Consider the following 57,671-nt stretch of genomic DNA (forward strand, 5'->3'; position numbering starts at 1 on the left):
AACCGGACGGCCTGCGCAACGGCGCGCCTTTCCGGGAATGGGTTCTGCCATCAGCCATGGAGAAGGTGCGCCGCAAGCTAGGGGCGGCCGATGACGGCGACCGGCAGATGGTGTCGATCCTCACCTGAGTCCTGACCGACGGATTGAGCGCGGTCGAGAGCGCCTGCCAGGAAGCGCTCGAGCATGGCGTCTGTTCGGCGGCGGTGATCCTCAACATCCTGGCCCGCAGCCGCGATCCGGCGCCGGGCACGATCCTTTCCATTCCCCAGGCCCTGACGCTGGCTCACGAGCCGGCCGCCGACTGCGCCCGCTATGACAGTCTCAGGAGGACAAACAGCCATGGAACGCACCGAGGTACTGGAACTGATGGGAGCGCTGAAGCTCTACGGAATGCGCAGCGCCTATGACGAGATCATGGGCGCGTCGCCATCAAGCGACAGCACGAGCCGCCCAGGATCGTCGGCGATCTGCTGCAGGCCGAGATATCGGAGAAGCAGGCGCGCTCCATCAAATACCAGCTCACCGTCGCCAAGCTGCCGCTGGCCAAGGACATCGACGACTTCGACTTCACCGGGACGCCAGTCAACGAGAGTCTGATCCGTGATCTCGCCGGCGGCGCCTTCGTTGCCGATCAGCGCAACGTCGTCCTGGTCGGCGGCACCGGCACGGGCAAGTCGCATCTGGCGATCGCCATTGCCCGGGCACTGATCCGCAACGGTGCACGCGGGCGCTTCTTCAATGTCGTCGACCTGGTCAACAGGCTCGAGACCGAGACCCGTGCCGGCCGACAGGGACGTATCGCCGACCATCTCACTCGGCTCGACTTCGTCGTGTTCGATGAACTCGGCTATCTTCCCTTCGCCCAGGCCGGCGGGCAGTTGCTCTTCCATCTCGTCTCCAAGCTCTACGAGCGCACCAGCGTCATCATCACCACCAATCTTGCCTTCGGCGAATGGCCGAGCGTCTTCGGTGATGCCAAGATAACCACCGCGCTGCTCGATCGCCTTACGCATCATTGCGAGATCGTCGAGACCGGAAACGACTCCTGGCGCTTCAAGAGCCGCTCTCAAAGCTCACATGAGGATTAGCGCGTCAAGACATGGATTGTTTCCTTCCCGGTCGTCAGATTCCATGGTCTGAGCCTTTCGCATGACGCGGCTCTCCTCGGCCGGTTCAAACTCACATACGGTCGCCGTACTTGCGGCTGCACCATCATTCCGCTTGCGTTGCGGCAAAAGGCTCAGGAGGACGGGACCATTCTAAAGCACGGCATCTGAAGCCAGACTTTGAGCCGGTTCGCCCACCTGGATCCGGCAGGATTGATCAGTCCTGGAAGATTACGCGATTGTGTCTCCGTGAGAACTTAGGCCGACTTCAGCACTGCGCCGTCGATGACAATGCCGAAGGTGACATATTTCCAGAGAGCGACCAGCAGCTTTCGGGCCAGCGCAACGATCGTGCTTTTCTTGTGCCGCCCGCCATTCGACTGGACGCGATCAATAAACCATCTGCTCAAGGCAGATGAACGGTTGGTTGCGGAGCCACAGCCAGGCCAACTGAATCATTGTTGTTCGCAGCCGCGGGTTGCCTGCTTTCGACACGCCTTGTTCTCGATCGATGGTTCCGCTCTGCCAAGGCGTCGGCGCCAGGCCGGCGTATGCCGCGACCTGTCGACGATTATCAAATTGCCGACACAAGCCTTCGGTCCAAAGGACTGCAGCTACCTCCGGGCCGACGCCTTTGATTGCACATAGCATTGTTGCCGGTTCCGGGGCTTTGGCTTCGCATTCAACCCTTTCCACCAAGGCATCACGCTCACGCTCAACGACTGCAAGGTGATCGAGCAGCAGTTCCAGCCGATCGAGTACACGGCAAATCTGGGCCCTGAGATGTGGCGGCAGCACTCGGCCGTCGCCAGTTCGAAGGTCTTCCAGTTGTCTGCGACGATCTTTTCTCAGTGGCTGATAGCCGCCGATGCCTTGCGCGAAGAGCAGCCCCTTGATGCGGTTGACGTGCTCGACCCTTTCCGCGACCCTACGTTCGCGGCAAATGCGTCGCCGATCCTCTTCTTCCGGGCCTGGCGCCTTGACCATGGCACAGACACGAGGTTCACCACGCTTGAAGGCGAGTAGCGCGCGCACGAGCGCCTCGCCGTCGATCTTGTCAGTCTTTGCTCGTTTCCGGCGGCGAGACGCTGCAGTCGAAGCAGCGTCGACCACGTAGCTTTCAATGCCGTTGGTTTCCAGCACACGATCAATCCAGAAGCCGTCGAGGCCCGCCTCTTGGATCGTCACGATTGGGAACAACCGTCCAGATCGCGAACGAGCCTTCTCTTGGAGATGAGTAAATCGAGCCAGCAATTCACTGACGTTGCCGCCCGCCACGGCATGCTTCGACATCCTTTCCCCGCCACCCGGCGACAGTGATGTGACCAACCAAGTAGACCGGCTCAACTCCAACGAGACGAAAATCGCACCGAGATCGGTTCGAATTGCAGTGGGCGTTTCGGTTTGAAAATGCGTAGTGACCACAATGACCTCCTGGAGTGAGCAGCTTCTGTGAAGCTGCACCCTTGCAGATCGCCGGTCGCAGGTTCACCCCTCATGGAATCTAAAGCCAATCAGCCGCGCCCGATCAGGCTGTGCAACCCCGACCAGCTCCGCCTGATCGGGCGCTCATCGGCGTGCCCTTCACCGCCCCAAAACCGGGGTCCCTTTTGCGCGAAAATGCGGGGTCCCGATTCCACGGTCATTGACATTGGGCCTTCGAGCAGCGCCCTGGACCAGTTCACCCTGCGAAGAATGCGAAGAGATGGCTACTTTGAGATGGGAGGCAGCCAAGTAAAATTTTTTTGCAATATAGAAGTTAGATGCACGCCATCTGTAAAATATTCTTGCCACATTAGCTCGCATGAAGCAGGGCATTGCAGCCAATGCGGGGGGGTTCCCCAGGTCACCTCCGGCCAACACAACGAGATCGGTATGCATTCTGTTGTAGAAGATATCGCCCTTTTCCCCTCGTCGATCGGTACTCGGCGTCAGGTTACCGTCCACCGTTTCGGAGTTGGTCGCCCAGGCCCAAAAATTTACTTGCAGGCGGGCCTCCATGCTGACGAACTCCCGGGGATGGTGATCCTCAGCCATCTTGTGAGACTGCTCCAAGAAAGAGAGGGTGAGCCGAACGGAGAGATCATCATAGTCCCATGTGCCAATCCGATTGGTTTATCTCAGAGAATCCAAGGGTATCATGCTGGCCGGGCTGACTTGGGGCTGGGGGGTAATTTCAACCGCAATTTTCCGGACCTGACCCCTCTGCTGGGGGCGCAATTCGCAGCTCTCCGAAGCGAGGGGCTCGCTATGAATGGGGAGGCTGTCAAACGTGCAATGCTGAAGGCGGTCTCCGCACTCGTTCCAAAAAACGAGCTTGATAGCCTGAAGCAGGTGCTTCTCAGGCTCGCTGTTGACGCCGATTTTGTATTGGACGTTCATTGCGCCGACGAAGCGGTCCTTTATGCATACGTTTCCAATCCCGACCATCCTGCCGCAGACCTGTTGTCGCGCTACATCGGCAGCTTGGCCACGATCGGCGGCGTTCCCGAGCTTACAGATTTTCCTACAGCATGCCTTCTGCCGTGGCGCGCAGCACAGGAAGTTCTTCCGGACGTCTCGATAACTGAGTGCTTGTCGGCCACGCTCGAGTATCGCGGGTCAAAGGGTCTTCGCGACGATGTTGCGATCGAAGACGCGCGAGGGTTGATTGGCTTCATGGAGGCAGTTGGCCTTCTGGAGGGAGCGACGCAGCCGCCGTCGCAAGTTGTCACGTGCCACACGACGCTCGACTGCGTTGACTACGTGCGAGCCAGTGCCCCTGGGATTGTCATTTTCTCGAAGACCCCCGGTGACCATGTGCAGGCCGGCGAAGAGATTGGGACAATTCTCGATCCTGCGTCAGGCGACCGGAGTTCTTTGAAGGCAAGCGCCTCCGGTGTTATTTTCGGGTATCTCTACAGCCAGGTCGTAGTTCCCGGCGGGACTGTCGCCTGGATTGCGGGCAATTCACCCATCGAACAGCAGACTGGGGATCCTTTTCCGTAAGCAAACGCTGAGACAATGAAAGCGTCTCAACCTCTATTGCCCAAGTTGAGACCGCGCCAGCAGTCGATTGTGCAGGGTACCTGCAGATCCCAATGCACGACGCCGGCGAGGCGGCCGGGCGAGCGTCGTTTATCGGTAAGCTATCAAGGACTCCGGCACCCCCCTGTCGTAGCGCGTGAGGCTTCGGCTTTGTCAGACGGCCTGCTCGATCAGCGCCCTCCTCGCCACGCCGACCAGTCCTGCTCGCAATCTGAACCGCAACCTATCATGTTAGCTCCGTCGTGGAGCAGCCGGCGCTTGCTGCGTGGGAGCAATAGCTCGGCCCTCGGCCCGCCAAACACTGTCCGAACATCCGCCGCGCGCCTTAGCTTGATGCCACAGAGCAGATCTCCCTTTGGTCGCCGGAATTCTGCATCGAGACCATGAAAACGCAGTTTCCGTACCGGAACACCGAAGGATTCTGCATAAAGCGGCGCAAACGCAAATGTATCATTACCAAAACAAAAAACCGCACTTTCTGTACCCGGGAACAGAGTCAAACATAGAGGAGCTAATCAATGTCGCAGGAACTCGACAATCTAAGCCGCGGTTTAGCTGCGGGCCGGCTGAGCCGACGTGAATTTCTCGGCCGTGCGACGGCGCTCGGCGTCAGTGCTGCCTTCGCCAATTCTCTTCTTGCCGGCGCGTCCATGGCGCAGACGCCAAAAAAAGGCGGCATTCTGAAAGCCGGCATCGTAGGCGGGGCGGCGACGGACAACCTCGACCCGGCGAAGTTCATCGAATTGATGTCCTACTTCGGCAAGTGCTGGGGCGAGTACCTCGTGGCGCTCACGTCGGACGGCGGACTGGAGCCTCGCATTGCCGAGGAGATCGGCTCATCCAAAGACGCCAAAGTGTGGACCTTCAAGATTCGTCAGGACGTCGAGTTCCACAATGGCAAGACCGTGACCGCGGAAGACGTTGTGGCGACGCTGGAACGCCATTCCAACAAGAAATCGCAATCCGGCGCGCTGGGCATCTTGGCCGGCATCGACAGCCTCAAGGCCGATGGCCGCGACGTCGTCATCACCCTCAAGGAGCCGAACGCCGAGCTCCCCTACCTCATGGCGGACTATCATCTCGTCATCCAGCCCAACGGTGGCAAGGACAATCCGGCCGAAGGCATCAGCGCAGGTCCCTACAAGGTAACCGTCAACCAGCCCGGCGTCCGCCACGGCGGCGAGCGCTTCGCCAATTTCTGGCAGTCCGACAAGATGGGCTTCGCCGACCAGGTCGAGATCGTTGTCATCAATGACACCACAGCCCGAGTTTCCGCGCTGCAGGGCGGCCAGGTGCATATGATCAACAAGGTCGAAACCAAGGTCATCGATCTCATCAAGCGCGCGCCCAACCTGAAGGTCGAGGCCCTGCCGGGTCCCGGCCACTATGTTTTCAACATGTTCTGCGACACGCCTCCCTTCGACAACAATGATCTGAGGATGGCGCTCAAGCTCGCGGTGGATCGGGAGGAGATGGTCGACAAGATCCTGCGCGGCTACGGCACCGTCGGCAACGACTTCCCGATTAATGCAGCCTATCCGCTCTTCCCCGAGGGTATTGAGCAGCGCGCCTTCGATCCGGATAAAGCCAAGTTCCATTATCAGAAGTCGGGCCACAGCGGGTCGATCCTGCTGAGGGCCTCCGATGTTGCCTTTGCCGGTGCTGTGGACGCAGCGCAGCTCTTCCAGCAGAGCGCGGCCAAGGCCGGCATCGCCGTCGAGGTCAAGCGCGAGCCGGGAGATGGCTACTGGTCGGAAGTGTGGAATAAGCAGCCCTTCTGCGCGTCCAACTGGAGGGGGCGCGCGACGCAGGGGTGGATGTACTCGACCACCTACCGGTCGACGGCACCCTGGAACGACACGCACTTCTTTAATGAACGGTTCGATAAGCTGCTCACCGAAGCGCTCGGCGAACTCGACCAGGACAAGCGCAAGAACCTCTATCGCGAGATGGCCATCATCGTTCGCGATGAGGGCGGGACGATCGTGCCGATGTTCAACCAGTTCATCGATGCGATCTCCGACCAGGTTGGCGGATACGTCGGACGGGTCGACTCGCTGATGAACGGCTACGCCTTGACGCAGTGTTGGCTCGAAGCATGAACATGGTGCTTATGGGCTCGCCAGTTCTGAGGCTGGTTGCCCAGCGCGTCGCGCTGGGCATTCTCCTCCTATTCGCCGTCTCCGTGCTGATCTTCGCGGGCACCCAGATCCTTCCAGGCGACGTGGCGCAGTCGATCCTCGGTCAGGCGGCCACGCCCGAGGCGGTCGCCAATCTGCGCCGGGAGCTTGGGCTGAACGACCCTGCCTATGTGCGCTACTTCCACTGGCTGGGCGGGGTTTTGACCGGCGATCTCGGTACCGCGCTCACCACGCGACAGGAGATCACGGCGACCCTGATGCCACGGCTGTGGAACACGCTGTTCCTCGCCTTCTGGGCTGCCGTGGTGTCAGTTCCACTCGCCATCGTCCTTGGGCTGCTGGCGGTGCGCTACCGCAATGGCCCTATCGATAAGACCATTTCGGGTTTTGCGCTGGCTTCAACATCGCTGCCTGAATTCTTCATCGGCTATTTGCTTATTTTATTCCTTGCCGTGAAGCTGCAGTGGTTCCCGTCGATCTCGACCGTCTATGACGGCATGCCTTTCCTGGAGAAGCTGAAGGCGATCGTGCTGCCGGCAACGGCTCTGGTGTTTGTCGTACTGGCACACATGATGCGCATGACGCGTGCCGCCATCCTGAATGTGATGCAATCGGCGTACATCGAGACGGCTGAGCTTAAGGGCCTTTCCGCCTTCGACATCATCCGCAAGCACGCCCTCCCGAACGCCATCGCGCCCATCATCAACGTCGTCATGCTCAACTTGGCCTTTCTCGTGGTAGGCGTCGTCGTTGTCGAGGTGATCTTCGTCTATCCGGGCATGGGGCAATATCTGGTCGACCACGTCGTCAAGCGCGACGTGCCGGTGGTCCAAGCGGTCGGTCTCATCTTTGCTGCCGTGTACATTGGGCTCAACATCGTCGCGGACGTCGGCGCGATCCTTGCCAACCCGCGCCTGCGGCATCCGAAGTAGGACGGCTATGTTCGACTCAAAGAATCTCACCGTCAGTGCCGGCATCGGCCTCATCCTCACCGCGCTGTTCCTCCTCTGCGCCCTTTTCGCCCCGCTGATTGCACCTTTTGGAATGAGCCAGATCATCGGCGACATCTGGGAGCCGATGTCGTCCACGCACTGGCTGGGGACCGACAATCTGGGGCGAGACCTGCTCTCGCGCATGGTCTATGGCGCCCGCACCACCATCTTCATCGCCGCCATGGCCACCGCCTTGTCTTTCTCGCTCGGCGCCATCCTCGGCTTCATGGCGGCGGTCGTTGGCGGTCTGGTCGACACGCTGATGTCGCGCTTCGTCGACCTCTTGATGGCGATACCGACGCTGATATTCGGCCTCGTCGTGCTGTCAGTGCTGCCCTCGAATAACGTGACGCTTATTCTCGTCATGGGGGTTCTGAGTTCGACACGCGTTTATCGCCTCTCGCGCGCCGTTGCGGCCGACATCAACGCAATGGACTTCGTCGAAGCAGCTAAGTTGCGCGGCGAGAGTCTCGGCTGGATTATTTTCTGCGAGATCCTGCCCAACGCGCTGTCGCCGCTGGTGGCGGAACTCGGCCTGCGTTTCATCTTTTCGGTGCTGTTCCTCTCGGCGCTCTCGTTCCTCGGGCTCGGCGTGCAACCGCCGGAGGCCGATTGGGGCGGCATGGTGAAAGAAAATAAGGACGGCATTGTCTTCGGGATACCTGCCGCCCTCATCCCAGCCGCTGCGATCGCGATGCTGTCAATCTCCGTCAACCTGGTAGCCGACTGGGTGCTTACCCGCACCTCCAGCCTCAAGGGAGGACGGGAATAATGGTTAAGGTGCACGCAAAGCCGCGGCGCGAAAACAGCGCTCTGCTCGACATCCGCAATCTTAAGGTCGAGGCGACCGTCTATTCTCCTGGCGAGAAGCCGCGCGACGTGACCATCGTGGACGGAGTCTCGCTGCTATTGAAGCGGGGCAAGGTACTGGGGCTGATCGGTGAATCCGGCGCCGGAAAGTCGACCATCGGCCTTGCCGCAATGGGCTATGGCCGCGGCGGCGTCCGTATCACCGGCGGCGAGGTATTCCTGAACGGCCGCGACATCCTCAAGGGCGGCGTCCGGGATTTACGCAGGGTGCGCGGGAGCGAGGTCTGCTATGTCGCGCAGTCGGCTGCTGCCGCTTTCAACCCGGCGCACCGGCTCATGGACCAAGTGGTGGAAGCAGCGCTTCTGCACGGCGTCGCCACCAAGGCAGAGGCGGAGAAGCGCGCGCTGGCGCTGTTCACGAAACTGCGCTTGCCCGATCCCAAAGGCATCGGCTTCCGCTATCCACATCAGGTGTCTGGCGGCCAATTGCAGCGCGTGATGACTGCGATGGCGTTGTGCTCCGAACCCGACCTGATCGTATTCGACGAGCCTACCACAGCACTCGACGTGACGACTCAAATCGACGTGCTGGCAGCCATCAAGGATGCTATCCGCGACACAGGCGTCGCGGCGCTCTACATCACCCACGACCTTGCGGTGGTGGCCCAGGTCTCGGACGAGATCATGGTGCTGCGGGATGGTAGGACGGTGGAGCATGGCGAAACTCGGCAGATCATCGAGGCACCGCGCATGGACTACACCAAGGCATTGGTTTCGGTGCGCTCGATCGAGCATGAGGAGAAGGGACCTACGCCGATGCCGCTGCTCTCTGTCGAGCACGTCACGGCTGCCTATGGCGGCGGTGCTGTGAAGGTTCTTCAGGACGTCTCGGTTAATGTCCATCACGGCCAAACGCTCGCTGTAGTTGGCGAGTCGGGCTCCGGAAAATCCACACTCGCCCGCGTCATCACGGGCTTGCTGCCGCCGATCGCCGGCAGCATCACCTTCGCCGACCGCACGCTCACGCCCAGGCTTGCCGACCGCTCGAAGGACGATTTGCGCGAATTGCAGATGATCTATCAAATGGCGGACGTGGCGATGAATCCGCGCCAGACGGTTCGTACCATTATCGGCCGGCCGCTCGAATTCTATTTTGGCATGCGAGGAAAGGAGCGCGATGCCCGAACCGCCGAACTGCTCGACGAGATCGAGATGGGCAAGGGCTTCATCGACCGGTATCCGGCTGAGCTTTCAGGCGGGCAAAAGCAGAGAGTCTGCATCGCCCGCGCGCTGGCGGCCAAGCCGAAGCTCATCATCTGCGACGAGGTGACGAGCGCTCTCGACCCGCTGGTGGCAGACGGAATCCTAAAACTGTTGCTTCGTCTGCAGAAGATTGAGGACGTCGCCTACCTTTTCATCACGCACGACCTCGCGACTGTGAAGGCGATCGCGGATTCTATCGCGGTGATGTATCGCGGAGAGGTGGTCCGCTACGGCTCGAAGACGCAGGTGCTAACACCGCCGTTCGACGCGTATACCGACCTCCTGCTATCTTCCGTGCCTGAAATGGAAGTCGGGTGGCTGGAGCATGCGATCGACGGGCGCCGCATGGAGAGTGCGGGGAATTGACCACCTAAACCGAGGCTTTACAAATTCCGGGGTTGGTCCGCGGCCAAAAATAAGAGGACAAGGTCGCAATCTTTTCAGTAGGTCTGCAACGCCAGTGTTTCGTGGACTCTTTTATCTGGCGGGCATTTCGCCCTGCATGAGCACGACGCAAGGACGGTTACGACACACTGTCTTGGATCGCTTCCCGGCCGTAGTCCACCGGGCGGATCGGCACCTACGTGTTTAGTCCCGGCATTTGCTGGAGCGGATCGAGTTTGAAGCGTTCCGGTTGTGACGCCCACGCCTTGCAGATGAACTCGTAGGGCGTAAGGCCTTTGAGGGTCTTGAGCCTGCGACCGAAGTTGTAGGCCGAGATGAAGTCGGCAAGGTGCTGGCGGAGTTGGTCGTGGCTCTCGTAATAGAAACGCCTGACGGTTGCATCCTTGATAGTCCGGTTCATCCTCTCGACCTGGCCGTTGGTCCACGGATGCCTTGCCTTGGTCGTTCGGTGCTCGATGTCGTTCGTGGCGCAAGCGTATTCGAAGGCATGGGCCCAGAAGCGTTCGCCGTTTGCGATGGCCTCCTTGATCAATGGCACGGCCGAACCGCCGGCGCCGGGCGTCGTGAACTGGATACCGTTGTCGGTGAGGACAGTGTGGACCTTGTAGGGCACGGCCGCGATCAGGCGCAGTAGGAAGTCTCTCGATATGGCGGTGGTGGCCTTCTCATGCAGTTCGACGAAGGCGAATTTCGAGGTGCGGTCGATAGCGACGAACATGTGCAGCTTGCCCTGTTCTGTGCGCACCTCGGCGACGTCGATGTGGAAGTAGCCGATCGGATAGCTCTTGAACTTCTTCTTCGCCGGCTTGTCGCCTTCTACGTCCGGCAGGCGGCTGATGCCGTGGCGCTGCAGGCAGCGATGCAGTGATGAGCGCGTCAGGTGTGGGATCGTCGGTTGTAAGGCATAGAGGCAGTCATCGAGTGGCAACAGAGTGTAGCGCCGGAAGGCGACTATGACGGCCTCCTCCTCGGGCAAGAGCACTGTCGATCTAGGCTCTCTCGGACCGGTCGGCAAATCTGCCACCGAGGTCCGTTCCCGCCATTTGGCAACAGTCTTTTGGTTGACCCCGTAGCGCTTCGCCAGCGCCCTCAGGCTCTCTTGACTATGCTGTATCGCTCGACGGACCGCCTCTGTCGTCGTGGCGCTCCCATGAAGAACCTGGCCCATAGCGCATCCCTTGATTCGGAGGACAAGGATGCCCCATCAAAATCTGGGATCAAACACCTACGGTTGCTCCCCGCTTGGAATCACCCAAGTGCTTCTTGCTCAGCTGTGTCATCGGTACATCGATGCGCGATCGTGGAGGGGGCGGGTGGCTCGATGTCTGGGAATCGAAACCGTCTAGATGACTTGCGTCTGTGTGGATCGCGCGTGGGTGGCCCTTGAGCTAAGCATGTGGGTGCCGCACTTCCATGGCTGTCAACCCCCGCCCCTGGTGCGGACTATGTCGGCGCTGGATGGGTTCGTTCGTAACGGCAGCGATCACCGAGCCGCAGTTCCCGAATCCGCAAGACTGGATGCGCCCGCTCAGGAGTTGCCGCGCAACGTCCTGGCCAAGGCTCTGCAACTGATTACGCCGTGTTTACGTGAGTCGCCAGGGCACAACCGACAGACCGCAAGATCTGTGCTCCATCCGCCACCAAGCCCAGCGGCGGCATCGCCCCCAACCGTGTTCTATGCTGCCATCAATCTCACCATCGAAAGCTGGAAGCGGCTACTCGACTTCAACAACCCGATCACGGCTTGCTGCTGCCGATCCTGACATACTGCCTCGACAGAAAGGCTGGCCTCGACAAGCCGAGGTAGAGGCCCCAGACAGCTCACCTTTATGATCCGGAGTGATCGACGCCGGCGGCCGACCGATGACCTAACCATCAAGACAATTTCCAGAAAGCTCTAAAAAGATGCGGGGCTTCCCGCTTCGGTGGATGAACTCAGCCACTTGTCGAAAACGCATCGGTTGAATGGCCTGAGGAAATTGTCGTAGGCGAGCGTGTGCAGGATCCCACAGCGGCGGGCATTCCTCCGTGGGGGTGGGACAGCCAGTTCATTCGCAGCATCGCATGCATAATCACTGCCAAATTTCGCGGAGGGGGACACGGTCCGCACGCTTCAAGCCGAGTCGTTCTTTTTGCGGCATTGTCCCGCCCATCTCGCTGCTAGATGGTGACGATACACACACTGAATTTGACACAAAGCTGCCCGCATCAAACAATCGGCGAGACGATGCGCACATCAAAAGTCGCATTCTCGGTCCTGAGGGAACAAAACAAAAATAGGGAGCATGTTAATGTTACAGGAACTCGACTATCTAAGCGGACGCGTTGCTGTGGGGCGGTTGAGCCGGCGTGAATTTCTCGGCCGTGCAACGGCCCTCGGCGTCAGTGCCACCTTCGCCAACTCGCTTCTTGCCGGCGCCGCGCTGGCACAGACGCCGAAAAGAGGCGGGATTTTGAAAGCTGGCCTCAACGGCGGGGAAGCGACGGACAATCTAGATCCCGCGACAATCATCGAGGTTATGTCATACTTCGCAAAATGCTGGGGCGAGTATCTTGTGGCGCAGACGTCGGACGGCGGTCTGGAGCATCGAATCGCCGAGGAAATCGGTTCATCCAAAGACGCCAAAGTGTGGACCTTCAAGATCCGTCAGGACGTCGAGTTCCACAATGGCAAGACCGTGACAGCGGAAGACGTTGTGGCAACGCTGGAACGCCACTCCAGTAACGACTCGCATTCCGGCGCAATGGGTATCTTGGCCGGCATTGAGAACCTCAAGGCCGATGGCCGCGACGTCGTCATCACCCTAAAGAACCCAAATGCCGAGTTCCCTTACCTGATGTCAGATTATCATCTCGTCATCCAGCCCAACGGCGGCAAGGACCATCCGGCAGAAGGCATCGGCGCAGGTCCCTATAAGGTGTCCGTCAACCAGCCAGGCGTGCGCCACGGCGGCGAGCGCTTCGCTAATTTCTGGAGGTCAGACAAGGAAGGCTTCGCCGATCAGGTCGAGATCGTCGTTATCAATGACTCCACCGCCCGCGCCTCTGCGCTGCAGGGCGGCCAAGTGCAGATGATTAACCGTGTCGAACCCAAGGTCGTCGATCTCGTCAAGCGCGTGCCCAACCTGAAGATCGAGGCCCTGGCGGGTTCCGGCCAATACGTTTTCAATATGTTCTGCGACACTGCGCCCTTCAACAACAACGATCTCAGGATGGCGCTCAAACTCGCGGTGGATCGTCAGGAAATGGTTGCCAAGGTCCTCCGCGGCTACGGAACGGTCGGCAACGACATTCCGGTTAATGCGTCCCAACCCCTCTTCCCCGAGGGTATCGAGCAGCGCACCTTTGATCCTGAAAAGGCCGAGTTCCATTATCAGAAGTCGGGCCACAGCGGTCCAATTCTGCTCCGGACGTCAGACGCTGGCTTTTCCGGCGCCGTGGACGCCGCGCAGCTCTTTCAGGCGAGCGCCGCTAAAGCAGGCATCCAAATCGAAGTCAAACGCCTTCCCGGAGACGGCTACTGGTCGGATGTCTGGAACAAGCAGCCCTTCTGCGCCTCCAATTGGGGCGCGCGAGCGACGCAGGGCATGATGTACTCGACTGCCTATCTATCGACGGCGCCCTGGAACGATACGCACTTTTTCAATAAGAAGTTCGATAAGCTGCTGATCGAGGCGCTCGGCGAACTCGACCAGGACAAGCGGAAGAACCTTTATCGAGAAATGGCAATCATCGTTCGCGATGAGGGCGGAACGATCGTGCCCATGTTCAACCAATCCATTGACGCGATCTCCGATAATGTTGGCGGCTACATCGGACGGGTCGGTTCGCTGATGGACGGCTACGCCTTCAGGCAATGCTGGCTCGAAGCGTGAACATAGTGTGAACTCGGCGTAATGGGCTAGTTGCCCAGCGCGTTGCGCTGGGCAACTCTTCCTGTTCGCCATCACATGCCGAGTGCGGCAGGAAGAAGCTAGACTAGGAGCATCTATGAAAACGAGCACGTTGGTCATCAGGCCGACTTGCAGCTGGGCATGATGTGGTCGGTTCGATTGCGACGAACATTGCAGATGGCTTCACGATGGTAGCAGTTGGCGACCTCATGCTGTCACGGCGGTGACCAAATCTCAGGATCCTGGCTTCGGTGGCGTCGTCAAGATCCTTCATGATGCTGACGTCACGTTTGGCAACCTGGAAGTCAACATCTTCGATATCAGATCGTTCTGTGGAAGTCCTCAGGCTGAGTACGGCGGTGCATATCTCCTCAGCCTGCCGGAGGTTGGCCCAGATTTAAAGGCGATCGGATTCAACATCCTGGGTCGCGCAAACAACCATTCGCTTGACTCGGGCGTTGAAGGCATGCGCGAGACCAGCCGAGTGCTCGATCAAAACGGGATCACCCATGCAGGGGGTGGGCGAGAATCTCGCACAAGCCAGCGCCGCGCGCTTGTTCGAGACCGCACGCGGTCGCGTGGCGTTGCTGTCATGTGCTTCAACATTCAAGCCGATGGCCCGTGCGGGCGACCCCGCCGGTGAAGCCCCAGGCAGACCAGGACTGAACGCCCTTCGTTTGGTGCAAAGCATCGTGGTTTCGCCCGAAATGCTCGAGCATGTAAGGCTGATAAGTTCTGCCTTGCCTACCGACATCCCTGTCTCCGAAGATCCCAATAAGGTCGTGCTCGCCGGAACGGCATATAAAGCGGGCGACAAGGTCGGATACAGCTTCGAAACAGACGCGCGCGATGTCGCCGACATTTTACGAATGTTCGCCGGGGCAAGCAGTTCTCCGGTTTTTGCATCGTCACGAACCATGGTCACGAGCCTGGGAACTGGAGCCAGGAGCCGCCTGACTACGAACAATCGTTTGCTCATAGGCTAATCGATGCCGGGGCAGACGCTTATATTGGGCACGGACCTCATCAATTGAGAGGCATCGAGATCTTCAAGGGCCGCCCGATCTGCTATAGCCTCGAAAACTTCTTCCAGGACGACCTCGGGACCCCCCGGGTGCTGACATGTTCGGCGACTACGCCAAGGACCCTCGGGTCGACACGGATGCCGAGGTGAAGGTTGCCGAAATGGCAGGCCATTCAGACACGGTTTTTTGGGAAAGCGTCATCGCCGCCAGCCGGTTCGAGCAGAACCAGCTTGCCGAATTGCGACTATACCCGATTGAACTCGGTCACTCGAAGAGGTTTGCCCAATCGTGGCGGCCCACGGCTCGTAAATCAGGAGCAAGCGAAGACCATTCTGGAGCGTCTACAGAAACTCTCGAGGCCATTTGGGACCGAGATCGCCATCGAGAACGACATCGGTGTGATCAGATTGCGGCCCAACTCGCTGCGGTGACCACAATGACGCTTTGAACACTTAAAATCACCCGAGCGACAGCCCGTCCAGCATAACAGCAGGCAGGAAATCATGTGCGCAACCGAAATCCCGATCACTCGGCTATCTCGATCGCTTCTCTCATCGCCCGGGCGAGACATTCGTTGGGCATGTGAGCCTACGCGAGCCGGTCCATATCGCGCCCGTCTGCTGCGCGTTATAAGCGCCGACCCGAATCCTCACAGACCAGGGATGCGCTTCGAGGACTTGTCGCATCTTCTCGATCAGAGCCTTGGTGGGCGCCGGTAGGAGGTCAGACTCGGTTCTTACGGCACCATTGAGACCAGGCGCGCAAGGGACCCGCGAGCGGCTTGCACCTGGACGCTGCTGGTCCGGCCGGGCGTGATCGATCCCTCGGCTGCCCTGTTGCCGAGGTAGCGGGAGCCCACGCCGTCGTTCTTTCGATCGGCCCGAGGCCCGGGAAATCGGCGCGAATGGAGCGGGCGCGAAGTATGCTGGCGCAACGCACCGCGCGTTTACGCCGCCATACATTTCCACGCCGGCGATCTCGATGATAGCGAATGGCAGCCTGATTTCACCTGAACCGTCCCGGAGGATGCCCAGCGGCGCCTATGCGTTTCACCTGACCATCGTGACGGCGAAGACTGGCTGCCCTTCTACGCCCTCCCAAAGCGCCGGCGGCCTTTCGCGCCAATCGCATTTCTTGCTCCGATGGTCACCTATTAGGCCTACGCCAATGACTGGCGCGGCGGGGCCGACGCGCCGACTACGAGCCTATCCCGCCAATGGGGTGCCTACTTGTACAATCCGGATCAGCAACTCCGGAGTATGGCGGCTCGACCTACAACCTCCATTAAGACGGAAGCGGCGTCGCCCTCACCTCTCGCCGTTGTCCCATCTTAACGATGCGGCCACGCTTCGTCAGCATCAATGATAAGCGCGGCTCGGCTTGCGGCACTATCCTTCCGATACGCATATCCTCGCGTGGGCAAAGCTATTGAGCGTCGGGCACGAGCGAGGGCGATGGTCTCGGAAGGTTGGGCCGATGAGCCTCAGTCGCGGGCCGAGATCGTCTATCTCGACAGACCCAAGTGAGGGGCAGTGTTTTCCATAGGATCGATCACTTTCTGCGGCAGGCTGTGGCGAAACGGCTTCGAAGGACCGGATTCGCCATCCCCGAGAAGGTTGTGCACAGGTTCAGCGCCGCCGGCTGATATGCGAGGCGGCAGGCTTTATGCGCGTAGGGATAAGAAAAACGCCGATTTCCTGCGTTGATAGAGGAACAATTTGCGTAAGGTGGCTAGTCCGCTGGTGCACCATTCAGTTGGTATAAAAGAACCAGGCCGCATTGTCGGCACTAGAGGAACAAAGGCAGTAAGGAGCATCCCAATGTCGCAGGAACTCGACCGTATCAGCAACTGCGTCGCTGCAGGTCCGTTGAGCGGACCTGAAGTTCTCGGCTGTGCGACCGCGCTGGGCTGGAGCGTCAATTCGCTTGTTGCCGGCTCCGCGCAGGCGCCGCGGCCGACTAGCAAAACGCTCATCCCTGAACGCCGCATTTCGGTTGGCGGCATCGGGTCGACCTACTACGAGACGGGAGTTGGCCGTCCGATTGTGCTTCTCCATGGAGCGTCACCGGGGGGAATCTCCGATGCGAGGCTCAGCTGGATTTGGCAGCTGCACGGCCTATCCGATAGATTCAGAGTGATCGCGCTTGATCAACTCCAATTCGGTGGGACCGACGATCCTACTCCTGGTAAATATATTAACCGGGTCGGCCGCGTAGATCATGTCATTGATTTCATCGACTCGCTGGATTTGAAGCAGATCACGCTGGTCGGTCATTCAGAAGGATCATTCGTCGCTGCACGGGTAGCGATCGTCCGTCCCGACCTTGTTTCTAAAGTCGTTCTGCTCACATCAAGCGCCGTATCGCCGCCCATTGGACCAGAGCCCTTTGGAGACGAGCGTGACGATGCATGGCTCAACGCGGCCACCACGTCATATGACTATACAGGGCCGATGCCGAGCGAAGAGGAATATGTGCGGAGAGGCGCCATTGCCCACGGGGCGGATTTATATGAGGCGGAGCTAGAGGAGTATCGGCGAATAGCTTATCGACGACCCGCGACGCGCGGAAAATGGGAAGTTCGTAAGCGCCTGCCTCCAGAAGAGACGGATATGAGCCAATATATCCTGTTGCAGCAGAAGTACATCTATCCGTACATTGATCGTCTTGAGGGCAAGACAATGCTTATCTGGTCCACGCACGACGCCACCGTGGCGCCTGACCGCGGGTGGAAGCTGGCAAAAATGATCAAGAATTCCGAATTCCACCTGCTAAAAGCAGCTCACGCGATCCAACGAGACCAGAGCGAAGCCGTAAACTGGCTCATCGGTCACTACAGCCTTACGGGAGGCGCATCAGCATATCTTTGAGACGGGAAATATGGAGAGATAGTCGAGAATTGAGGCAGCGAGCGCGACCGGATCTGTTCTCAACCTTACGTGTAGCCGTGTCTCGGCATGCTTTCTTGCGGCGCCAATCTCGAGTCATCAGCAGTATAATGTTTCGCTTGGTCTCACGGTCTTAGGACGGCCACATAAGGCAAGTTGCACGCGTCGTGCATAGGCACGTAAACTGAATTCCTGCGGGCCAGGTTGAAAACCCCGCAGGAGAGCGTCCGCGACCAGGCAGTTTGGCGCCGACAAACTCGATGCCCGTTGCGAGAAGGTGCGCGAGGCTGGCATCGTCACGAGCCCGGCGGTACTGGTTGCGGTCGGCATCGACGGGGACGGGCGGCGCCAGATCTTGGCTGTGGAGATCGCCAATCGCGAGAGCCGCTCGGCCTGGAGGCGCACGCGCCTCAAGGGCGTCGAGCTGGCCGTCTCCGGCGACCATGCCGGCCTGGTCGCGGCGATCGGCGAGGTGATCCCCGAAGCCGCCGGGCAACGCTGCCACGTGGACTCCCTCAGGAGCGCGCTCGATCATCTACCGAGCGAGCACGGTGACGACTGGCTGCAGGAACTCAGATGGCTCTACGACCGGCGCGATCTCGCCGAGGCCAAGGTCGATCTGGCCGCATGGCTGTCCAAATGGTCGCCTCGCTATCCGCGCCTGACAGGCTGGCAGAGATGCCATAGAGCAGACGCTAACCTTCTTCCGACCGCCGCGTCAGCACCACAAACATCTCGAGTCCACGGATGCCATCGACAAGCGTGATTTCGGCTTTTTCGACTCCTGTGCGTTTTGTTCGGCTTCAGGTGAGCTGTTTCTTCGCCCCGGCCTACAGGATTTCCCGTGCGAGCGTGTCGAGACGCAGTCAAGGCTGGCCAGTGCGATGGCGCCACGTCCGGCTGCGAGGTTTCCAGGCCACTCATTGACGGCGTCGAGCACGGCTCCAGTCTACGACCTGGTTGCGCCGGGCGACGGCGGCGAAGCCGCTCTGTCCGCTCATCGGGAACCCAGACCTCCGGCAAGAAAGCCGCTGGCATGGAGCTGCGCCAGAACCCCGGCATTGTTCTTGTCGGTCTTGATCCTGGCATAGGCGATCGCCTTCACCTGCATCGGGGTTGGCGACAGTCACCCGGTCTACATAGGACGACAGGACCCGCACCACAGCCATGGCGTTGCCCTAGCCCGACGACAATCTCATCCGTCCGCCGCAAACTGTGCCCGAAGCCCTCCAGTCCCGACCGGGTATGTCGACCCGTCCGTGATGGCGCAACTGGCCATCTTCCCAAACCACCACCCCGCAAAGGTGCGGTGGATGTCCATTCCAATCACGCGTCTCATCGGCTCCTCCTCAAACAGTCGGGAGCCGGCGGGCGACGCGACACCTACGGATCCGCAGTCTCGGCGCAACCGGGCAGATCGTAGGAGCGGCCAGCTACTAACGCGAGCTCGCAACCATTCCCGCAGATGCCGCTGATTCCATTGAGGAGGGTTCCGTCATTGCGGTTGATGCAAGCTCCGAGTCGTTGTTCTTTGAGTGCCGAAGCCGCCGAGAGCTATCGGACACCGAGAAATTCCGGCAACCGCCCGCACACGGCGTCCGGTTTCGTGGACACCGAGATAAGGTGTTTAACGGAACTGGAGAGTGGAAATGCAGAGAAGGAAGTTCAGCCGCGAGTTCAAGCAGTGAGGCTGGTGAAGGATCGGGCGTGGCTGTGGCGCAGGCGGTCCGTGATCTTGATCTCCATCAGAATGTGCTGCGCAAATGGATTAGATGAAGCCGGAGCAGCAGGAGATCGACCGGGTGCGCAAAGAAGTGGCCAAGCTGAAGGGCGGAGCGCGAATCCTAAAAAAGGCCGCAGCCTAGAAGTACTGAAGTTCGCTTTCCTCGCGAGACACCGGAACATCTGGCCGGTGGCATGGCTATGCGACGCGCTGGATGTGTCCCGCTCAGGCTTTCATCTCTGGCTTAACCCCAGTCCCAGCGCTCGTTCCCGGCATGACGAGATACTCGTTTCCCGAGTCGACCGAAGCTTCAAGAGCAGCGACCGCACCTATGGCGCGCGTCGTGTGTGGCACGATGTTCTGGCCGAGGGTCTTTCCTGCGGCTGCATCGTGTCGAGCGCCTGATGCGGGAGAATAGTCTGGCGGGACCGGCCTCGTCGCCGTGGACTGCCGAAGGACACCGTGCAGCGAGCCGCAGTGTCGGACAACCTCCTCGACCGCGCATTCGAGGTATCGGCGCCGAATGAGAAGTGGGATCGTGGACTTCACCTACATCTGGGACCGCGGGAACGTTGGCTCTACGCTCTACGTTGCCGCCGTCGACCTCTTCTCTCGGCGTGTCGTCGGCTGGGAAATGAAGGCCGAGATGACGGCGCAGCTCGTCACCGACGCCGTGATCATGGCGATCTGGCGCAGGGGCAATCCTGACAGCCTGCTGCATCACTCGGACCAGGGATCGGAATATACGAGTGAGCAGTTCCAGCGGCTCATGGCCGATTACGGCATCACCTCGATGAGCAGGTCGGGCAATGTCTGGGATAATGCTGGATGGAGAGCTTCGTCGCTGAAGACCGAGCACACGGCGCGCAAGCCCTAAGGACGATGACGCCAGCGCGGATGAGTTTGATTACCTTTATAGCCTCGGTTGAAGGCACTCGACGCTCGGCTATTGAACCCCGTCCTTCGAGGAACAAGTTATGCTAGCTTAACCGCGTGTCCGAAAAAACCGGCAGCAGGCCACTTTGATGGCTGAGTTCCTGGGGATGCTCACTGGATTGTCGCCAAAGTAAATCTATGTGAGTTCGAGCTATAACCAGCGCAGCGCCAACCGAGGCAATCTGGCAAGCACAAGAGCCTGGATCGATCCGATAAGAATACCGTTGCCGAAGCGGAATGGCGAACCGCGGTGGCCAGTCTGACCGACGAACCTAAGGATGATCTTCGACCGTGCTGACATCGCGTCGCGTCCGGGCACCTGCCATCCGCCCCTTCACTCCACGCCTCAGGTTGAGAAAGACTGGCCTTCACCGAGTTGCGCGAGCAACTGCCCAAATCCGTGAATCGGTTTTTGGTAGTCGGCAAGGCGAAGAGCATGCCAAGCCATAGCCTGAGAGCTGCTCACAACTGGAATACCGAGCTCTTTCTCCAGTCGAGCAATATGTGGCACTATTGGGGTGGCTGTGCACGAAACGAACAGTGCATCGGGCGAGGAGACTGCGACGAGCTTGTTGGCCGCGGAAAAAATAGCGTCTTGGCTAATCTCTCCGATCTCTGCATCGGTCTGCTTGGCGAATGTCCCGTCCGCTACGATCTCGAATCCGTGTTCGGTGAAGAAGGCAGGAAACAACTGATGACACTCCATTTCGTAAGGCGTCAGGAGTGCGATTCTCTTGGCCCTGAGCTCATTTAAGGCCGCTATCGCAGCAATGGCGGGCGAGGTATACTTTAAGCCCGGCCTTGCCCACCTGAGCTGCGAAAGCAGAGATTCAACGCCAAGTTTCAGTGAGCCACTCGTACAGCTGAAGGCCAGGACATCGAAGCGTCCGGGGGGCGGAAGCGTATTTGCAACCTCAGCAAGAGAGGTTGCGAATGTGATACTGCCGTCAGACGGGAAACTTGCGTCAGACCTTGTCGAAAATACTAGCACATCGCCCTTCGGCATAATCGAGGAGAAGGCGTCGCCTCCCACTTCATCCGAGGAGATGAGGATCAGCCCGATGCGGACAACCACGCGCGAAGGCTCAGTACGTCCGTCAAAGATAAGCGTTTGGTGTGACTGGTTCATGGTCCTCTCCAAATACGCGTAAAGGAGGAGGCTGGTCCTAATACAAAGCTCGTCCTGGGGCAACCGGCCAGCCCTCAGCAGACCGCAGCTGCATTCCAGATGAACTCCATGCAGGTAACAGATGCGCGCTTGGGCGGAGACTTCAACGCGCCGCCTACCCCGGGGATTCAGTCGACCTGCAGCTAAATTTCAAAGATTTTTCGGGGCACAGTGGTCAGGACCTCGACGCCGGAGTCGGTCACGCGGAACGTTTCACTGATAACGTATCCGAAATCCTCGTCAATCCAGTTGCCTAGCATCAGGTGGAAAGTCATGTTGGGCTTCAACTCGGTCATGTCATCACTTTTAAGGCTTGCAGTTGGCTCGATCCAACCGATTCCGTGGGCGTATCCGCAGCGCGTATCGCTCCTGAGGCCCTGTTTCCCTATAGACCGATGGAAGGCGGTGGCAACGTCACTGCAGGTCGCTCCTGGCCGGACCGTCTCAAGGGCAGCTTCGAGGCCGGCGACTTGTATTTCATGGACGCGACGCAGGCGATCGGAGGGGGCACCGATCGAATAGGTTCGCATGAGGCCGGCACAATAACCGTGGCGCACACCGCCGATCTCAAGGTTGACCTGCGATCCCTTTCTAAATACGTCCTCGCTCCAAGGGATGTGGCACGTACCCGTGCGGGGCGACGAACACAAGCACATGGGATAATAATTCGTCCCAGGCTTGCCGTTTGCACCTCGAATCAAGGTTCCGACGATTTCCGCGCTCGCGTCGGCTTCACGCACACCAGCACGTATCACCTCTGCGGCGCGAAGGACTGCCGCGTCTGAGATTGCAGCCGCCTCGCGCATGACAGCTATCTCGAGGTCAGATTTAACAAGCCGGAGCCAGGTTACTGCCTTGGTGCAATCCACAATCGTGGCATCGGGCAGTCGCCTCCTGAACTTCTCCGCGGACTGCGCGGAAAGATTTAACAGCTCGATCCCTATACCCCGCTTTGCAAGGCCAATTTCTTCCAAGTAGTCGATCACCGTGTCGTGTCCATCCTTCTCAGGATTCGCTATGAGCGCTTCGGGGTAGGGGATGATTTTGTCGCGTTCCATAAAACACTGGTTAATGGCTGCCGGTGCATCGCAGCGGCGCAGAATGAAGGTCGGCTCCTCTTCGTCCTGCGAGACCACGAGGCCTTGGGGTACGTAGCCTGAGATCGCGGTGTATCCAGTGAGATAAGTGATGTTATTTTGGTCGGACACAACGAGAGCATCGATATCACGCCGCGCCAATTCTGACTTCACTGCTGCCAGACGGCGCACGTACTCCGTTCTTGGGAATGCTTGCTGTCCTCTCCCAATTGCCATGTTCGACTCCGCTTGATGCTTCTGGTGAAATACCTAACGATGCTGCTGTAAAGCCGTATACTTGTCGTTGAACCTGCGCCGCCAAACCATAGGCGCGCACCTTTCTGAAAGAGCATTCCCCGTTATGCATGCTTCGCGAACCGACTTACGTCAAATTCAGTTTGCGTATCAAACCCATCTTGTTTCGAGATGAATTCTTGACGGTCAATGCGCTCGCATTCGTAGGCTGCAAGCAGCCTCGCCGAGTTAACGCCAACAGCGTCGCCAACTGCTGCTATCGATCGCCGCGCCTTCTTCGCCGTATCTGGATCTCGGTTGAGTTGCTGTGTCCGGCAGTCATTGCGGCCGAGGCACGATAGAGGCGCGCACGTCCCGGCACCGAGCGGATTTCCAAGCGTTGTCGCTTCCACTGTCTGCGCTGATGTACGAGCTGCTCGTCGAAGCTGTTGTCTTCATGGACGCCCGTACTCTCGACGGTGGCGCATGAAGACACTGGCTATTCACGACCGTAGAATCACTGTTCCACAGACCGCTACCCGCATGAGCTACTCCCTCTGATCTGTGCCTGCCGTCACGCTAATTGTCGGATCTGGTTCACACGGAGTAACATTGCAAGCGGCGTGCCGCTGAACAGGCCCTTTCGACTAAGGCGAGAAAAGCTGGTCTTTCACGCAGCACTGGCGCAATACCTCCGCGTCAGAGTGTCGGCTTTCGCACATAGACGTCTTCAGCCGGGCAGAGGCGAACACGAGAGAGCGGGACATATAACGGGACGGTCGAAAGTATCCCAGTAGATGCTATCGAGCGGCGCTTCGACCGTTGTGGTTCACTGGGGGAGGCGCTGGCGGACTGGCTGAAAACCGTCCATGCGCTGGAGGGCCTCGGCGTCAGCCGGATGGCTCCCGACCACTAGGTGCGGTCATGACGACTCTGCCTCACGACCTGCAGTGCACCGCAGCTAACGAGATGGCGAGCTAACACGGCACCGTAGTTCAGAGCCGCGAGGCGCAGCACCATCCCGAGCGCACATTGAATCCGCATATCGCCGGTTCGCCGACTGCAGGATGGAGTGGATCAGCCGAAAAGCCTCTCCCATTGGCTCCCTCGCGGTGCTACTCGTCGAGAAATCGGCGCCAAGCGCCCGCGTCTCAATGAGGGTCTCCGCGCCTGTTTGGGTCCGCCGAGCCAGTGGGTTCGGGCGGGGAAGGGTCAATGCCGCCCGGCCTCGCGCTCGAAATGGACGCGAGGACCCACGGGCTCGGTACCTCCATCCTCGGAAAACGTCTCGACCACACCGGCGGCGCGCAGACCCATGCAAGAAAAGTTCAACATATTTCACTAATCATTATAAATAAAACATGAATTATATGGTATGCTAGCGCAAACTAATGAGCAGATGCACGGAACAGAAAAGATGATGCTTTACACTAAGCGTCGATGCCAATGGCAACAAAAGCGCTCATCATGGTTGAAGGCGAAGTAGCATGCCGCGATACGTTCAAGCGGCCCTGCCTTGGCCCTTATCCGATTGCGTTCCAATCCCCGCTGAGCGCTTGCCGGCGAATGCCGCAAACGTAGAAAGCTGCCTCGGAAAACCAGTGGTTCTTAAATCGTCCGGGGCAACTGCAGCAGAGGTGTCCCAAGACGCCGATCGTCATGTAAGGCTATGGCCGAGACAGTCGGTCCATTTCGTTGCCGCTCCGGCGAGACGTAAGGCGATACTTCAGCGTGTCGTCACGCCGGCTGGATTCCCGCCAAATACCAGCGCACGCGAAGCAGTGTAGCAGGCTGGAACTCTCCGGAGTTTGTCCAGGGGCACTGTCCGCTAACCAACATGCCGCAACAGATTCGCAGGAGCCGACGTGGAACAGACAACGCTTCTCCGCTCCATGCCCTTTGCAGTCACCCATCGACAAATCCTAACTATGGCCATTCCGATGGCGCTCGCATACCTCACCACGCCGCTGCTCGGCCTCGTCGATACGGCCGTGGTCGGCCAGTTGCGTGACGCCGGATTGCTTGGAGGTCTTGCGGCCGGGGCGGGTGTCTTCAATGTCGTCTTGACCACGTTCAATTTCCTAAGCTCCGGTACGACTGCGCTCGTAGCGCAGGCTTTCGGGCGGGGCGACGCCCTCGAAGAGGGGGCGGTCTTGTTGCGGGCGCTCGTACTTGCCGTCGTGTCAGGCTTGGCTCTGGTCTTGTTCGCGCCGCTGATTGCCGCGATCGGCGAATGGTTTATGAACGCGGAACAGCCCGTGACCACCGCGATGGATACCTACGTCCGCATCCGGCTCATGTCGGCGCCGGCCGCACTCGTCAACTATGCGATTCTTGGCTATTTTCTGGGCCGCGGCAATGCAGTTCTCGGACTTTTTCTGCAACTCGTGCTCAACGGGATGAATATTGCTTTCTCAATGTTTCTTGGTCTTTATCTCGGCTGGGAAATTGCCGGGGTCGCCTGGGGAACCGTGTGCGCGGAGGTCGCGGCTATGGTCGTCGGCATGACGATCCTCTTCGGACGATTCCTCGCCACCGCGAACCTGTCGTACCAGTACGCATTCAACATAGCGGCACTGAGGGCGATGCTTCACCTCAACGGCGACATCATGGTCCGTTCCTTTGTTCTCGTGGCAGCATACATGCTGTTCACGCGGCAGGGTGCCCAGCTTGGGACATTGACTCTCGCGGCTGACGCGGTTTTGATGCATCTCTTTCTGGTCGCAGGCTATTTTCTCGATGGGTTCGCGGCGGCCGCCCAGCAGCTCGCTGGGCGGGCCGTTGGCGCCGGTGATCAGCTGGCTTTCTTGCGCACCGTCAGGCTGACCGCGGGCTGGGGATTCGCGTTTGCGGGCTTTGCAAGCCTTCTAGTCTTCGCGTTCGGCGAAACACTAATCGAAGCCATAACAAAGACACCGGACGTGCGTGCGGAGGCGGTTTTCTATCTTCCTTGGGCGGCATTCTCGGCCTTGAGCGGCATCCTGGCCATCCACATGAACGGCGTATTCACGGGCGCCGCCTGGTCGCGCGACGTGCGCAATATGATGCTCTTATCCTTCGCAGTCTTTATCGCTGCTTTGTTTACGTTCGGACAGATGTTCGGAAACCACGGGCTCTGGGCCGCGCTGCACATCTTTTTGCTCGTGCGCGGGATAAGCCTTTTGTCGGTCCTGAGTCCCCGTGTGCGCTCCGCGTTTGGGGAATGATCATCGATCCGCTACTTCGCCAGATGCCGGTTTGTTCCGAGGAGCGGAGGAAATAAGAGGACCGGCACGCTGCTCCTTGGGCGGTCAGGCAGCGAATTGCTCGGGACCGGCACGGCGCGTCGCCGCATTCCGTGTGCATGAGCCTTGAAGTGCGTCCAATTGATATAGGCCAGACGCTGGTGCGTCTCACGAACCGCAAGTCAGCCGTACCAGCCTTGAGTTGCGAAAGCCGCCGACCGGCCGGGTGCAGCAGCCACTCGGGTCGACTGGGTCGAAGCTGCAATCTCGGTCCGAGCACCAGTTCACGTGCTGGCTCAACGCGGCCTCATCCAAGGTTCTGTGCGTGACGTGACGGAGGTGCCGCGGTCGTATCCTGACGAAGTCCTAGCCGATGCTGCGGGCGCGGCGTTGGCGGGAGATAGCCGACTTCGTCCTTCGTCAACAGCTTGTGCTTTGTCGACAATCGAACGGCGCATAGGATCTCGGATCATATATCCTTCGGCTCATTGGACGGGGAGCTGCGAGCCGGCGTCCTGAGAGCGGCGAGATAGCACAAGACAGAAAGGAGCCCCCAGAGGAGGGGCATCAGGCCACTCCTGACCAACGTCAACCTGCATGACATCCTCGATTTCTGGGCTGGCCAATCACAAGCGCTGATCGAGTTAGGCCGGTCGCCCCACTGTCCCGCAGATCTGGATCCGGCTTTTCGGAAGCGTAGAACAATAGAGGATACAGCACGCGCACGCTGTTCCCGAAGGCGGAGCTAGTTACGACGCGCACGTCATGGCCACCGGTAGATGGGGTATTCGGCTTGCGCTTCGTCTTCAACGGTGATGCAGGAAGGTGCTGCGCTTCGAGCTGATGGTAGAACGTGGTCTGTTCAAACAGCCACAAGCATCAGGAAAGGAAGCGCAGCGTGAAACACTTTATCGGCCTCGATGTCGCGGTGAAACATACCGCCGTTTGCATTGTTGATGAATCCGGCAGGATTTGCCGCGAGGTGAAGGTCGTCAGCCATCCCGACGATCTCCTCGCCGTACTGAAGGATCCTGCCTTGAATACTGAACGGGTCGGTCTCGAGGCGGGGCCATTGTCGCAATGGCTTTTCGAGGAGCTGGCGAGCGTCGGGTTGCCGGCTATCTGCATCGAGACGCGCCATGTGAAAGCATTCCTGAAGGCGCAGCCGAACAAGACGGATCGCAATGACGCACGCGGCATCGCGCAAATGATGAGGTTCAACCTGTATCGCCCGGTGCATGTGAAAACGCTCACGAGCCAGAAGGGGCGGGCACTCCTAACGGCCCGCAAGCTACTGCAAGGGAAGGCAATCGCCATCGAGAACGACATCCGCGGCCTTCTGCGCAACTTCGGCCTCAAGGTCGGTGTTGTGGGAACCGTGAAGTTCGAGGAGCGCACTCGCGAACTCGTCGAAGGCATGCCCGATCTCGAAGAAATCATGGAGCCGCTGCTGGCCGCGCGGCGGGGGCTGCGTGCCGAATTTGCTCGCCTGCACAAAAAAGTGCTCATGATCGCCAGGAACGATACGACCTGCCGGCGCTTGATGACCGTTCCCGGTGTCGGCCTCGTGGTGGCGCTCGCCTATGCCGCAACAATCGACATTCCGCAGCGGTTCAGAAACTCCAAGGCGGTGGGACCCATCCTGGGGCTGACGCCGAAGCTAAACGAGCCGGGGAAGGCAAGCGCGTTGGATGCATATCCCTATGCGAGGACGGCATGATGCGGACGTTGCTCTATGAGGCTGCACAAACGCTGATCACTCGCGTGACGAAATGGTCGTGGCTCAAGGCCTGGGCGATGACGTCGCCAAGCGGCGCGGGATGCGCAAAGCAATTGTCGCGCTGGCACGTCGCCTGGCGGTCATCATGCATAGCATGTGGCTGGACGGCGCCGAGTTCCGCTGGACAAGGGAAACCATAGCGTCAGCCATTTGATCCAGGAGGCCGAAAGGGAGAGAGACAGAGAGTTCCGCCGCCGGCGGACGGACGTCCTTCGCAGGACGATGGATGAGGCGAGTTCGCTGAGACACTCGTACTGATTGCAACATGCGATCAAGACGCTTGGTAGATTGTGCCGCTTCATTCTCCTAACCCCATATTGGGAGGGCGAAACGCCGATCCCGGAGAGAAGCAAGGCCCTGCGGAAGACAATCAAACTGCCGGAGACACTGAAAGCTTGGTAGCGCAGCGCTTGACCTCAACACGCCGAATAGAGAAGTGTCTCAATGGGTTCGTTCTAGCATGGAGGAAAGAGCACGGACGATACGACCTGGTGCTCGGCTGCCGGTTGCGGACTGATCCCCGCTGAGGCAATCCTGGGAGGGTACGCCCCCACCGCTTTTTCAGCCTCATGAAGCTGGCCGCATTTCACACCTCGTACTTTCAATCTGCTCACGAAGCTGGAGGCGCAGCAGTTGGGATTTGAACGATCGAGTTGCTGTTGGCGACCAATCACGCTGGCGCGGAAGGCCGGGACTGGAGGCGCTGGTGGCAACGGTTGGGGAGGAGCGAGGAATACGACTTCATCGAAGCCAGCGCGTTTCACAGCCGCCCAGCAAGAAGGAGTCCGCGATTCTGAGAACCTCCCGACCATAAGAGATGCTCTCGCCGGCAGAACGGAAGCTTCGTTTCGGCTCGAAACATCACTGTGGGAGACCGCGTTAGCGCCACAGTGGCTGCTTGCGTCAGTGGTCAGCCATCTGAAAACGAGATGGCATTATCCGGAACATTGTATTGGTGAAGTTAACACCAAGAGACGCATACTTGGCAGCGAACGAACGCAACCGCCCGTCAAACGCCGTCAACAAAATCGAGCGAAGTGAAGTGCAGATCAAAGATGTCCTGCTTGCGCCTGGCAACGGCGCATTTTTCTATGACGATCAGGAAGCCATTAGGTCTGGCGCTATCCAGGACGGCTTCGCCTATCTCGGCGCGCCGACAACGCTCGGGTTCACCTCAATACGCATTCCAGCATCGTCGCTCAGCGTCGGGCTCGTCCTTACCGACGACACCGTCGTTTGGGGTGACATGATGAATGTCCAGTACTCTGGTGCTGGTGGGCGCGATCCTCTTTTCGACACCAATCAAATCTCAAATTTAACCTTACGCGTTGTCGCGCCACGGCTTCTTGATGTGGATGCCTCTCGGTTTCGTAGTTCTTGCACGGATGTGTTGGAATCGGTCGGACGGCAGCGGTTACCTCTGGCTGTTGAATATGGCGTCAGCCAAGCTCTTCTTCGCGCAGCCGCCCATCTTCAGCGCAAAACGATGGCGGAGATCATATGCACGGAGTTTGGTCTGCCGCTGCCGACCCGCAGGGTCCCGATTTACTGCCAGAGCGGTGATGCTCGCGAAATCAACGTCGACAAAATGATACTAAAGGCAGTAGATGTGCTTCCCCACGGCCTGATTAACTCCCGGAAGAAATTCGGCGTCGACGGCCAGACCTTCATGGATTTCGTGAAGTGGGTTGCAACACGCACGCGCGAAATCGGCCGGCCGGGGTACCATCCGGTGCTGCATTTTGATGTGTATGGCTGGATCGGCCAGGAAATCGGTCTGGAGCCGCAACGGATTGCCGACTTTATCTGCAAGGTTGCAGATACCGTCCCGGGTTTCGCCCTAAATGTTGAGTCCCCGGCAGATTTTGGTTCGACGCAAGCGCAAATTGAAAATTACGCCAAGATCGTATCGATTTTGGACGACCGGGATTCCAAAGCTCGCATTGTCGTGGATGAGAGATGCAATACCCTAGAGGATATTCGGCTCTTTGCCGAAGCGAAGGCCGCCCATCTGGTGCAAATTAAGACGCCAGACGTCGGCTCAATGGCCGATACCGCGCGCGCAGTTCTCCTCTGCAAGGAAAATAAGGTGGGGGCTTATGTCGGTGGGAGCTGTACGGAAACGGATCTCTCCGCCCAGACTTCAGTCCACGTCTCTGTAGCGACCCAAGCCGACATGATGCTCGCAAAGCCCGGAATGGGTGTCGACGAGGCATTCTCAATTGTTGGGAATGAACAAAACCGGTTGCTGGCGATGCTGAACCGTCGTCGGGCTCAAAACGAAAAAAGTGGATGAAAAGCACGGTGTCACATGCAGAACTCTCTTGAGGGGATCACGGTCGTAGCCGTAGAGCAGGCGGTGGCCGCGCCTTACGCCTCGTCGCGGCTTGCGGATGCAGGGGCACGTGTGATCAAGATCGAGAGGCCGGAAGGGGATTTTGCCCGAAAGTACGATAAGTTGGTGCGGGGACAGAGCGCTTACTTCGTCTGGCTCAACCGCGGTAAGGAGTCCGTCTGTCTGGACCTGAGGTCGGAACCTGACCGAGCCGTGCTGGACACGCTTATCGCCAGTGCTGACGTCTTCATCCAAAATCTGAAGCCAGGCAGCATAGAAAAACTGGGGTTCGGGTCTACGGATCTCCGTAAAAGGTTCCCTCGGCTGATCACCTGCGACATCTCTGGTTTCGGAGCGACAGGCCCGTATTCCCATTTGAAGGCATATGATCTCATCGTTCAGGCTGAAACGGGTCTGTGCGCGATCACCGGCAATCAACAAGGGCCGGCGCGTGTAGGGGTCTCGGTTTGCGACATCTCGGCGGGCATGACCGCGCATAGCGCCATACTTCAGGCACTGTATCACCGCGAAGTGACCGGCGAAGGGAGCAGCATTCAGGTGTCACTGTTCGATGCCCTAGCCGATTGGATGAACGTGCCGGTTCTGCAAAACGACTACAGCGGCTATCACACGGTACGCGCCGGCGTGAAGCACCCGTCGCTGGCGCCATATGGGGCGTATCGGTGCGCCGACGGCAAGGAGGTTGTCTTTTCGGTCCAAAATGACCGTGAATGGGTAAATTTCTGCGAGAAGTTCCTGAAGCGAACCGAACTGACACGCGCACCTGGTTTTTCCGACAACATGGAGCGCCTGGACAATCGGGTGCAACTTGACGAGATCGTCACGTTGCGCTTTTCCGAACTGTCCTGTCACGAAGCAATGCAGGAGCTTGAGGCAGCCGGTCTGGCATATGGCCGACTGAACGAGGTGGCTGATGTTTCTGGGCATCCCCACGTTCGCAGGGTAGCCGTTAGCACACCCGAAGGAACTATAGAGGCGATAGCGCCGGCGGCCGTCTTCAACGCGGAGCGTCCGTCGCTGCGCCCGGTTCCGGCTCTTGGCGCTCATACGCAGGCTGTCCGGGAAGAGGTTCTCGGGCTTTTGCGCGACAGGGCCGCGTCAGCATGAGCGCCCATCGTGTCGGGAGGTGGACGCGCTCGCGAGTTACAAAAAGCGTGACGGTTACCAGTGCGGCACTCGGCCAACGGACTGCTACCGCCATCGCTAAAATCGGCCGCAGAGGCACTCCGTGATCCAGGACACCGTTCCGGCCGTTGAAGGCCCGACGTTTGTGCGCCGCTGGAGATCCCTGCTCTTCGTTCCCGCTCACGTTTCCCGTTTCGTGGGAACAGCTCATGAAAGGGGGGCCGACGGCGTCATACTCGACCTCGAGGACTCCGTTCCCCAGGATCAAAAGGCTGAGTCACGGCGGCAGCTCCCTGAATCGGTGGCAAAGGTGGGGCGCAAGGGCGCATCTGTTTTGGTCCGCGTGAATCGTGGTTTGCGAGCGTTGGCGGCGGATCTCGATGCAGCTGTGGTGGCAGGTGTTGATGCGCTTGTCCTTCCGAAGACGGATTCGGCGGAGTGGGTAATAGAGATCGCGAATGCCGTATTGGAACTTGAAGGAGAAAGAAATCTTGTCCAGGGACGCATCCGTTTCCTTGCCCAAATCGAGACGCCCGCAGCACTGCAAAGGCTCGCGGCCATAGCCTCGGCTCATCCCAGGATGCTTGCAATGGCGCTCGGTCCTGAAGACTTCAGTGCCGCTGTTGGAGGCACGCCGGAGTTCGACCTCCTTTTGACGCCGAACCTTTCCGTTCTGTTTGCCGCCCGTGCGGCCGGATTGCTCCCTCTGGGCTTTGTTGGAAGCATCGGCGAGGTTACAGACACTGATAAACTTCGTGAGACCGCGGCGCATGCGCGGCGGCTTGGCTTTGCCGGAGCTTTGGCGATCCATCCGACACAGGTCGCCATATTCAATGAGGCCTTCTCCCCGAGCGCACAGGAAATCAAGTGGGCCCGTGATGTCATCGCTGCAGAGAACGATGCGGCCGCCCGCGGGCTGTCTGCATTCTCGTTGAACGGTAAGATGGTGGATCCGCCGGTGGTTCGGCGCGCCCACGACACTCTGGCTCTCGCGGGCAGGAACTGAGCTACTCCGATCAATGAGACCGCGCATCTTTCCCGGCGTGGGGTAGGCAAGTATTACTTGCCGGCTATCTAGTTTCGAGATAATAGGATGGGACTGGGAAATGCCTCAGTTGGTTTAAACCGTGGATATCAGGCAGTTAAAATACTTCGTCGGCGTCGTGGAGGCCGGCAGTTTTACGAAGGCCGCTGCGCTCCTTCACGTTGCTCAAAGCGCTCTAAGCCTGCATGTACGTCAACTGGAGGAAGGATTCGGAACCCAGCTGCTCGTTCGCGATAGGACGGGTGTCAGCGTCACCGCGTCGGGAAACAGGCTGCTTGAGCGCGCACGGGTCATCCTAAGGGAAATTCAGCTCACTGAAGCGGAACTGACCAACTCGGTGGCTGCTCCTTCCGGAGAAGTGACCATTGGCATCCCGTCCGGCGCCGCTCGCGTGCTTAGTGGTCCCCTCCTCGAATCAGTAAGAAGCGAACTTCCGAGGATCTCGCTTAAGATGATCGAGGGCATGACGGGACCGCTGGAGGAGTGGATGGCTGCTGGCCGCTTCAATCTGGCAGTCCTGTATCGCACTGCCGAGAGCGTGGGGAAAATGACGGTGCTAGCCCGCGAGGAGTTTTACCTGGTGGTGCCGCCGGGTGAACCGCCCTTCGAAGATTCGATACGGCTTGCCGACCTGCACGCGTTTCCCCTGGCGGTTCCGATGCGCAATAACAACGTTAGGCGTTCGGTGGCTGATGTCGTTGCGCAACACGGTTGTGTGCTCAACGTAAGATTCGAAGTCGACTCCCTTTCAACGATCATCAATATGGTCATGGAAGGAAAGGCCTATTCTATCCTTACACCGTCGGCCATTCAGAAAGAGGCGTCTCAAGGCCGCGTCCGGACAGTGAAGATCATTGATCCGGTGATCACCCGGTCCGTTGTCCTTGCCGTTAACCCGAAAGATGAGCGCTCTCCGGCCGTCACTGCGGTCCGCAAGCTGATCCCTCGGGTCGCGCAGACTTTGATCGAGAGCGGACACTGGTCAGCCATGGCTCCCGACCTGGTCTCGGTGAACTCAGCCAGCGCTACCCGGTCACCGCGACGGTACTGACCTGCGTATCTCGCGTAACCCGGCGATCTACACGATCCCGAACGGGACGCCTTGCGTGCAGCCTCGAGCAACTCCTGCATCACAACGCGGATCACCTCATGCAATCCATCGAGCTCGAAAGCAGAATATCTTTGAAGGCGCCACGATAGAAAAGCGCCCGTGCTTCACCGGTCTGGTCGGGCGTAGGATCCAAGGAATCCAAAGTTTCCGCGGTAGCCATCTCGACCCGAGATAGGTGAGATATGGATTCTATGCTTTACGGTTCAAAAACCTGATTGCAAGGTTAAGCTCCAGAAAATAAGGGTCCACTTTCTTCTCAACCTTCCCCCTGATCGAGCGACGGGAAGTTCAGATTGTAGATGAAAACAGGGCTTAGAGCGGGAGGTAGCATGTATAAATCGACACTTAGTCGCCGTTCGGTTATGAAAGTGATGCTTTTGGGATCGGTTGGGCCGGTGATCATAAATTCGAGGGCGTTTACTGCGTCGTCATGCGATGATCATGTGGTGCGGGTGGGTGGAATTGTCGCGCCTGACACGATGAACCCGTTTGCAACCTGGAGCTCGTTCTGGCCGACGATATACACATATGACTTTCTGGTCGGCGTTGATGCCCAGCGCCATTCCGATCGGAGAGGATTTGCCAAGGAGTGGTCGGTTGCCGACGACAAGCTCACCTGGACCTTCAAGATCTGGCCCGGGATGAAGTGGTCTGACGGCCAGCCTGCGACTGCCAGGGACGCGGCCTTCACCTATAACTATCTGCTAGGCTCGATAGGGAAGCCCGAGGAACTGAATATCGGCCAGAACAGCACTAGCGGCCTCCAGCAAGTTGAAAGTGTCAGTGTAGTTGATGACGAGACCTTGCAAGTCGTAACCAAGGTTCCGACCATCTCGCTGCTTGACCTGCCCATTCTGGTGGTCCCCGAGCACATCTGGAAGGACATCAGCTACGCCGATGCGCGCAGCACCTTCCGCAATGATCCACCGCTCGTGGGCACGGGGCCGATGATAATCCAGGAGTTTCAACAGGGCCAGTTTGTCCGCCTCTCGCCTAACCCGCACTTCCGCTCAGGCAAACCGGCTATGAGCGGCATGGTTTTCAATTTCTTCAGTACGGCCGATCCTATCGCACAGGGTCTCAAAAGCGGCAATCTCAACTTTGGCTTTGGCCTCACAGTTGCCCAGTGGGATGACCTCTCGAAAGATCCTCATATAGTTTGTATAGAATCGCGCACTGAGCAACGGAATTATTTGGCGTTCAACACCGTCTCCGGAAAAGGCGCGGGCAATACTAGGGCCCTGCAGGACCCCGCGTTTCGCGACGCTATCGGCTATGCGATCGACCAGAAAACGCTCGTTGATCGCGCCTTCCGGGGGCATGCCGACCCTGGCGTGGGACTGGTCATGCCGTCGGCAACTGAATACTACTCGGATTTGAGCGACATCAGGCGCCCCTTCGACCTCGCCGAGGCGGGCCGCCGGCTTGATGCGGCCGGCTATCGCGATGCGAATGGTGACGGCGTCCGGGAAGACAAGGAAGGAGCCAAGTTCCAGCTTGAGTTGATAACGGGAACGAGTTCAGGTGCCCTCGAAATACCGATTGCGGCGGTACAACTAATCGCTGGCTGGTTGGAACAAATTGGTATCCCCGTATCTGTTACCCAACTTGACTCAGGGGCACTCAATGCCCGTACGGCGGCGCCGGCGAAGGGCGGCGGGGGTTGGGATCTGGTCGTTGGCGCAGGTTGGCTTTCACCATCGCCCCATGATCTGCTGAGCATGGGCAGCAGCCAGGCGGACAGTCAGTATAACCCTGCGCTTTGGAAGAATGAAAAATTTGACGAGTTTTTGTCGGAGATCGACCGCACCGCCGACCTGAAGAAGAGCAAAGAGCTGGTGGACCAGGCTGCGCGCCTGATTTATACCGACGCGCCCTACATTATGCTGTGTTACCCAAAGATGCTCGAAGCCTACCGCAAGGATTGCTTAAAGGGTTGGGGAGAGGACTTAACGCTGTGGAGTTACTCTCCCTTTGATCGCCTGCAGCCGGTTTGAGATGGTCTTGGAAAGCGAGGCCAGATGAGCCAGCGCATCGTGAGCATCCTCACCAGGGCAATCATAACCCTTTTTATGGTGGCGGTTCTGAACTTCGTTCTGTTCCGGGTCATTCCGGGGGATCCTGCTTCGCTCCTGCTGGGCGGAGCACGCACCAGCGTAACAGCCGAGCAGATGGAGGTGCAGCGTCAGAATTGGGGCCTCGACCGGCCTCTGTTTCCGGATCAGGTGGTCGACTACTTGTCGTCAACGCTCCGCGGCGATTTTGGTTACAGCTTCAAGTTCAGGGGCAGGCATGTGGCTGACCTAATTTTAGAGCGCTTGCCCGCCACCATTGCCTTGGTCGGTGTAGCCCAATTTGTCGCGATCTTATGCGGTGTCATGCTTGGGTTATATGCAGGTTGGCACAGAGGAGGAGTCGGCGACAATGTCGCCACCGGAGCCTCTTTAGCACTTTATTCTACGCCGGCTTTCTGGCTTGGCATGATCCTGGTGGTGATCTTCAGTACGGCATTGGGCTGGCTTCCGGGCTATGGTGCGCATTCGCCCGGCGCAATTACGGGGTCGCTTGATTGGGCGCTCGACTACTTGCGGCATCTAGCGCTCCCGGTCACCGCGGTGGCCCTTGGACTAATCGGCCAATACCTCGTGGTCGCTCGTGCTGCGATGAGCGACGTCGTCACCGAGGATTACATGGTGACCGCAAGGGCCAAGGGGCTGACCGGCCGACAGATGCTGATGCGTCATGCATTTCGCAATGCAATGCTGCCGGTCGTTACCTTGATTACTCTTAATCTCGGCTACGTGGTGGCAGGTGCTATCACCGTTGAAGCCGTATTCGCCTGGCCGGGGATCGGTGGCCTGACGGTAGAGGCTCTCAATGCTCGGGATTATCCTGTCCTTCAAGGCATATTCCTGCTGCTTGGCGCCTCGATTGTTATTGCAAACGTCTTAGCCGATCTTGCCTACGGCTTGCTTGATCCGAGGGTGCGACAGTGAGTGAAAGCCCAGTTCGGTGTTCTCGGCGCAGCCGGGCGCGTTCTATCAAAGACTTTCTAGGCCAGTTTCTTGGCTATGGGGGGGCACAGCTTGGCCTCGCATGTCTGATATTATTTCTTGTTATGGCAGCGATGCCCAATAGCCTGGTGGGACCTCTTCAGACTGCGATCAATGCAACCGGGGATTTCCTCGCTTCACCATCAATCCAGCATCTGTTGGGGACGGATGAAGTCGGGCGGGACGTGCTCAATCTGGTCGTCCACGGTGCCCGGATCTCGCTCACGATCGCGCTGCTCTCCACCGTGATCAGCCTTATCGTTGGCACCACGGTCGGGATGACGGCTGGCTACTATGGTGGCAGGGTTGACACGTGGCTGATGCGCATGACGGACTTCTTTTTTGTCATGCCGTCCTTCGTGCTGGCGCTGGTCATCACGCCCGTGGTTGTCGAGGTGATGGGGCGGGGGAGAGAAATCCTTGGTTTCCGTCCTTCTCTTTTCGTGATCCTTGTCGTTATCGGCATAACAAGCTGGGCGTTCGTGGCACGTATCGTTCGCAGTCAGACCCTGTCCCTTAAGGAGCGAACATTCATCGATCGTGCGCGGGTTGTGGGCAGCAGTAATTTCAGCATTATGGTGCGCCACATACTGCCCAATCTCGTACCGCAAATCGCGGCCAACGGTGCCTTGGTCGTCGCCGGCGCAATTTATGTCGAGACGTCGCTCTCGTTCCTCGGCCTTGGCGATCCGTTGCAGCCCTCATGGGGCACTTTGCTTTCGCTTGCCCAGCGCGCCGGCGCGGCCAGTTCAGGAGCCTGGTGGTATCTCGGTGCACCCGGCGTATGCGTACTCACGGTTTCGCTTAGTTTCGTCCTGATCGGCAATGCCCTCGACGACACGTTCAATCCACGGCGGCGCGTGATCCCATGATAGACTCTTCCCATAAGGCGTCCCTTCTGGAAGTCGACCGTCTCTCTGTCGACTATGGGCTCAAGGGCGTTTCTTCGCGTGCGATAGATAGGGTAAGTTTCGCGCTCCGGGCCGGAGAGGCCGTTGGCCTCGTCGGAGAATCGGGCAGTGGCAAGACCACGACCGCCATGGCGATCGCGGGTCTACTATCACCTAACGCGCGGGTCAGCAGCGGCGAGGTCCGTTTTCGCGGTAACCCACTGCCAATAGATGACGATGCCGCGATGCGGCCACATCGCTGGAGCGATATATCCGTCGTCTTCCAGGGCGCGATGAATGCGCTTAATCCTGTTCATCGCATCATCAAGCAGATTGCTGAGCCATGCATGCTGAAGCTCGGCATGTCACGATGGGAGGCGACTGCGCGGGCAAGGGAGCTGCTCGAGCTCGTTGGCATTCCGGCGGATCGAGGCGCCGCCTATCCGCACGAATTGTCAGGCGGCATGCGACAAAGGGTGATGATTGCTATGGCGCTGGCATGTCGCCCCTCGATAGTCATTGGCGATGAGCCGACCACGGCGCTCGACGTCATTACCCAGGCTCAGATTCTGAAACTGCTGGGTGACTTGCGATCGCGGCTTAACCTTGCTTTCATTTTAATCACTCACGATCTGTCTGTGGTGGCTGAGGCATGTGATCGGGTGATGATCATGTATTCCGGCCGCGTCGTCGAGGATGGAACTGTCGCCGAGGTATTCGCCCGACCAAAGCACCCCTACACCCGTCTGCTGATCGAATCGATCCCCAACCCGGCGAACGGCAAGAAAATGATCCGCCCCATCCCCGGCGATCCCCCCAATCTGGTGAGCCGACCCTCAGGCTGCGCCTTCCATCCGCGTTGCCCGTCCGCGATGGCGGTTTGCGCGATCGAAGTCCCCAGTCTCCATCAGTTCGGGCCGGGCCGCGTCGCCTGTCATCTTCACCGGTCCTCGCAAGCAGACAGGATCGCAACTCATGCCTGACACCGCCGATATCCTGCGCCTGGACGGCCTGCAGGTCCATTTCCCTATCCAGGGCAGGGTGTTCGACCGCGTATTCGGCCGACCTGCCGGCGCTGTGCGCGCGGTGGACGGGATTGACCTTAACATCGGACGGGGCGAGATCGTCGCCCTGGTCGGGGAATCGGGAAGCGGTAAAACGACGGTGGGCCGCGTCATTACAAAGCTTACACAGCCAACAGGCGGCAGGTTGTTGTTCGAGGGCAAGGATATGACCTCAGTGCGAGGCTCTTCAGCGCTGCGCCCTTACCGGCATCGCGTCCAGATGATCTTCCAGGACGCCTATCAGGCGCTCAATCCGCGGCACACCGTGTTCGACATCGTGGCGGAGCCGCTGCGGTCCCTACGGCTGGTCGACAATGGCAAACAGCTTGCAGCGCGGGTTAGTCAAGCGCTTGCGGCGGCCGGTCTCAATCCTCCCGATGATTTCTTAGCCCGCTTCCCGCATGAGCTGTCTGGCGGGCAGCGCCAGCGGGTCGTGATTGCCGGAGCGCTTGCCGTGAAACCGGAGCTCATCGTCGCCGACGAACCTGTGTCGATGCTCGATGTGTCAATACGCGCACAGATTCTTCAGGTTCTGGTCGATTTGCGCGACAAACACAATCTGGCGCTGCTTTTCATCACCCACGATTTGCCACTTGCCTGGTTGATCGCCGACCGGATTGCGGTCTTGTACCTTGGAAAATTGGTTGAGATCGGCAGCGCCGACGAGATTACATTCAACCCAAGCCACCCGTATACCGTCGCTCTGCGCAACGCCACCCCGCACATGGGGGGGGGCAATGCAGATCGCGCCGAGGTGCCGGCCCTACAGGGCGAGGTTCCAAGCGCCGCCCGCGTGCCGAAAGGCTGTCGGTTCCATCCGCGTTGCCCATCGGCCTTCGATCGTTGCCGGCAAGAAGAACCACCACCTATCGAGGTCGGACCAAAGCACTTGGCTGCATGCTGGCTCACCAATTGGGCGCATTGATGCTTGTTATGCATGTCGCGGTTGAGCGACTGAGACAGTTGGGAGATCGGCAGGCAAGGGGGATAGATCGAATTGACATCGAGGCCGGGGACTCGGCCTACGGCTAACATTGCCTATCGTTCTGGCCTCCCGACGCAAGCACGGCAGGACCGCACCGTGATGCTATGGACGCAACTCAAGGGGTGGCTGCCGAAGGTAGGAGCGTGAATCTCTGATGCGAAGGGGAATGATGCATGAAATTGCATGAATATGCCGCCCACGACGCTACCGGGCTGGCGCAACTGGTAAAGAGACGCGAGATCAGCGCCATCGAACTTGTCCGATTGGCGCGTGAGGCTCACGACTGCATAAACCCCGCCATCAACGCCGTGGTCGAGTTCTACGACGACGCGGAATCCGTGCCGGGTTTAGACACGGGGCCATTTGCTGGCGTGCCGTTCCTGCGCAAGGACCTGGGGCCTACAGAGGCCGGCCGACTTCAGGAGTGCGGTAGTCGGCTTTTCGTCGGCTATCGGTCGACTGTGGACAGCTACTTCATTCAGCGCGCGCGCGCGGCAGGGCTGCGTGTCTTGGGCCGCACCACCACGCCCGAACTGGGAATTGGGAGTAGCGAGTCTGCGTTGTGCGGGATCACCCGCAATCCGTGGAATCTTGAGCGAACGTCGGGCGGCTCGACGGCGGGCTCCGCAGCCGCTGTCGCTGCGGGAATCGTCCCGATCGCCAGCGGCGGCGACGGCGGTGGGTCTATCCGTGTACCCGCGTCGTTCTGTGGTCTCATCGGTCTAAACCCCTCGCGCGGCCGGGTCTCCGGCGGCCCGAACCAGCAGGACGGTGGCCTCGGCAGGAGTCGCACCTCCGTTATGTGCCGCACCGTTCGCGACATGGCGGCCGCTCTGGATGTGTTCAGCGGCGCTTATCCAGGCGACCCGTTCGTTATTGCTCCGGCGGAGCGTTCCTATGTGCGGGAGCTTCAACGTCCGACCGGTCGCTTGAGGGTAGGTGTGGCAGTGTCTTCGTGGGTTGAAGGCGAAATTGAACCGAGCATCCTTGAGGCCGTGCTGCAGACCGCGTATCATCTTGAGGCAATGGGGCATCAAATCGAAGAGATGCGTCCACCCTACGATCCAGTGCTCTATCCAGAGGTCGCGGCTGCCATGTACCACATGGGACTCTTGACCCTCGATGCGACCGCTCGTGAACTGGGGCGCAGGGTTGACGAGCAAACCCTGGAGCCAGTCAACCTGAGGCTATATCGAATGAACAAGCAACGCACGCTCACCTACGCGGGAGAAGTATTCCAACGCGATCGTAAGTTTCGGGCTGATGTGGGCGAAGCCATCAAGGACTTCGACATTCTCGTGACTCCCACAATGCCTCGCACGGCATTTCCGCATGGGACATATTCTACCCTTGATGAGAACCTCACCGTCGAAGAGTTTTTATATGGGGCCGACTTGGCAATGCACCAGTACATGCACATTTTCAACGTTACCGGTCAGCCATCCGTCTCACTGCCGATTTTCCAAGGCATGGACGGGCTCCCCATTGGCGTTCAGATTGTGGGGCGGTTCGGCGACGAGGCGACGCTCGTTCGTGTGGCCCGCGACTTGGAAGAGGCGGCTCCCTGGGCAGCGCGACGGCCGCCCGTGTTTGCTGGCGGCCCCGAATAAAAGGTCTTTTGATGCCGGATCGCATCCACGTCAGGCTGTGTCGTCATGGCAGCATCGTTTCGCGCGGCACGGAATATCGCACGGACAAATTCGACCTTAGCGCCCCAACGAGAGGCGCAAGAAGTTGGCCGGAGCGGCCGTATATAGTTATCGACTGGCAGTCTGCTGCCGGGCGGATGATGTGTCCGAGGGGATTGGCCACCAGCTTCCAGCGCTTGCCGTTCTCGACCGCAAGCTGCTTCAGCCACTTCCCCTTGGTCGGGCAGCAGTCCGTCATATTGCTTCTCGCGTTGGATGCGGTCGCTTGGCTGATCTAGCCCATACTTCAAAGTGAGCACCTCCTGTGCGACGTTAGCTTCTATAACTAAAGTTCTCCGCTTCCACCAAAGGAGATACTGCGGAAATCAGAGCACCTCAGGTTTCCTGTTCGCCAGGAGTCGAAAGTGGTGTGATCGACCAATCGATTAGCTCGACGGCATGCTCGAGTATCGCATTCGCACGTGCATGGCTGGATGAAGTGGCGATGACATGACCGATCCAGTCTCGGGAATCGCCTTTCCTAATAATCGGCGTCTTGGGTTCAACATAGAAAATCACTTCGCTGACGCCGACTACTGCCGCTGCCTGACTCACTCCGACAATTGAATCAATGATGCCATCGCGGTCTGGAACGAGAATCCGCGCGGCTGCAATTTGGGATTGCGTTTTGTGCAGTGTCGATTTGTCCCCGATAGTAAGCTTCACGTGCTCACTGACGACATCGACACCGTAAGCCAGCTGAATCAGTTGGGGAGTAGGTGTGCAATGAAGACGTGGATTGACTTCAATGACGACCGGGCCACGCTTCGTCCACCGGAGTTCAACCCCAGTTGGCCCCCAGCCGAGGCCGAGAGCTCGCAAACAGCTCAGCGAGACATCGGAGATACGCTCATACTCGTCACTGGTCAGCAAGGCTGGAAAGGTGTACTCCCGTCCCACAAACTGGGGAAGATGGCCGAAGTAAGCGGTGCCAATTCCAATGATCTGACCTGCCATTATGTCGGCCCAATAGAAGGGGCCTTGTGCGAATTCTTCGATCAGTATCTTTGGTGAAGAATGCCATACATGCTCCCCGCCCAATATATAGTTTGTATAATCGGTTAACTCGTCGATGGTACGGCACAATCGAACGCCGCAGCTTGAGCTGCCGACGGCTGGCTTAAGAATCACCGGCAGGCCGATCTCTGCGGCGTAGCGTTCAACGTCCTTTGCATTCGATGCCAAGCAAAACCCAGGTACTGGGACGCTTGCCTCTGCCAAAAGTTGGCGTTGAACTGACTTGTCGCAGCATCGTTCAACCGATTCGGGGTTCGGTCCCGGTAGATCGAAATGCCGGCAGAGCTTGCCAACTGTCGCATAAAACGAGTCCCCCGTGCTCGTAATTCCAGCAATGTCATAGATCTCACGTAGCCGGGAGCATTCGCCGATCAGAGCGTCGAGATCACCTGTATCGACACGAATCGCATCCATGCTTTTCTCTGGAAGGCAGTCGTACCGAGCTGGATTAGCCGAGAGAGTGATTGGGTGAAGACCAAGACGTTGGGCCGCTTGGGTGTATAAAGGACCAATGTCCCACGGATTGATTTCAATTAAAATGAGCGCTTTCTTTTTTGTCATCCTGTTTACCTTGTTGCTATCAGCGGTCTATGCATGAGCGTCGGGCGTTGACCATCCAGCCGGGTACGAATCTCCATCCTTTGGTTAACATACCAGTTTCAGAGTTTTTCGAGTGCAAAGGTCCGGCAAATTTACTTGTAGGATTTGTTGCAGCCGTTGCCGTAAGGCTCCCCAATAATAAAGCTGATCGCCGGGCGGCCTCAGCCGAGTTGGCAAGAAACTGGTCTCCACGCTTAATCAGTGCCGGCTGGCCAGGCCCACCGGCACTTTGCTACCGCGGATCGGAGCCATTCTCGTCGCGAGGGTTCGCGGGTAAACCACAACGTGTGTTGCGGGTAATGGCGAGGATAATGTCTTGTGTCGCGCCGCAGTTTTTTGCTGCGTCACGAATTCGGGCGCAGCTGTCGGGTGGTGCCTAAATCTTGAAGAGGCTGGTGCGTGTTTCGCACGCCGGACAGCGATTCCGCTAAGTCGCGAACAGCTGTCTCATTAGGTCGCGGCCAGTTTTTGTCCGTTCTCGGGTGCCTCGTTGCGTTCATAAATGATTGATTTCGCCGTTACCTTTTCCGGCCAAGAGGGCGCGTGCCTTTTGCTACGCATGCTGTTGCCCTGGAGCACGATGCAGTGGGTCTTTGTGGACGATCCCCTCGAGAATAGCGTCGGCGACTGCGGTGAGATTATACCATCTCGCCGCCGGGACGGGGGCGGTGATTAGGATGGATCTACGAGGCTAGCGTTCGTCGACGAATTTCGAACAGATGGAATGGCTGTTGGTCGGTGAGGTTGGGGTATGTCATCGAGGATGAGCAGTGACCTTGCCCCCAGTTTCTATCCAGTTTTGAGTTCGTTTCCGGCGTGGGTTGTGCCCTGCTGGGCGGGTGAAGCGACGGGCGCTGGCGCGGAGCCTTTGGCATAGCGCAGCGCGAGCGACCGTCGCGGATTGAAGGTGCTGGCGAACTTGGCCGGGGTCTGCCAGGGGGGAGTGCGGCCGCGCGGTGTTGTAGTCGGCGTGCCACAGGGCGATGGCTACGCGCGCCTGAGCCAGCGAGGTGAACAGCGTCTCGTTGAGCAGTTCATCGCGCAGTCGGCCGTTGAAGCTCTCGATGAAGCCATTCTGCATCGGCTTGCCGGGCGCAATGTAATGCCATTCGACGCGGTTCTGATCCGCCCAGGAGAGGATGGCGTTCGAGGTGAACTCGCTGCCATTGTCGCTGACGATCATCCTGGGCCGGCCGCGCTGGTGATGAGCCGGTCCAATTCACGGGCAACCCGCATGCCCGAGAGAGACGTATCAACGATGAGTGCCAGGCACTGTCTCGTGCAGTCGTCGACGACGGCCAGGATGCGGAAGCGGCGCCCGTCGGTGAGCTGGTCCGATACGAAGTCGAGCGACCAGCGCTCGTCGGGCCTCAGCGGCACCAGCATCGGCGCCCTGGTCCCGATCGCCCGCTTGCGGCCGCCACGGCGGCGAACGGCGAGCTTCTCCTCCCGATAGAGCCGGAACAGCTTCTTGTGGTTCACGACCAGGCCCTCCCGCCTCAGCATCACGAGAAGACGCCGGTAGCCGAACCGGCGTCGCTCCTGCGCGATCGCCTTCATCCGCTCGCGAACCTCGCGGTCGTCCGGCCTGCTGGTCTGGTAGCGAACCGTCATGCGGCAACAGCCGATGGCTTTACACGCCCGCCGTTCGCTCATCCCGAAGCCTTCCTTCAGGCGAGCGACAGCTTTCCGCTTGGCCGCGGGCGTCACCATTTCTTTCCCACAAGGTCCTTCAACGCGGCATTGTCGAGCATGGCGTCGGCCAGAAGCCGCTTCAGGCGCGTGTTCTCGTCCTCCAGCGCCTTCAGGTCGCCGAGCCTCGGTGACATCCATCCCGCCGAAGCGGGCCTTCCAATTGTAGATCGAGGCGTCGCTGACCCCGTGCTTGCGGCACAGATCGCCAACCGATACCCCGGCCTCGTGTTTCTTCAAAATTCCGATGATCTGCTCTTCAGAGAAGCGGCTGCGTTTCATGTCCTGGTCCTCTGGATGGGCCAGAACGAACTTCAAACCGGATTAGATCAGAGGGGCAAGGTCAGCAGTTGCGCGCGAGTGAGGCGTGTCTTCAAATTGGACTTTCGCTCCACGCGCTAGCCTCACGTGGGGAGAAAGAACGCGAAATCACCTACTCTTCGCCCTAGCGGCGGTCCGATCACCATAATGGCGGCTCGAAAGAAGCTTCTCCGCGATCACCTTGGCCCCATCATGCGTCACCTGATCGATGAGGTCGGCTCGATGTTTGTCGAGGTCAAATTGCTGGACTGCAGCCCAACGAGCGTGCCTGCAATCAGGCGGAAGGATTAGGTGGTTTAGATATGTCTTCGCCGCGCACCGGAGCATCGCCCTATAGCTTCAAACCATAACGCAAGCCATCCGACATTGTCGTTTGTCGGGTTCGCGACTCAGGCCGGTGATATAAATCTCTTGTTGCTCAGGCTAAATAGCTGAAAATCAAGCACTTCGGCTCTGATCAGCCAAATTGGCACGAGTTTAGCTGCGTTCGTGCAAGGTGGCGGGACTGACATTTACGTCGTGGTGACAGCGTGATCGATAACAGAAGGGAAGCACCACTGTCAGGTCGGGGGGCGCCGGGCGAATGCCATCGCCCCATAGCGAGCCGGCCTGATGATCTAGTCATCTTGCCCCCGGGCGCCCCGTCGCAATGACGGTCCTCTCGACCTGTCACAGAATATCGGTGAAATCTCGGTACTCCGCGACTACGATTACTGCTGACACTCTCGTTGGATCCATAGCCGAAAGAGGACACTGTAGATGAGAAAAGTTGTAGCCGCCAAGCTTCATGGAATTAATGTGACAGATGCGGACCTGAACTACCACGGCTCAATAACTCTGGATCCAGACCACTGCGAGGAGGCAGGTATTCTTCCGCTGGAATTCGTCGAGATCTGGAACAAGGCTTCAGGCGCGCGCATTAGCACATACGTCATTTACGGTGAGAGGGGTTCTCGTTGCTGTGTGTTGAATGGAGCCGCTGCTCGAACCTGCCAGCTCGGAGATGAGATAATCGTTTGCTCGTCCGTTTATGTTGAGAAGCATCAGATCGCAGAGATGCGACCGCGAGTCCTGACCTTTAACCGAGACAATTCCATCCGCGAACGCATGTTCTACGATACTGGACTCGCCGATGATGGAAAGATGACATTCGCCGTTCGCCAAGGCCCCTCTGGCAGCAGCGCCTGACAGGTCCCGTGTCGGCCAATTGCTGACGGCTCACGGGGACGGACTGTCACAGGGGATACCAAGCGGCCCAGTCCTAGAGGCCCCCGCTTACCTAGCCCGACCATAAGATGACTATACAACTCATTTGAAGGACAATCTATGATGCAATTGGCACTGATCTATGGCGGGCGGTCGGTAGAGCACGACTGGTCGATTGCGATGTATAATCACGTTGCTGAGGTTTTCAACAATGCTCCCGATGCGGATATTTCACCAATATCCATCTACTACATCTCCAGATTTGGAGACCTACTTAGGCTCGCGCTGGAGGGGGATCGACTTCCCAACCACGACGAGTTCGCGGCTCGCGCCAGGACGCATCCGCTTGCTTCTCTCGCTCACTTACTCAAGAGCGACGGCCTTTTTGTCTTTTCACTTCTTCAAGGTCAGGATGGAGAGGACGGCCAAATACAGGCTCTTGCCCAATTCCATGACATTCCAGGAAGCTTTGGCGACAAGACTGCGGCCATGCTCTCAGCAGATAAATATTTGCAAGGCGTAGTTGCCAATCGACTTTGCCCTGAGTTGACTCCCATTCCTACGGTCCACATCTCCCAAGGGAATCTCAAAGAGGGCATCGCGGAGGCCCTGCAGCATCTTGCTGGCCCATGTGTTCTCAAACCGAACACGCTCGGAGGATCCTTCCTTGCCGAGTGCACGGACGGACTTTCGGAGGATGACCTCCGTTCTTATGCCGAACGGATCGCGCCGTATGACCCCTCGTTCCTAGTTCAGCAACGAATAGTTGGAACAGAGTACACCTGCGGCGTACTAATCGATGGCTATGAGATTACCCCGCTTCCGGTCGCTCGGATCAACAACCCCACGGGCTTCCTCGGGTATGATCAGAAGACGCAGAAAGGCAGCTACTCTGTTGAGTTCCACGACGTAGAGAATACCCTTCAAAGTCGTATTGCCTCAATTTCCACGCAGATTGCTCGGGCGTTCAAGGTTCACACATTTGCTCGCCTCGATTTCATCGTTGACGGGAAGCAACGTGTTTACTTCTTCGAAGTCAATGTAGTGCCGGGGTTGACGGCAGGAAGTATCTTCCCCAAAATTCTCGCAAAAGCCGGCTTTGATTTGTATCACCTAATTCGGCTAGCTGCCTTCAATGATATGTATCAACGGCAGCGAGAGGAAACTCGTAGGATCGAGACGAGCCGAATCCGCTACGGACTGCCATCAACAGCGGCACCCTAGTTGTAGTCATTCAGGCTCTGTGGAATGTGCTATCGCACGCACTTCTATAGAGTAAACGCTACCTGACCCCGTCTTCGCTGAGCGAAGACGGCGATACTCTCGTGATGAACTGCGCGGGAGTTTGATTGCAGTCTGCACCCAAGTCTAGACATTTGCAGTCATCGACGCGGTTGAGAACCGGCTTGAGGAGAGCCCGCCCTTGCTGCGCCGCCGCTGGTCTGCGGAGGCGAAAGCGCGGATTGTGGAGGAGGCGCTGGCGCCGGGGCCGAATGTCTCGACGGTGGCGCGGACGCATCGCGTGAGCTCGCAGCAGGCCTTTGCCGGCGACGAGGTTCACGCCGAGGGCCTGCGGTTCTGTCGCCAGGAGGGCATCTATGCCCGCGACTGCGTCGAGATCAGCCGCTCCATGGGCAACTGGACGGGCCAGGTCGGCTCCATCTCACCCCGCTCGCCGACCGTATCCTGGCGCTGATCAAGGCGGGCGCGCGGGTCTAGAGCGCGTCCTGTTTAATCCGGTTCATATCCTGCGGCTTTGAAGTAGTTGGCACATTCGGCTGGGGTGAAGAGGTCGACGACCGCGCCGACCGTGTCCCACAACGCCTTGATGGTTCTCTCGGCCTTTGCTCGCAGCAGCGCCTTGAGTTTGGCGATGGCGTTCTCAATCGGGTTGAAGTCGGGACTGTAAGGCGGCAGGTAGAGCAGGCTCGCGCCTGCGGTCTCAATCGCGTCGCGCACGCCGGCGGCCTTGTGGGCGGGCAGGTTGTCCATGACAACTACGTCGCCCTCCGACAATGTCGGGACCAGCACCTGCTCGACATAGGCCAGGAACACGTTGCCGTTCATGGCGCCGTCGTAGACGAAGGGCGCAGTCATGCCCGTCAGCCGCAGCGCTCCGGTGAAGGTCGTGGTCTTCCAGTGGCATGCGGCACGCCGGCCCGGCAGCGCTCGCCGCGCGGCGCTCTTCCACGCAGGCGGGCCATCTTTGTGGAGAGGCCGGTCTCATCGATGAACACGAGCTTCGCCGGATCGAGGTCGAGCTGGCCGTCGAACCAGTCGCGGCGCCGCTTCAGGATGTCGGGGCGATCCTGCTCAGTGCGCGGACTTTTTTTGAATGTCCAGCCGTGGCGGCGAAGCCAGGCGCTCAAGGCGCTGCGGCTGATGCGCACCGACTGCTCGGCGACGAGCCGCTCCACCATCTCGTTCAGCGTGATGTCCTTGCGCTCCTCGATCAGTCCGACGACGAAGGCTTCATGCGCATCGAGGCTGGAGGCACGGCTGCGGCCCTGCGGGCGGGGCGCCAGTTCGCCGATCTTCGCCCGCGCAATCCAGCGGATCGCGCTGGACACTCCCACGCCGAACCGCCGCCGCTTGCCGCGCCGACATGCCCTCGTCCGAAGCCTTCAAGACCCGCGACCGAAGATCCACGCTCAATGCTTTTCCCATCGTCAACCTCCATCGAGGTGGACGTTGAATCAGCACAAAACGCAACCGTCACTCCACAATCGATTCATCGATCACAGGACGTGCTCTATGCCACGAGAGGACGCTGCCGACCTTTTCGCCGGGCTTCGGCAAGACGAAGACGGCCTGAGTATGGACTTACGCACGGGACGATAAAACCTTTGGCGGCACGGCGGAGCCATGGTCGCCTGCCTCTTCGGGGACAGCCGCGGCGGCGACTGCGTGGAACGGCATCTCTCGGCTACATAGGACTGCTCAGGTCGACGGATGGGTGCCCATAACGGCTCGCGGAAGCGAAGTGCGCCGGGGGTCCGCTGACGCGAATTTGAAGCGCAAGTTCTCTGAGTCGCCCGTGTCCGGCTCACATGTGACGAGCGCAACCGTCGACAGAACATCGCCAAGCTATGGGCGGTCGAGGAAAAAGCTTCGTGGCCAGGATTCCGACTGCCGCCGCGCCGCACGGCGTCGGCTGCGACCGTCGCCGAACTCTGGCCGTTCTTGGAAAAGGAAGGCCCGCATGTCCGGCAAGCCGACGACGTCGATGCCAGTTAACCTTCTCGGCAAGCCTTTCGATGAGGACCCGGCGCGGCATTTTGGATAGTCCATCGAAACTGTCGTTTATCAGCCGGGCATTTGGAAAGGCGTCGGATCCTGAAAGCGGCGTAGCACGTTTTCGGAAATGCGTGCCACGTTGTTGGCGTAACCGGCATGCGGGAGGCTGCTGGCCCAGGCGATCGAGCCTACAGAAAAAACTGCGCCACCTGCGGGTGTTTCGAAGAAAGTCATGTCGGCATGAACAGGCTCCCTTGGCGCCTCGTTCCAGAGGGAGGTGAACAAGGCGGCTCCAGGCGACACTCGCGTATATGAGCTGCCATGCTGTTCCGATGAGGCCACCACGAGGGCATGGCCTGGTGTACCTAACTCTTCATCGACCGTATCGATCTCGAGACCAGCAGCGCCTCCCAAGATCCCAAAGTCACCGATGACCCGTTCGGTGATCCCCTTGAAGATAAAGCTTGCACGGGGATCATCACTCTCTGTCAAGCGACGATAGTAACTGCAGCTATCGAAAGCCTCTGTCACATAGCCGACGCCGACGAGCGACTGTTCGGGTCTACCCAGCGTCTGCCAGCTGCCGCAGAGCCGGCCACTAAAGCTGCTATGAGCCTCCCCAGCGCCATAGCGACCATTGCCTCCAAAGCGCCGTCTAAACTCGATCAAGCCATGCCGTTGCGGATGGAAATCGATCGCGGCGCAAAAGCCGTTACCGCCCAGATACATGAGCCGCCCGGCCCGGGCCAAGAAGCCGTCAACGGCCTGTAACATCGGTAGCGACCAGTATTCCGGATGACTCCCCGTCACCAGCACGCTGCACCCGTCCAAAGCGGCCAAGCCCTCTTTGTCGAGGTCTTCGTCCGTCAGCACTTGGTGATCCGGAGCTTCCCGGGCCAGCCAGCCAAGTAGACAAAGATCGATCTGAAAGTTCCAGAGTCGCCCTCCGGGTTGCATGTTCAGAACCGGGCGACGAAGCGATCCAATGCGCCGCTCACTGCCATCGTCGTGCGGATCATAGAGCGATTTGCCAATACCAGGCAGTTCAAGAACCATAAGATCGAGCGGAGTGTAGCAGGAGAGGCAGCCGCTGTAGTACTCAATCGCCTGCCGTTGGACGCCGTAATTGACGTAAGCCGCATAAGTCGCGGTCGGCGCCAAAAAGGCAACATTGCTGGAGGCTTGGGCAATCCGCCGCACGTAGAAGGGAATATAAAACTCTGCTTCCGCCCCGCGCAGACGGGCTGCGTAGCAGCCGCTCGGCCAGTCGTTTGGCACGGTGAGCCGCAAGTCTTCCTGCCAGCCTGGGTTCTCGATATCGTCGTGGTGGAAGTGAATAGCTGCGTATTGATCAGGTGCCTGGCGCCAATCCATGGTTGAGCCATCCCAGTTTGATCCTTGCACGGCGCGGGTAGGTTTATTAATACAGACGCCGTGATGGTCAAAGGCAGATCGATCTCGCACAACGTCCGATGCCTGCTCGTTCGCCAAATCCCAATCGGCCAGCAAGGGCCAGTCCACAGATTCTGTCGGCTTGCGTGCAGCCAGATCGCCAAGTTGATCGAGCGATAGCGCCGTAGCCAATATCCGAGGACGCTCAATTTTGCCGTTGAAGTGATGGCAAGGAAAACCGTGGTCATCGCGCTCGGCCGCTATTAGGAGGCTGCCGTCGCCGCGCGCGAGCGACTCCACCTTGTCCACGGCCAGCCAGCTCGCGGCGGCATGGTCGTGTGTGCCCGAAGGTAAGGGATACATCACAAGCAGCAACTGATGGTGTTCAGGGTCGTAGACAACCGCTACGAAGCTCCACCGCCAGAGGGGCAGGGGGCGCTCCACTCGGTAGATCCGCGGCTCAACAGGATTCCCGAGTATTGCTGCCAGACAGCCGTCTGTCTCAAGGCGTAAAGTCAATCCCCCACGCCCGCCCGCGGTTAGCGTACTAACAACGCAACTCGGTTGGCCGTTGATATAGGTGGGCATAATATTGGCAAAAATCGTTACCGGCCCAAGATTAGCCAAGCGCTGGGATTGCTTGACTTCGATGTATGAGCCAGCACGAATGGGCTGCTCGCGTCCGGGATAACGTCCAGCCTCCGGCGCGGCCATTACGGCCGGACAGAATGGTGGCATCTCCGGTCCGGCGTCGCAACCGAGCAGCCGGACGAACTCGCATTCAAAGCTGTCGAGTTTCATGCAGCTCACAGCAAAGCCAATGTCCTCGCCTGGTCTTACGCTGTCGCGGTCGGCATAGCCAATAATCAGAGAGCGATCGTCAGGCATCGTTCTCGTCCTCCTGCATTGGGAGCCGACCGATGAGGTGTTGCCAACGCTGCTTAAAAACCCAGCGCTCAACATCATCGCGTGATTGAAACTGCGCTGGCGCCACTTCGGCGACCTGCATTCCGTCCAGCGTCCAGCGCGCAGCGCGCCACTCACTATAAGGTTTAGTCATGACAGTGAACCATTTACCAGCTGTTGGCTGAGAACGCATGACGTCCAAAATGAAGCGCAACTCGGGACTGTGGCGGCCGAAGGGCGCGGTCAGAAACTCGTGCACGAGGTCAGAACGGCCGGCAAATCCCTCCAAGGCCGAGCGGGCGGCCGCCGTTCCGAGACTTTCAGGCGAGTACTCCGAGGGAGGCTTCTCAAACTCTGCGCTAGAATGCTTTGTCACCATTGCGGGGTCTTCCGATATCGGCTAATTCTCGCCTTCGCCCTTGGTACCGGCAACGGTTAAGATACATGGCGGTCGGCGTCAAATAGGGTTTATATATTGCCGCGATCTAGCATCGAGATAAGTCCTTGGTCCTCAATCGTCGTGGAGTCCTAGGCTGATCTTCGTCAAAAAGATCGGTGTTGCAGGAGTCCGCCTGTGTAGTCCGAGGTAGTCCGAGATCGGAACAGGCACACAGCCGCGGTTTGGATGCGGCGGGTAACACTGGCAGCGTCACCGTGCGGGAAATCGAGCGGGTTGAGTGGCGTGTCGCATGCCCCCCTCGCGACCGGGGCATCTCAGGGCAACGGCGACATAGGCGAGCCGCACGACGTGTGTGATGTCGGCCAATCATAGCTGATCCGGGTCACCGGAGGTGATGTCCGGGCTAGGTTCGGGAAGATCGGCTGATGGTCATCGCTACCCGCAGTAGCACGTATCGACGGCGGCTGAAGGATACAGTGGCGATGTTCTTGTGATTGACGATGATGCCTGTTGCCAAAGAGCGGCACGAACGCGACGCCAGCCAAGGTGCTGGACCTGGTCCAAACCAGCACACACCGCCGACAACAGCACCCAGTGGCGCCTGCCAGCCCCCAGTAAATGTCGTCGGCTCGCAACGACTGTGTGAGACGATGGAGTGAAAGAGATGCGCGGATTTTGTCCGGGGACGGTCAACTCGCCGCTGGGCCGTGGCTGCATCTCGCCGCTAGATGAGAACGATATCAAAACTGAATTTGACGCCAACCTTCGGAACGGTTTCATGTCTTATTGGACAAAAACCGGAAACTTATCGACACCCTCTAACCTCGGTCTGAGGTGGCGCGGCCGAACCGGATCAAAATAGTAAATGAGGTGAATATGGCGATAATATCCTCTGCGATTCCTCTCACCGGTGTCCCTTTCCCAAGATCAGAGTACGAGCGCCGGCAGATTAACGTGTTAGAGGCAGTGGCGAACGCTAGACTGGACGCACTTGTAGTGAGCGCCCATGGGCATCTTCGGTATCTCAGCGGATATGATGGGAGCGGCGGATATTTCGCGCCGTTTCCTTTGATTCTGGTGCCCGGTCGGCCGCCGACATATGTCGTTCGAGAATACGACGAGCACGCCGTCCGTGCGTATTGCTGCATCGACGATATCGTTACTTATACCCACCAGCCCGATTTTGGGACAGTTTGCGCCGACGTCCTTCGCCGGCTTGGGCTACAAGGCAAGCGGGTCGGTTTTGAACTTAGCTGCTGGAACCTCGCACCGGCTGATGTTAGTGCAATTCAGACGCAGCTTCCCGATCTGAAGATCTCCGATGCGAGTCGGCTGGTTTCTTCGGTTGCGGCGGTCAAGGGTGAGCTAGAACTCCAATGCATGCGCGACGCGATGCGCATGACCGACTTGGCGATGCGAACCTTCCAGACCTCGCTGCGGGTGGGCGTTACCGAATTGGAAATGGCGGAGACTATAGCAGCGGCGATCAAGGCAGACGTGAACAACACTGGCGGCGAAGTTGGACTGGCTCCCGCAGCCACGATTCTTTTCGGCGAGCGGACGAAGTTGCCGCATGGCCCTGCAACGCATCATTCCATTAGCAATAACGAGCCGGCCTTCTTAGAAATAGGCGCATCCAAACACGGGTACGCCGCCGGAATGGTCCGGTGCGCCGTGCTTGGTCGACATCCTGAGGCAGAGTCATTGCACGCCTTGGCGGAGGAGGTCATCGAGACCCTCGTTGCAGCTATCAGGCCGGGTACCACCGCAGCCGCGGTGGACGCTGCGGGCCGAGAGGTGCTGAAGCGTTCTGGACGCAAGGGAGTTTTTCGCCAACGAACAGGATATCTAACTGGCCTTCATTGGACTGAACGCGGCAACCTTAGTTTAGAGCCCGGCGCGGAGGATGTTCTTAGCGCTGGCATGACTTTGCACATGCCAAACATATTGCGCAGCGAAAGTGGGTACTTGATCGGGGCCGGCGCCCACGTCTTGATAACAGAGAGTGGCGTGGAAGTGCTGAGCAGCATACCACATACGCTTCATCATGCGTGAAGTCGCGAAAGTACATCAAGACGAGTACCCGCTAATCGGGTGGCCGGAGTGGCCTCCGGCGTCGTCAGGGCGCCCGTGGTTGACGGTTGCGCGGCAACGCTGGCGCATTTTGACCGAGCGCTGGATGAGCAATTCCTGGACAGCGGGTCGACTTAAGGAAACGTATTGATCGGCGGGCGGCGATCGGAGGAGCATATTCAACTTCTTCAGTCCTGGATAGACATCATCGCATCTCTGGCCGGAGGACTTTTGAATCCGAATCTGGCGGCTGGAGATCGTGGAGAATATCTGCCAGTCGAGAAATTGCGACTTGAGACATTGGCCATTCCCGTCAGTATCAGAAGCCGCTTGCCTCAATCAGCGCAGTTGAACCGCCTTAAACCCGACGGCTAAAAATGCACCCCAGATCTTTGTGACCTGGTTGGGTTGCCAACCCTCCCCTAAGCCCTCTTTGCCATTTCTGGAGAAACCGAAGCAAGCTGCTCGGTACTCTGAATTACTTATAACTCCTGAGGTTGATCAATGACCGAAACGCCACACCTCACATTCGATCCCGAAGCGCCTGGTCTGAGCATAGGCAACCTCGTTGTCCCCAACGGGGCAGACTACGGGGCTCTTTCGCTTCCAGTTTTCAACTTAAATAAAGGGGAGGGACCCCGTCTCCTCATCACAGGTGGATGTCACGGCAACGAATTGGAAGGTCCGATTGTCGCACGACGGGTTATTGAGTGGCTGCCTAAAGCGCAAACTTGTGGAAGGGTCATCATCGTGCCAGTACTCAATCCGCTTGCTTTGCAGGCGTGCACCCGCAATACGCCAATTGACGGCTTGAATCTCAATCGAGTGTTTCCGGGCCGCGCCGATGGTACGGTAACCGAACGAATCGCGGATGCGGTTTCCGGTCTGTTATTGCCAATGGTCGATACCGTATTTGATCTGCACAGTTTCGGACCAACGTGGGATTTTCCACCTGCCGCCACGACGCACCCTGTTGCCGATCGCGATCTTATGGCTAGGACCGTGAGAATGGCAGACGCATTCAAACTACCAGCTACCTTGCTCTGGGAGCACGACGACACCCCTGGAATGTTTGATACCTTCGCTCAAACCCAAGGCAAGGTTTTCATTTGCGCGGAATTCGGCGGTGGCACGGTCACCTCTGAGGCTCTCGCAATCTATGAAGCTGGAGTGCGCAACGCGCTAGTCGCGCTCGGTCTCGTTCAAGGAGAATCCGATTATCCGACCTTCCGTCAAAGGAAGTCTGGCCAGACACTTGAAACGCTTGCTTCTGACAAGCTGAAATCGCCGGCGCAGGGAATTTTCGAACCTCGCTGCTCGGTGCTGGATCGCATAAAGCAGGGAGATCTCATAGGCATCCTGCATCCACTTGTATCGCTGTCAACTCATTCGATTCATATTCGCGCGCCTACCACGTCCATCGTTTGCGCTATCCGATCCGGATTGCATGTTGACAGGGACGAGGAACTGGCCCTACTTGCGAGGCCTCTCAAAGGCTGAAATCCGGCGCGCCAGACCTCTATCACCAAAGAAACGGGAGACACGCCGGGGGCTGACGATTAGTACAGCTGTCGCGGTTACCGACTAGCGTAGCATCCATGCCGGTCGTCCATGAGATGTTGGCAGCGCTTGCCCGTCAATTTCGCGACCTTCATTTGCTAAGCATGCTTTGCAGGTCCGGTAGTCACTTGGTCCGATTCCGTCGTCGAGAATGGCACAACAGACGGTCTCGCCTTGCGTTGTAGCTGCTTGCCAATCAAGCCAGAAGGACGTGTGAGGGGGGGCAGACCGTGGAAGAGTTTCCACTTCCCGGCTCATGCTTGACAGAGCGGAGATGTCCTCGCCCAACTTTGTACCCAGAAGTCACCGAGCGTGATCTATCTAGAAGTTAGATGTCGGGCATATACACTCTGTATTCGACGAGCCCGGTCTTCTCTTCCAATCTGTCTGAACAAGTGCAGTTTGAAGCATGATCTTTGATCCAGTTCTCCCCTCCGTGTCCCTCATGATGGAAATATGACCGAAAGGGCGCTTAAGATGGGCAAGCGGATAGGAATGTTGATAGTGCCCGACACGGGCCTGGATGACGAAATTTGGGAATGGTGCCCACAAAACGTAACGCCACTTATAACGCGGTTGCAGCTGCCAGAATTTGGGTTTGAGAGCAACCTCTCGATAGATTGCATAATCGGGAGCGACAAAGTCGTCCAATCTGCAACTCGATCGTTTATTAGTAGCACGATGCTACCCGGCACCGACCCCGATATAGTGGTGTTTAACTGTACATCTGGTAGCTTTGTAAATGGCCTCCAAGGGGAACGGGCAATTAGACATTCAATAGTGAGTGCGGGGGCACCTCGTGCGCTTACAACGAGCGGTGCGGTAGTCGGCGCGCTTACGGCTCTGCAAGCCCAAAGAGTTGCGGTAGGCACGCCATATCCAGCGGAAACTAACCAGAAATTGAGGGAGTTTTTGACGGAAGCCGGATTTGAGGTCAGTCCAATTCCAACGACGTCAGTCGAAGATCTAGATAGCGCGTCCAACGACCAGATACGCGCTATTGCTGCAGCGGCCTATGATAAGCGAGCGACGGCAATGTTCGTCAGTTGCGCAGCGCTACGCACACGCCACCTTCTTCGGGAACTGACTGAACGATACCGAATGCCGGTTATAACCTCATTGCAAGCCACTATGTGGGCGGCGCTCGCCCAAGTTGGTGAGCGTATTGTAGCGCCGGATCATGCCTTGCACTCGCTTCAGTGGCCTGAAATCGTCCCGTTGAGAGCTGCCTAGCTGCGAGCATTCTGCGCGCATTTGATTTCGATCGATCCAGCTTAAAGCGGCTAATGACCTCGCTCGAGGGGCGGGTTCGGAACCGGCGCTGCGATTGGCGCAGCATCGGGACGGCTCGTGTCAAGCCTGAAATCCATCTGGCTGCCAGATGACGACCATATGAAAACTGAATTTGATTTAAGCCGTTCGGGGACTGATCGTCGCGAGCGAAACTCAATAATTTGCCGTCAAAGAACTGCCGCAACGCTATGGAGGAAAAATGAGACTTAAAACATCGAAGAGCTATGGCCCGTTCTCGAGTGGGAGGAGGCCACTTGACCGTGGCATTGCCGTGAGTAGCGCAGCGGCGCTGGGAGCGATTCTCGTAGTTATGCCTGTACTCGATCGGGCGAGCGCAGAAGGTAAGACGCTGACGATCCAAACCGGGACGGGCCAATTTGCCGATTGTCTGCGCACGGCGTATTACGAACCATTCGAGAAGGCGACGGGAATCAAAATCCTGACCGCGCCCGAGAACCTTGATAACTCGAAATTCAAACTCCAAGTGCAGACTCGGCAATTCATGGCGGATGTGCAATGGACCGACTCAAGCTTCGCGCAGAGCCAAGATGGAAATGATTATCTTGAGCCAATTGACTACTCGAGAATCCCTAAAGAGGACCTTATTCCTGGACTCGCGTTAAGTAACGCTGCTCCATTCGACACCTATGCCACTGTCCTAGCGTACAATTCGGATAAGACTGAGGGTGAAATCCCGACGCAGTGGTCAGACTTTTTCGACTTGAAGAAATTTCCCGGGAAGCGCGGTGTCGCGAATCTAGCTTCTTCTACAATTATGATGGCGTTGATGGCCGATGGTGTGGCTCCGAATGACATCGTCCCATTTGATTACGATCGTGCATTTAAGAAGCTCGACAGTATTAAAGGCGAGATGATATTTTGGGATTCCGGAAGCCAGGTTCAGGACTTGCTCGCATCGGGAGAGGCCTCGCTTGCGATGGCGTTCGCGAATCGCGTTGACGCAGT

Annotated in this window: 31 protein-coding genes and 10 pseudogenes (1 of these 41 running past the window's edge); 30 read left to right on the top strand and 11 right to left on the bottom strand. The window is 58.5% G+C overall.

Features of this window, described 5'->3' with window-relative positions; translation table 11 throughout:
* Positions 1-407: pseudogene (locus EOB36_RS35090) on the top strand (IS21 family transposase); the annotation flags it as partial.
* A pseudogene (istB, locus tag EOB36_RS11660) lies at positions 340-1,088 on the top strand (IS21-like element helper ATPase IstB). The pseudogenes EOB36_RS35090 and istB, both read left to right, overlap by 68 nt.
* Positions 1,089-1,363: 275 nt before the next feature.
* On the opposite strand, the pseudogene EOB36_RS11665 reads toward istB, so the two are convergent.
* Both EOB36_RS11665 and EOB36_RS35095 read right to left on the bottom strand, forming a co-directional pair.
* Positions 1,364-2,531, bottom strand: a pseudogene (locus tag EOB36_RS11665) (IS110 family transposase).
* 159 nt (positions 2,532-2,690) lie between these two features.
* Complete coding sequence (locus EOB36_RS35095; protein WP_245467765.1) at positions 2,691-3,143, bottom strand: hypothetical protein; 453 nt, start codon at positions 3,141-3,143, stop codon at positions 2,691-2,693.
* On the opposite strand from EOB36_RS35095, the gene EOB36_RS11670 reads away from it, so the two are divergent.
* The 5 genes from EOB36_RS11670 (at position 3,126) to EOB36_RS11690 (ending at position 9,705) form a co-directional block, all read left to right on the top strand.
* The gene (locus EOB36_RS11670) at positions 3,126-4,094 is read left to right on the top strand and encodes a succinylglutamate desuccinylase/aspartoacylase family protein (RefSeq protein ID WP_245467764.1); all 969 of its coding nucleotides are present in this window, start codon (positions 3,126-3,128) and stop codon (positions 4,092-4,094) included. The genes EOB36_RS35095 and EOB36_RS11670 overlap by 18 nt on opposite strands.
* A gap of 557 nt (positions 4,095-4,651) precedes the next feature.
* Positions 4,652-6,235: an ABC transporter substrate-binding protein gene (locus tag EOB36_RS11675; RefSeq protein WP_128284895.1), complete on the top strand. Its 1,584-nt coding sequence runs from the start codon at positions 4,652-4,654 to the stop codon at positions 6,233-6,235.
* Positions 6,236-6,246: 11 nt separating this feature from the next.
* Positions 6,247-7,206 (top strand): ABC transporter permease, encoded by a 960-nt coding sequence (locus EOB36_RS11680; RefSeq protein WP_127316362.1) that lies wholly within the window; start codon positions 6,247-6,249, stop codon positions 7,204-7,206.
* A gap of 7 nt (positions 7,207-7,213) precedes the next feature.
* Entirely contained in the window at positions 7,214-8,038 is an 825-nt protein-coding gene (locus EOB36_RS11685) for an ABC transporter permease (protein ID WP_127316336.1), read from the top strand.
* On the top strand, positions 8,038-9,705 hold the full coding sequence (locus EOB36_RS11690) for an ABC transporter ATP-binding protein (RefSeq protein ID WP_127316335.1): 1,668 nt from the start codon (positions 8,038-8,040) through the stop codon (positions 9,703-9,705). The genes EOB36_RS11685 and EOB36_RS11690 overlap by 1 nt, the downstream gene beginning before the upstream one ends.
* A gap of 214 nt (positions 9,706-9,919) precedes the next feature.
* Here the strand turns inward: EOB36_RS11690 and EOB36_RS11695 are convergent, their stop codons facing one another.
* The gene (locus EOB36_RS11695; protein WP_128284896.1) at positions 9,920-10,912 is read right to left on the bottom strand and encodes an IS481 family transposase; all 993 of its coding nucleotides are present in this window, start codon (positions 10,910-10,912) and stop codon (positions 9,920-9,922) included.
* Between the two features lie 1,123 nt (positions 10,913-12,035).
* Between EOB36_RS11695 and EOB36_RS11700 the strand changes: the two genes are divergently transcribed.
* From EOB36_RS11700 to EOB36_RS11715, 4 genes and pseudogenes are all read left to right on the top strand, one after another.
* Positions 12,036-13,619 carry an ABC transporter substrate-binding protein gene (locus EOB36_RS11700; RefSeq protein WP_128284897.1) on the top strand — a complete coding sequence of 528 codons (1,584 nt, stop codon included), beginning with the start codon at positions 12,036-12,038 and terminating at the stop codon, positions 13,617-13,619.
* 164 nt (positions 13,620-13,783) lie between these two features.
* A pseudogene (locus tag EOB36_RS11705) lies at positions 13,784-15,093 on the top strand (CapA family protein).
* A 1,389-nt stretch (positions 15,094-16,482) separates the two neighbouring features.
* Entirely contained in the window at positions 16,483-17,532 is a 1,050-nt protein-coding gene (locus EOB36_RS11710; RefSeq protein WP_127319018.1) for an alpha/beta hydrolase, read from the top strand.
* A 274-nt stretch (positions 17,533-17,806) separates the two neighbouring features.
* Positions 17,807-18,311, top strand: a pseudogene (locus EOB36_RS11715) (transposase); the annotation flags it as partial.
* Between the two features lie 214 nt (positions 18,312-18,525).
* Here the strand turns inward: EOB36_RS11715 and EOB36_RS35100 are convergent.
* Positions 18,526-18,728 (bottom strand): annotated as a pseudogene (locus EOB36_RS35100) (IS110 family transposase); the annotation flags it as partial.
* Positions 18,729-19,199: 471 nt separating this feature from the next.
* Here EOB36_RS35100 and EOB36_RS11725 point away from each other — a divergent pair.
* Positions 19,200-20,202, top strand: a pseudogene (locus EOB36_RS11725) (IS3 family transposase).
* A gap of 353 nt (positions 20,203-20,555) precedes the next feature.
* Here EOB36_RS11725 and EOB36_RS11730 read toward each other — a convergent pair.
* Together EOB36_RS11730 and EOB36_RS11735 are read right to left on the bottom strand one after the other, a co-directional pair.
* Positions 20,556-21,338 (bottom strand): aspartate/glutamate racemase family protein, encoded by a 783-nt coding sequence (locus tag EOB36_RS11730; protein ID WP_128284898.1) that lies wholly within the window; start codon positions 21,336-21,338, stop codon positions 20,556-20,558.
* A gap of 182 nt (positions 21,339-21,520) precedes the next feature.
* Positions 21,521-22,690, bottom strand: coding sequence for a Xaa-Pro peptidase family protein (locus EOB36_RS11735; RefSeq protein ID WP_127319014.1), 1,170 nt, complete (start codon positions 22,688-22,690; stop codon positions 21,521-21,523).
* 1,889 nt (positions 22,691-24,579) lie between these two features.
* On the opposite strand from EOB36_RS11735, the gene EOB36_RS11740 reads away from it, so the two are divergent.
* From EOB36_RS11740 to EOB36_RS11795, 12 genes and pseudogenes are all read left to right on the top strand, one after another.
* Positions 24,580-25,893 (top strand): MATE family efflux transporter, encoded by a 1,314-nt coding sequence (locus tag EOB36_RS11740; protein WP_127319024.1) that lies wholly within the window; start codon positions 24,580-24,582, stop codon positions 25,891-25,893.
* A 916-nt stretch (positions 25,894-26,809) separates the two neighbouring features.
* Positions 26,810-27,845 (top strand): annotated as a pseudogene (locus EOB36_RS11745) (IS110 family transposase).
* Between the two features lie 888 nt (positions 27,846-28,733).
* A complete protein-coding gene (locus tag EOB36_RS11750) occupies positions 28,734-29,987 on the top strand; it encodes a methylaspartate ammonia-lyase (RefSeq protein WP_128284917.1) in 1,254 nt (417 codons plus the stop codon).
* Positions 29,988-30,002: 15 nt separating this feature from the next.
* Complete coding sequence (locus EOB36_RS11755) at positions 30,003-31,154, top strand: CaiB/BaiF CoA-transferase family protein (protein WP_128284899.1); 1,152 nt, start codon at positions 30,003-30,005, stop codon at positions 31,152-31,154.
* A 121-nt stretch (positions 31,155-31,275) separates the two neighbouring features.
* Entirely contained in the window at positions 31,276-32,178 is a 903-nt protein-coding gene (locus EOB36_RS11760) for a CoA ester lyase (protein WP_245467760.1), read from the top strand.
* Between the two features lie 121 nt (positions 32,179-32,299).
* Positions 32,300-33,268, top strand: coding sequence for a LysR family transcriptional regulator (locus tag EOB36_RS11765; protein ID WP_128284900.1), 969 nt, complete (start codon positions 32,300-32,302; stop codon positions 33,266-33,268).
* Positions 33,269-33,657: 389 nt separating this feature from the next.
* Entirely contained in the window at positions 33,658-35,325 is a 1,668-nt protein-coding gene (locus EOB36_RS11770; protein WP_128284901.1) for an ABC transporter substrate-binding protein, read from the top strand.
* A gap of 24 nt (positions 35,326-35,349) precedes the next feature.
* Entirely contained in the window at positions 35,350-36,324 is a 975-nt protein-coding gene (locus tag EOB36_RS11775) for an ABC transporter permease (protein ID WP_128284902.1), read from the top strand.
* Positions 36,321-37,253, top strand: a complete 933-nt coding sequence (locus EOB36_RS11780) for an ABC transporter permease (protein WP_128284903.1) — start codon at positions 36,321-36,323, stop codon at positions 37,251-37,253. Before EOB36_RS11775 ends, EOB36_RS11780 begins: the two co-directional genes overlap by 4 nt.
* Positions 37,250-38,254: an ABC transporter ATP-binding protein gene (locus EOB36_RS11785; RefSeq protein ID WP_128284904.1), complete on the top strand. Its 1,005-nt coding sequence runs from the start codon at positions 37,250-37,252 to the stop codon at positions 38,252-38,254. Before EOB36_RS11780 ends, EOB36_RS11785 begins: the two co-directional genes overlap by 4 nt.
* A complete protein-coding gene (locus EOB36_RS11790) occupies positions 38,247-39,260 on the top strand; it encodes an ABC transporter ATP-binding protein (RefSeq protein ID WP_128284905.1) in 1,014 nt (337 codons plus the stop codon). Before EOB36_RS11785 ends, EOB36_RS11790 begins: the two co-directional genes overlap by 8 nt.
* Before the next feature lie 233 nt (positions 39,261-39,493).
* Complete coding sequence (locus tag EOB36_RS11795; protein ID WP_128284906.1) at positions 39,494-40,930, top strand: amidase; 1,437 nt, start codon at positions 39,494-39,496, stop codon at positions 40,928-40,930.
* Between the two features lie 414 nt (positions 40,931-41,344).
* Here the strand turns inward: EOB36_RS11795 and EOB36_RS11800 are convergent, their stop codons facing one another.
* On the bottom strand, positions 41,345-42,586 hold the full coding sequence (locus tag EOB36_RS11800; RefSeq protein ID WP_128284907.1) for an acetyl-CoA carboxylase biotin carboxylase subunit family protein: 1,242 nt from the start codon (positions 42,584-42,586) through the stop codon (positions 41,345-41,347).
* An 828-nt stretch (positions 42,587-43,414) separates the two neighbouring features.
* Positions 43,415-44,599, bottom strand: a pseudogene (locus EOB36_RS11805) (IS3 family transposase).
* A 798-nt stretch (positions 44,600-45,397) separates the two neighbouring features.
* On the opposite strand from EOB36_RS11805, the gene panD reads away from it, so the two are divergent.
* From panD to EOB36_RS11820, 3 genes are all read left to right on the top strand, one after another.
* On the top strand, positions 45,398-45,826 hold the full coding sequence (gene panD / locus EOB36_RS11810) for an aspartate 1-decarboxylase (RefSeq protein WP_128284908.1): 429 nt from the start codon (positions 45,398-45,400) through the stop codon (positions 45,824-45,826).
* A gap of 138 nt (positions 45,827-45,964) precedes the next feature.
* Positions 45,965-47,068, top strand: coding sequence for a D-alanine--D-alanine ligase (locus EOB36_RS11815; RefSeq protein ID WP_245467762.1), 1,104 nt, complete (start codon positions 45,965-45,967; stop codon positions 47,066-47,068).
* 199 nt (positions 47,069-47,267) lie between these two features.
* On the top strand, positions 47,268-47,540 hold the full coding sequence (locus EOB36_RS11820; RefSeq protein WP_245467763.1) for a transposase: 273 nt from the start codon (positions 47,268-47,270) through the stop codon (positions 47,538-47,540).
* A gap of 35 nt (positions 47,541-47,575) precedes the next feature.
* Here EOB36_RS11820 and EOB36_RS11825 read toward each other — a convergent pair.
* The 3 genes and pseudogenes from EOB36_RS11825 to EOB36_RS11835 form a co-directional block, all read right to left on the bottom strand.
* A pseudogene (locus EOB36_RS11825) lies at positions 47,576-48,511 on the bottom strand (IS630 family transposase).
* A gap of 639 nt (positions 48,512-49,150) precedes the next feature.
* Positions 49,151-51,361, bottom strand: a complete 2,211-nt coding sequence (locus tag EOB36_RS11830; RefSeq protein ID WP_128284910.1) for a N,N-dimethylformamidase beta subunit family domain-containing protein — start codon at positions 51,359-51,361, stop codon at positions 49,151-49,153.
* Positions 51,354-51,758, bottom strand: coding sequence for a hypothetical protein (locus EOB36_RS11835; RefSeq protein WP_128284911.1), 405 nt, complete (start codon positions 51,756-51,758; stop codon positions 51,354-51,356). Before EOB36_RS11835 ends, EOB36_RS11830 begins: the two co-directional genes overlap by 8 nt.
* A gap of 897 nt (positions 51,759-52,655) precedes the next feature.
* Here EOB36_RS11835 and EOB36_RS11840 point away from each other — a divergent pair.
* From EOB36_RS11840 to EOB36_RS11850, 3 genes are all read left to right on the top strand, one after another.
* Positions 52,656-53,834 carry a Xaa-Pro peptidase family protein gene (locus tag EOB36_RS11840; protein ID WP_128284912.1) on the top strand — a complete coding sequence of 393 codons (1,179 nt, stop codon included), beginning with the start codon at positions 52,656-52,658 and terminating at the stop codon, positions 53,832-53,834.
* Positions 53,835-54,356: 522 nt separating this feature from the next.
* Positions 54,357-55,352, top strand: coding sequence for a succinylglutamate desuccinylase/aspartoacylase family protein (locus EOB36_RS11845; RefSeq protein WP_128284913.1), 996 nt, complete (start codon positions 54,357-54,359; stop codon positions 55,350-55,352).
* 1,552 nt (positions 55,353-56,904) lie between these two features.
* Positions 56,905-57,671 carry the 5' portion of an ABC transporter substrate-binding protein gene (locus EOB36_RS11850; protein ID WP_128284914.1) on the top strand. The gene runs 334 nt beyond the window's last position, so 767 of the gene's 1,101 nt are visible here — the first part of the coding sequence; its start codon is at positions 56,905-56,907; the stop codon falls past the right edge of the window.

The organism is Mesorhizobium sp. M6A.T.Cr.TU.017.01.1.1, from assembly GCF_004023115.1.
Classification (GTDB): Bacteria; Pseudomonadota; Alphaproteobacteria; order Rhizobiales; family Rhizobiaceae; genus Mesorhizobium; species Mesorhizobium mediterraneum.

Coding starts and splice junctions, on each gene's coding strand:
- EOB36_RS11800 (WP_128284907.1), bottom strand. CDS start 42,586: ATGACAAAAAAGAAAGCGCTCATTTTAATTGAAATCAATCCGTGGGAC.
- EOB36_RS11790 (WP_128284905.1), top strand. CDS start 38,247: ATGCCTGACACCGCCGATATCCTGCGCCTGGACGGCCTGCAGGTCCAT.
- EOB36_RS11845 (WP_128284913.1), top strand. CDS start 54,357: ATGACCGAAACGCCACACCTCACATTCGATCCCGAAGCGCCTGGTCTG.
- EOB36_RS11755 (WP_128284899.1), top strand. CDS start 30,003: ATGCAGAACTCTCTTGAGGGGATCACGGTCGTAGCCGTAGAGCAGGCG.
- EOB36_RS11670 (WP_245467764.1), top strand. CDS start 3,126: ATGGTGATCCTCAGCCATCTTGTGAGACTGCTCCAAGAAAGAGAGGGT.
- EOB36_RS11840 (WP_128284912.1), top strand. CDS start 52,656: ATGGCGATAATATCCTCTGCGATTCCTCTCACCGGTGTCCCTTTCCCA.
- EOB36_RS11795 (WP_128284906.1), top strand. CDS start 39,494: ATGAAATTGCATGAATATGCCGCCCACGACGCTACCGGGCTGGCGCAA.
- EOB36_RS11685 (WP_127316336.1), top strand. CDS start 7,214: ATGTTCGACTCAAAGAATCTCACCGTCAGTGCCGGCATCGGCCTCATC.
- EOB36_RS11700 (WP_128284897.1), top strand. CDS start 12,036: ATGTTACAGGAACTCGACTATCTAAGCGGACGCGTTGCTGTGGGGCGG.
- EOB36_RS11835 (WP_128284911.1), bottom strand. CDS start 51,758: ATGGTGACAAAGCATTCTAGCGCAGAGTTTGAGAAGCCTCCCTCGGAG.
- EOB36_RS11690 (WP_127316335.1), top strand. CDS start 8,038: ATGGTTAAGGTGCACGCAAAGCCGCGGCGCGAAAACAGCGCTCTGCTC.
- EOB36_RS11740 (WP_127319024.1), top strand. CDS start 24,580: ATGCCCTTTGCAGTCACCCATCGACAAATCCTAACTATGGCCATTCCG.
- EOB36_RS11710 (WP_127319018.1), top strand. CDS start 16,483: ATGTCGCAGGAACTCGACCGTATCAGCAACTGCGTCGCTGCAGGTCCG.
- EOB36_RS11675 (WP_128284895.1), top strand. CDS start 4,652: ATGTCGCAGGAACTCGACAATCTAAGCCGCGGTTTAGCTGCGGGCCGG.
- EOB36_RS11695 (WP_128284896.1), bottom strand. CDS start 10,912: ATGGGCCAGGTTCTTCATGGGAGCGCCACGACGACAGAGGCGGTCCGT.
- panD (WP_128284908.1), top strand. CDS start 45,398: ATGAGAAAAGTTGTAGCCGCCAAGCTTCATGGAATTAATGTGACAGAT.
- EOB36_RS11735 (WP_127319014.1), bottom strand. CDS start 22,690: ATGGCAATTGGGAGAGGACAGCAAGCATTCCCAAGAACGGAGTACGTG.
- EOB36_RS11730 (WP_128284898.1), bottom strand. CDS start 21,338: ATGAACCAGTCACACCAAACGCTTATCTTTGACGGACGTACTGAGCCT.
- EOB36_RS11770 (WP_128284901.1), top strand. CDS start 33,658: ATGTATAAATCGACACTTAGTCGCCGTTCGGTTATGAAAGTGATGCTT.
- EOB36_RS11775 (WP_128284902.1), top strand. CDS start 35,350: ATGAGCCAGCGCATCGTGAGCATCCTCACCAGGGCAATCATAACCCTT.
- EOB36_RS11680 (WP_127316362.1), top strand. CDS start 6,247: ATGGGCTCGCCAGTTCTGAGGCTGGTTGCCCAGCGCGTCGCGCTGGGC.
- EOB36_RS35095 (WP_245467765.1), bottom strand. CDS start 3,143: ATGGCTGAGGATCACCATCCCCGGGAGTTCGTCAGCATGGAGGCCCGC.
- EOB36_RS11830 (WP_128284910.1), bottom strand. CDS start 51,361: ATGCCTGACGATCGCTCTCTGATTATTGGCTATGCCGACCGCGACAGC.
- EOB36_RS11785 (WP_128284904.1), top strand. CDS start 37,250: ATGATAGACTCTTCCCATAAGGCGTCCCTTCTGGAAGTCGACCGTCTC.
- EOB36_RS11815 (WP_245467762.1), top strand. CDS start 45,965: ATGATGCAATTGGCACTGATCTATGGCGGGCGGTCGGTAGAGCACGAC.